The sequence below is a fragment of the Rhizobium tibeticum genome (genome assembly GCF_900110205.1).
GTDB classification, from domain to species: Bacteria; Pseudomonadota; Alphaproteobacteria; order Rhizobiales; family Rhizobiaceae; genus Rhizobium; species Rhizobium tibeticum.
The window spans coordinates 1-52991 of sequence record NZ_FOCV01000038.1 but is presented as its reverse complement, the minus strand read 5'-3'; the positions used below and the strand labels follow the sequence as shown (position 1 = coordinate 52991).

49 protein-coding genes, 1 tRNA gene and 1 pseudogene are annotated in these 52991 nt (G+C 61.1%); 22 read left to right on the top strand and 29 right to left on the bottom strand.

Translation table 11 applies throughout. From position 1 onward, the window contains the following. Nucleotides 1–650: 650 nt before the first annotated feature. Complete coding sequence (locus tag BSG20_RS28915) at nucleotides 651–2591, top strand: M23 family metallopeptidase (protein WP_072380912.1); 1941 nt, start codon at nucleotides 651–653, stop codon at nucleotides 2589–2591. Between the two features lie 55 nt (nucleotides 2592–2646). On the opposite strand, the gene clpB is transcribed toward BSG20_RS28915, so the two are convergent. From clpB to BSG20_RS28885, 6 genes are all read right to left on the bottom strand, one after another. After that, nucleotides 2647–5250: an ATP-dependent chaperone ClpB gene (gene clpB, locus BSG20_RS28910; RefSeq protein WP_072380910.1), complete on the bottom strand. Its 2604-nt coding sequence runs from the start codon at nucleotides 5248–5250 to the stop codon at nucleotides 2647–2649. A gap of 320 nt (nucleotides 5251–5570) precedes the next feature. Continuing rightward, a complete protein-coding gene (locus BSG20_RS28905; RefSeq protein WP_072380908.1) occupies nucleotides 5571–6356 on the bottom strand; it encodes a DUF4167 domain-containing protein in 786 nt (261 codons plus the stop codon). Nucleotides 6357–6722: 366 nt separating this feature from the next. Beyond that, on the bottom strand, nucleotides 6723–7604 hold the full coding sequence (gene prmC, locus BSG20_RS28900; RefSeq protein WP_072380906.1) for a peptide chain release factor N(5)-glutamine methyltransferase: 882 nt from the start codon (nucleotides 7602–7604) through the stop codon (nucleotides 6723–6725). Beyond that, nucleotides 7601–8680 carry a peptide chain release factor 1 gene (gene prfA / locus BSG20_RS28895; protein ID WP_072380904.1) on the bottom strand — a complete coding sequence of 360 codons (1080 nt, stop codon included), beginning with the start codon at nucleotides 8678–8680 and terminating at the stop codon, nucleotides 7601–7603. The genes prmC and prfA overlap by 4 nt, the downstream gene beginning before the upstream one ends. Before the next feature lie 28 nt (nucleotides 8681–8708). Beyond that, a complete protein-coding gene (gene ptsP / locus BSG20_RS28890; protein ID WP_093041548.1) occupies nucleotides 8709–10976 on the bottom strand; it encodes a phosphoenolpyruvate--protein phosphotransferase in 2268 nt (755 codons plus the stop codon). Nucleotides 10977–11066: 90 nt separating this feature from the next. Further along, entirely contained in the window at nucleotides 11067–12341 is a 1275-nt protein-coding gene (locus BSG20_RS28885; protein ID WP_072380900.1) for an aspartate kinase, read from the bottom strand. A gap of 444 nt (nucleotides 12342–12785) precedes the next feature. Between BSG20_RS28885 and BSG20_RS28880 the strand changes: the two genes are divergently transcribed. Next, entirely contained in the window at nucleotides 12786–13889 is a 1104-nt protein-coding gene (locus BSG20_RS28880; RefSeq protein ID WP_072380899.1) for an NADH:flavin oxidoreductase/NADH oxidase, read from the top strand. 213 nt (nucleotides 13890–14102) lie between these two features. After that, entirely contained in the window at nucleotides 14103–16310 is a 2208-nt protein-coding gene (locus BSG20_RS28875) for a CHASE2 domain-containing protein (RefSeq protein WP_072380898.1), read from the top strand. On the opposite strand, the gene BSG20_RS28870 is transcribed toward BSG20_RS28875, so the two are convergent. Then, nucleotides 16307–17293 carry a FecR family protein gene (locus BSG20_RS28870; RefSeq protein WP_072380897.1) on the bottom strand — a complete coding sequence of 329 codons (987 nt, stop codon included), beginning with the start codon at nucleotides 17291–17293 and terminating at the stop codon, nucleotides 16307–16309. The genes BSG20_RS28875 and BSG20_RS28870 overlap by 4 nt on opposite strands. A gap of 190 nt (nucleotides 17294–17483) precedes the next feature. On the opposite strand from BSG20_RS28870, the gene ubiG reads away from it, so the two are divergent. Beyond that, nucleotides 17484–18230: a bifunctional 2-polyprenyl-6-hydroxyphenol methylase/3-demethylubiquinol 3-O-methyltransferase UbiG gene (gene ubiG / locus BSG20_RS28865; protein ID WP_072380896.1), complete on the top strand. Its 747-nt coding sequence runs from the start codon at nucleotides 17484–17486 to the stop codon at nucleotides 18228–18230. Between the two features lie 16 nt (nucleotides 18231–18246). On the opposite strand, the gene BSG20_RS28860 is transcribed toward ubiG, so the two are convergent. The 6 genes from BSG20_RS28860 to BSG20_RS28835 all read right to left on the bottom strand — a co-directional run bounded on the left by BSG20_RS28860 (nucleotide 18247) and on the right by BSG20_RS28835 (nucleotide 22184). Further along, a complete protein-coding gene (locus BSG20_RS28860) occupies nucleotides 18247–19125 on the bottom strand; it encodes an SDR family NAD(P)-dependent oxidoreductase (RefSeq protein ID WP_072380895.1) in 879 nt (292 codons plus the stop codon). Continuing rightward, nucleotides 19122–19907, bottom strand: a complete 786-nt coding sequence (locus tag BSG20_RS28855) for a hypothetical protein (RefSeq protein WP_072380922.1) — start codon at nucleotides 19905–19907, stop codon at nucleotides 19122–19124. The genes BSG20_RS28860 and BSG20_RS28855 overlap by 4 nt, the downstream gene beginning before the upstream one ends. Before the next feature lie 10 nt (nucleotides 19908–19917). Beyond that, nucleotides 19918–20505, bottom strand: coding sequence for a protein-S-isoprenylcysteine O-methyltransferase (locus tag BSG20_RS28850; RefSeq protein WP_072380894.1), 588 nt, complete (start codon nucleotides 20503–20505; stop codon nucleotides 19918–19920). 65 nt (nucleotides 20506–20570) lie between these two features. Next, on the bottom strand, nucleotides 20571–21149 hold the full coding sequence (locus BSG20_RS28845; RefSeq protein WP_072380892.1) for a hypothetical protein: 579 nt from the start codon (nucleotides 21147–21149) through the stop codon (nucleotides 20571–20573). A 152-nt stretch (nucleotides 21150–21301) separates the two neighbouring features. Beyond that, the gene (locus tag BSG20_RS37835) at nucleotides 21302–21433 is read right to left on the bottom strand and encodes an ABC transporter (RefSeq protein WP_072380920.1); all 132 of its coding nucleotides are present in this window, start codon (nucleotides 21431–21433) and stop codon (nucleotides 21302–21304) included. Between the two features lie 169 nt (nucleotides 21434–21602). Then, nucleotides 21603–22184: a L,D-transpeptidase gene (locus tag BSG20_RS28835; RefSeq protein ID WP_072380890.1), complete on the bottom strand. Its 582-nt coding sequence runs from the start codon at nucleotides 22182–22184 to the stop codon at nucleotides 21603–21605. Between the two features lie 344 nt (nucleotides 22185–22528). On the opposite strand from BSG20_RS28835, the gene BSG20_RS28830 reads away from it, so the two are divergent. Continuing rightward, nucleotides 22529–23284 carry an SDR family NAD(P)-dependent oxidoreductase gene (locus BSG20_RS28830; RefSeq protein ID WP_072380888.1) on the top strand — a complete coding sequence of 252 codons (756 nt, stop codon included), beginning with the start codon at nucleotides 22529–22531 and terminating at the stop codon, nucleotides 23282–23284. Nucleotide 23285: 1 nt separating this feature from the next. On the opposite strand, the gene BSG20_RS28825 is transcribed toward BSG20_RS28830, so the two are convergent. From BSG20_RS28825 to BSG20_RS37830, 4 genes and pseudogenes are all read right to left on the bottom strand, one after another. Next, the gene (locus tag BSG20_RS28825; RefSeq protein WP_072380887.1) at nucleotides 23286–23714 is read right to left on the bottom strand and encodes a DUF1178 family protein; all 429 of its coding nucleotides are present in this window, start codon (nucleotides 23712–23714) and stop codon (nucleotides 23286–23288) included. Next, entirely contained in the window at nucleotides 23711–24568 is an 858-nt protein-coding gene (locus BSG20_RS28820; protein ID WP_072380885.1) for a carbon-nitrogen hydrolase family protein, read from the bottom strand. The genes BSG20_RS28825 and BSG20_RS28820 overlap by 4 nt, the downstream gene beginning before the upstream one ends. Nucleotides 24569–24577: 9 nt before the next feature. Then, on the bottom strand, nucleotides 24578–24835 hold the full coding sequence (grxC, locus tag BSG20_RS28815) for a glutaredoxin 3 (protein WP_072380883.1): 258 nt from the start codon (nucleotides 24833–24835) through the stop codon (nucleotides 24578–24580). 33 nt (nucleotides 24836–24868) lie between these two features. Next, a pseudogene (locus BSG20_RS37830) lies at nucleotides 24869–25076 on the bottom strand (ComF family protein); the annotation flags it as partial. Nucleotides 25077–25212: 136 nt separating this feature from the next. On the opposite strand from BSG20_RS37830, the gene BSG20_RS28805 reads away from it, so the two are divergent. Continuing rightward, nucleotides 25213–26097: a methyltransferase domain-containing protein gene (locus tag BSG20_RS28805; protein ID WP_072380918.1), complete on the top strand. Its 885-nt coding sequence runs from the start codon at nucleotides 25213–25215 to the stop codon at nucleotides 26095–26097. Between the two features lie 13 nt (nucleotides 26098–26110). Here BSG20_RS28805 and BSG20_RS28800 read toward each other — a convergent pair whose 3' ends face one another. The 6 genes from BSG20_RS28800 to BSG20_RS28775 all read right to left on the bottom strand — a co-directional run bounded on the left by BSG20_RS28800 (nucleotide 26111) and on the right by BSG20_RS28775 (nucleotide 30234). Beyond that, on the bottom strand, nucleotides 26111–26281 hold the full coding sequence (locus BSG20_RS28800) for a Flp family type IVb pilin (protein ID WP_072380881.1): 171 nt from the start codon (nucleotides 26279–26281) through the stop codon (nucleotides 26111–26113). A 64-nt stretch (nucleotides 26282–26345) separates the two neighbouring features. Next, nucleotides 26346–26663: a hypothetical protein gene (locus BSG20_RS28795; RefSeq protein ID WP_072380879.1), complete on the bottom strand. Its 318-nt coding sequence runs from the start codon at nucleotides 26661–26663 to the stop codon at nucleotides 26346–26348. A 123-nt stretch (nucleotides 26664–26786) separates the two neighbouring features. Then, nucleotides 26787–27200 (bottom strand): 8-oxo-dGTP diphosphatase MutT, encoded by a 414-nt coding sequence (gene mutT / locus BSG20_RS28790; protein WP_072380877.1) that lies wholly within the window; start codon nucleotides 27198–27200, stop codon nucleotides 26787–26789. Beyond that, on the bottom strand, nucleotides 27197–28018 hold the full coding sequence (locus BSG20_RS28785) for a GNAT family N-acetyltransferase (RefSeq protein ID WP_072380876.1): 822 nt from the start codon (nucleotides 28016–28018) through the stop codon (nucleotides 27197–27199). Before BSG20_RS28785 ends, mutT begins: the two co-directional genes overlap by 4 nt. Beyond that, on the bottom strand, nucleotides 27987–29228 hold the full coding sequence (argJ, locus tag BSG20_RS28780; RefSeq protein WP_072380874.1) for a bifunctional glutamate N-acetyltransferase/amino-acid acetyltransferase ArgJ: 1242 nt from the start codon (nucleotides 29226–29228) through the stop codon (nucleotides 27987–27989). Before argJ ends, BSG20_RS28785 begins: the two co-directional genes overlap by 32 nt. Before the next feature lie 118 nt (nucleotides 29229–29346). Next, a complete protein-coding gene (locus BSG20_RS28775) occupies nucleotides 29347–30234 on the bottom strand; it encodes a peptidylprolyl isomerase (protein WP_072380872.1) in 888 nt (295 codons plus the stop codon). Nucleotides 30235–30481: 247 nt separating this feature from the next. On the opposite strand from BSG20_RS28775, the gene secA reads away from it, so the two are divergent. From secA to BSG20_RS28760, 3 genes are all read left to right on the top strand, one after another. Beyond that, nucleotides 30482–33196 carry a preprotein translocase subunit SecA gene (secA, locus tag BSG20_RS28770; protein WP_072380870.1) on the top strand — a complete coding sequence of 905 codons (2715 nt, stop codon included), beginning with the start codon at nucleotides 30482–30484 and terminating at the stop codon, nucleotides 33194–33196. A 160-nt stretch (nucleotides 33197–33356) separates the two neighbouring features. Continuing rightward, nucleotides 33357–34772 carry a lipopolysaccharide biosynthesis protein gene (locus BSG20_RS28765; protein ID WP_072380869.1) on the top strand — a complete coding sequence of 472 codons (1416 nt, stop codon included), beginning with the start codon at nucleotides 33357–33359 and terminating at the stop codon, nucleotides 34770–34772. Between the two features lies 1 nt (nucleotide 34773). Continuing rightward, a complete protein-coding gene (locus BSG20_RS28760; RefSeq protein WP_072380868.1) occupies nucleotides 34774–36063 on the top strand; it encodes a GNAT family N-acetyltransferase in 1290 nt (429 codons plus the stop codon). 15 nt (nucleotides 36064–36078) lie between these two features. On the opposite strand, the gene BSG20_RS28755 is transcribed toward BSG20_RS28760, so the two are convergent. Then, nucleotides 36079–37707 (bottom strand): AMP-binding protein, encoded by a 1629-nt coding sequence (locus BSG20_RS28755; RefSeq protein WP_072380867.1) that lies wholly within the window; start codon nucleotides 37705–37707, stop codon nucleotides 36079–36081. Nucleotides 37708–37891: 184 nt separating this feature from the next. Here BSG20_RS28755 and BSG20_RS28750 point away from each other — a divergent pair, with 184 nt between their 5' ends. Beyond that, nucleotides 37892–38872: an aldo/keto reductase gene (locus BSG20_RS28750; RefSeq protein WP_072380865.1), complete on the top strand. Its 981-nt coding sequence runs from the start codon at nucleotides 37892–37894 to the stop codon at nucleotides 38870–38872. A gap of 71 nt (nucleotides 38873–38943) precedes the next feature. Next, nucleotides 38944–39738 carry a class I SAM-dependent methyltransferase gene (locus BSG20_RS28745; RefSeq protein WP_072380916.1) on the top strand — a complete coding sequence of 265 codons (795 nt, stop codon included), beginning with the start codon at nucleotides 38944–38946 and terminating at the stop codon, nucleotides 39736–39738. Here BSG20_RS28745 and BSG20_RS28740 read toward each other — a convergent pair. Then, nucleotides 39735–40319, bottom strand: coding sequence for a TetR/AcrR family transcriptional regulator (locus BSG20_RS28740; RefSeq protein WP_072380863.1), 585 nt, complete (start codon nucleotides 40317–40319; stop codon nucleotides 39735–39737). The two genes, BSG20_RS28745 and BSG20_RS28740, sit on opposite strands and share 4 nt — an antisense overlap. 122 nt (nucleotides 40320–40441) lie before the next feature. Between BSG20_RS28740 and BSG20_RS28735 the strand changes: the two genes are divergently transcribed. Continuing rightward, a complete protein-coding gene (locus BSG20_RS28735) occupies nucleotides 40442–41740 on the top strand; it encodes an MFS transporter (protein ID WP_072380861.1) in 1299 nt (432 codons plus the stop codon). Nucleotides 41741–41860: 120 nt separating this feature from the next. Then, nucleotides 41861–41945 (top strand) — tRNA-Leu (locus tag BSG20_RS28730). Between the two features lie 67 nt (nucleotides 41946–42012). Here the strand turns inward: BSG20_RS28730 and BSG20_RS28725 are convergent. Further along, entirely contained in the window at nucleotides 42013–43143 is a 1131-nt protein-coding gene (locus tag BSG20_RS28725) for a glycosyltransferase family 39 protein (RefSeq protein WP_083540018.1), read from the bottom strand. Nucleotides 43144–43421: 278 nt separating this feature from the next. Here BSG20_RS28725 and BSG20_RS28720 point away from each other — a divergent pair, with 278 nt between their 5' ends. The 3 genes from BSG20_RS28720 (at nucleotide 43422) to BSG20_RS28710 (ending at nucleotide 46425) form a co-directional block, all read left to right on the top strand. After that, on the top strand, nucleotides 43422–45170 hold the full coding sequence (locus BSG20_RS28720) for a cation:proton antiporter domain-containing protein (RefSeq protein ID WP_072380859.1): 1749 nt from the start codon (nucleotides 43422–43424) through the stop codon (nucleotides 45168–45170). A gap of 123 nt (nucleotides 45171–45293) precedes the next feature. Further along, entirely contained in the window at nucleotides 45294–45890 is a 597-nt protein-coding gene (locus BSG20_RS28715) for a YqaA family protein (protein ID WP_072380857.1), read from the top strand. A 22-nt stretch (nucleotides 45891–45912) separates the two neighbouring features. Next, nucleotides 45913–46425, top strand: a complete 513-nt coding sequence (locus BSG20_RS28710) for a disulfide bond formation protein B (RefSeq protein WP_072380855.1) — start codon at nucleotides 45913–45915, stop codon at nucleotides 46423–46425. 21 nt (nucleotides 46426–46446) lie between these two features. On the opposite strand, the gene BSG20_RS28705 is transcribed toward BSG20_RS28710, so the two are convergent. Then, nucleotides 46447–47004, bottom strand: coding sequence for an HNH endonuclease (locus BSG20_RS28705; RefSeq protein WP_024317008.1), 558 nt, complete (start codon nucleotides 47002–47004; stop codon nucleotides 46447–46449). 111 nt (nucleotides 47005–47115) lie between these two features. After that, nucleotides 47116–47802 (bottom strand): DNA-3-methyladenine glycosylase family protein, encoded by a 687-nt coding sequence (locus tag BSG20_RS28700; protein WP_072380853.1) that lies wholly within the window; start codon nucleotides 47800–47802, stop codon nucleotides 47116–47118. Between BSG20_RS28700 and gluQRS the strand changes: the two genes are divergently transcribed. Further along, nucleotides 47801–48682, top strand: coding sequence for a tRNA glutamyl-Q(34) synthetase GluQRS (gluQRS, locus tag BSG20_RS28695; RefSeq protein ID WP_072380851.1), 882 nt, complete (start codon nucleotides 47801–47803; stop codon nucleotides 48680–48682). The genes BSG20_RS28700 and gluQRS overlap by 2 nt on opposite strands. Here the strand turns inward: gluQRS and BSG20_RS28690 are convergent. Further along, nucleotides 48647–49561 (bottom strand): YihY/virulence factor BrkB family protein, encoded by a 915-nt coding sequence (locus BSG20_RS28690; RefSeq protein WP_072380850.1) that lies wholly within the window; start codon nucleotides 49559–49561, stop codon nucleotides 48647–48649. The genes gluQRS and BSG20_RS28690 overlap by 36 nt on opposite strands. Nucleotides 49562–49639: 78 nt before the next feature. Between BSG20_RS28690 and BSG20_RS28685 the strand changes: the two genes are divergently transcribed. The 5 genes from BSG20_RS28685 to BSG20_RS28665 all read left to right on the top strand — a co-directional run. Then, on the top strand, nucleotides 49640–50473 hold the full coding sequence (locus BSG20_RS28685) for an SDR family oxidoreductase (RefSeq protein ID WP_072380848.1): 834 nt from the start codon (nucleotides 49640–49642) through the stop codon (nucleotides 50471–50473). 20 nt (nucleotides 50474–50493) lie between these two features. After that, nucleotides 50494–50697 carry a twin transmembrane helix small protein gene (locus tag BSG20_RS28680; protein ID WP_007790735.1) on the top strand — a complete coding sequence of 68 codons (204 nt, stop codon included), beginning with the start codon at nucleotides 50494–50496 and terminating at the stop codon, nucleotides 50695–50697. A 24-nt stretch (nucleotides 50698–50721) separates the two neighbouring features. Continuing rightward, entirely contained in the window at nucleotides 50722–51300 is a 579-nt protein-coding gene (locus BSG20_RS28675; RefSeq protein ID WP_072380846.1) for a cob(I)yrinic acid a,c-diamide adenosyltransferase, read from the top strand. Nucleotides 51301–51341: 41 nt separating this feature from the next. Next, on the top strand, nucleotides 51342–52130 hold the full coding sequence (locus BSG20_RS28670; RefSeq protein WP_072380844.1) for a rhomboid family intramembrane serine protease: 789 nt from the start codon (nucleotides 51342–51344) through the stop codon (nucleotides 52128–52130). A gap of 171 nt (nucleotides 52131–52301) precedes the next feature. Next, nucleotides 52302–52991 (top strand): electron transfer flavoprotein subunit beta/FixA family protein (locus BSG20_RS28665; protein WP_093041542.1); only part of this gene is annotated, 690 nt, incomplete at its 3' end.

Genomic DNA, 52991 nt, shown 5'->3' with positions numbered 1-52991 from the left:
GAGAACTTCACACCTGTTTTCTAAACACAAAAGCCTAAACCTTCGCGTCAAAAACCAGTGTAACTTCTCTTGATAAACGTGACCGCCAAAGTCTCTTTCTAAGAACCGAAATTCCTTCCGATCCTCGCAAGCTCCGCCGCCCACGTTTCTCTTTCTTCTCATCTTCAATTGTCAAATAACAGACCAGAAACCCCGGTCAAAATTCCTCGCCCCTAAACCATCCGGCCCAGGAAACAATCAGCGTCGCAGCCAATCTCAAGAAACTCAGAAGCGAAGGACATCGTCGCCAGCAGCGCCGCCGCCCTCGTTCAGTGAGTGGGCTTATAGATCCTACCCCGTTTTGAAGTCAACACTGGTTTTCAAAAAAAACGAGATTTCTTGCATCGCATTGAATTCTAAAAGGGATTTCCAGAAACCCTCCTTTCTGCCCTCCGGTTGCGCTGGTAGCCGGGTCATTTCTAGAGAAATAGCGCCTCAAAACGCGATGACGAGGTCTTTCGCCCTTACATCTTCACAATCAGATGGTCTCAAGGGTGAATGATTTGGGTCGCACATGCGGCCCATTTGACTTCCATTGTCAAACTATGCACTTTTCGGCGCCAGCCAGAGCCACCCGAAAAGCCTACCGAAAGGACGCGGATCCACCTGCCATGATGACGGAGAAGATGATGATCCGCTCGTTCGGCAACGAGCCGCCGCTTCTCGCCGATGGCAGACGAGCGCCCGACCGCCGCGAGGTTTCATTGCGCTGGCTTTCGGGTACGTTCCTCACCGGCATTACCTCAAGCGTGCTGATGGGGGTGGCGCTCTTTGCCGCGCTCGACGGTCGCCAGCAACTGGCGATCCCCGCCGAGGCCTACGCCAATATCAATGCCGAGGCGCATTCCGATACCGATGTGACGCGTGGCAGCCGCCTGATTGCGCCTGCGATTGCCGCCAAGCCGTCCGACCGCAAGATCATGGAGGTCTCGACCGTCGTCCACGAGGGCGACAAGGAAGTCGTCCGCCGCCAGCCCTTCGCGCGCGTAAAGATGACGCTGGCTGCCAACCACGTGGCGACCGAAGACTATCCGAGCTTCAATCCGCTGACGATCTTCTCGGCAGACGAACCCGACGCACAGCCGACCGTTCGCACTGGCCAGATCTACGGTTCGGACGTGGAGTCTGAGGTCAGTCTGAAAACGGTGGCCTACCCCGCGGCAAAGTCCGATCTTGAGGTCGCACCCGGTATGACCCTCGACGAGATCGAGGAGAACGTGCGCTCCAACGGCTCAGTCCTCACCGACGGCGCGGCCCAGGTCGCAGCACTCTACTACGTGGACCCGCGCCGCTTCTCCAACGATGACAACGACGTTGACCTGACGGCCGGCCTGACGGCCCGTGTCCTCGAGCAGAACATGACGGTCTCCGCACCGGAATCGATCACCCCGCAGACGGAAGAGTTTGCCGACGACATCATCCCGGTGCGTCAGGGCACGTCGATCATCAAGGCGATGACCGACTCGGGCTATCCGGAGCCGCAGGCCAAGGGCCTGTCTGCCTATCTGTCGCCTATGATCGGATCGGACGACCTCTCAAAGGGCGATGTGCTGCGGATCGGCATCCTGCAAAGAGGTGAACAAGCCAAGATCATCCGCGCCAGCGTCTATCGCGGCACCCGCCACCTTATCACCGTGGCGCTCGACGACCACGACCGGTTCGTCGCCGGACGCGAGCCGCCGCCGATCGACGCGGTCACGACCGCCTTCGACGACAACTCAACATCGGTCCCGTCCAACCAGAACCTGCCACGTGTCTATGACGGCATCTACCGTGCTGCGCTCTCTTACGGCATGACCAAGGATATGACCGCGCTCGTCATCAAGCTGCTGGCAAGCAGCGTCGACTTCCAGGCGGAACTGCGCCCGACCGATACTCTGGAGGCTTTCTTTTCCGTCGCCGACTCAAGCGGACAGGCAACGGCCGATTCCGAGCTTCTCTATGTGAACGCGCGCTTCGGCGACACGCAGACACGGTTCTACCGCTTCCAGGATCCGGAAGACGGTTCGATCGACTACTTCGATCAGGACGGTAAGAGCATTCGGCAATTCCTGCTGCGCAATCCCGTTCCGAACGGCATCTTCAAGTCAGGCTTCGGTATGCGCCGGCACCCGATCCTGGGCTTTGCCCGCATGCATACGGGCGTCGACTGGGCGGCTCCACGCGGCACGGCGATCATCGCGGTCGGCAACGGCACTGTCGAGAAAGCCGGCTGGGATTCCGGCGGCTACGGCAACCAGACCATCGTCCGCCATGCCAATGGCTACGAATCCTCCTACAATCACCAGAGCGCCATCGCCAAGGGTATCGTTCCTGGCGCCAAGGTGCGCCAGGGCCAGGTGATCGGCTGGGTCGGCACGACGGGCGAATCCACCGGCCCGCATCTGCACTACGAGATGATCGTCAACGGCACCAAGGTCGATCCACTCCGAGTGCGCTTGCCAGGCGGCAAGTCGTTGAAGGGCGGGGCGCTGGCAAAGTTCGAGGACGAGCGGCAGCGCATCGATGCCCTCCTCGGCAACCAGCCGCCACCGCAGGTCGCGAGCAAATAGCATCCGACAAAAATGGCGGCCGAGGCCGCCATTTCTTTCTGACGATCGAACCACTTTAAGCTGCTTCGTCGACCGCGGTATTCCGCGTGCGGAACAACAGCCGGTCAGTACCGCTGGTGATCTTCACCGTCGATCCGTCCGGCACCTGGCCGGAGAGGATCTGTTCGGCCAGCGGATCCTGCACATACCTCTGGATCACGCGCTTCAGCGGCCGCGCACCGTAGACCGGATCATAGCCCCTGTTGGCGAGCCAATTCCGGGCATCGTCGTCTAGCTCAAGCGTGATCTTGCGCTCGGCAAGCAACGCCACCAGACGCTTCAACTGGATATCGACGATCGCCCCCATTTCCTCGCGCTTCAGGCGATGGAATAGAATGATCTCATCGATACGGTTCAGGAACTCCGGCCGGAAGTGACCGCGCACGACCTCCATCACCTGCTCGCGAACCGCCTCGCTGTCGTCCCCTTCCTTGAGCTGGGTCAGGTACTCGGCGCCGAGGTTCGACGTCATGATGATCATCGTGTTGCGGAAGTCGACCGTCCGGCCCTGGCCATCCGTCAGGCGGCCATCGTCGAGAACCTGCAGCAGGATGTTGAAGACATCAGGGTGCGCCTTCTCGATCTCGTCGAACAGAACGACCTGGTACGGCCGGCGGCGCACCGCCTCTGTCAGCGCACCACCTTCGTCATAGCCGACATAGCCGGGAGGGGCACCGATCAGCCGGGCCACGGAGTGCTTCTCCATGTACTCAGACATGTCCATGCGCACCATTGCCGTCTCGTCGTCGAAGAGGAAGCGGGCAAGCGCCTTGGTGAGCTCCGTCTTGCCGACACCGGTCGGGCCGAGGAAGATGAACGAGCCGATCGGCCGGCTCGGATCCTGCAGGCCGGCACGCGCACGGCGGACGGCGCGCGACACGGCCTGAACCGCATCACCCTGGCCGATCACCGATTTCGCCAGCTCGTCTTCCATCCGAAGCAGCTTGTCGCGTTCGCCTTCCAGCATCTTGTCGACCGGAATGCCGGTCCAGCGAGAGACGACATGCGCGATGTTGTCGGGAGTAACGACCTCCTGCACCATGGCGCTGCGATCGCTATCCTGCTGTTCGGCCTCCGTCAGCTTCTTTTCGAGTTCCGGAATGACGCCGTAGGTCAGCTCGCCGGCGCGCTGGAATTCGCCCTTGCGCTGCGCGATTGCGAGTTCGTTGCGTGCTTCGTCCAACTGCTTCTTTAGGTCCGCGGCAAGGCCAAGCTTCTGCTTTTCCGCCTGCCAGCGGGCCGTCAGGGCATCGGCCTCTTCCTCGAGACCCGTCAGCTCGGTTTCGAGCCGCACCAGTCGGTCGGCGGATGCCGTGTCGGTTTCCTTTTTCAGCGCCTCGCGCTCGATCTTCAGCTGCATGATGCGGCGATCGAGTTCGTCCAGCTCCTCGGGCTTAGAATCCACCTGCATGCGCAGCCGCGCAGCGGCTTCGTCCATCAGGTCGATCGCCTTGTCGGGCAGGAATCGGTCTGTAATGTAGCGGTTGGAAAGCGTCGCCGCCGCAACCAGGGCCGAATCCGAGATACGGACCTTGTGATGCTGCTCGTATTTTTCCTTGAGGCCACGCAGGATCGAGATCGTGTCCTCGACCGTCGGCTCCTCGACCATGACGGGCTGGAAGCGGCGGGCAAGGGCCGGATCCTTTTCGACATGCTTGCGGTACTCGTCGAGCGTCGTCGCGCCGACGCAGTGAAGCTCACCGCGCGCAAGCGCGGGCTTCAGGAGGTTGGAGGCGTCCATCGCCCCATCCGCCTTGCCGGCGCCCACCAGCGTGTGCATTTCATCGATGAACAGGATGATCTCGCCGGTCTCGGCCTGCACCTCGTTGAGCACCGCCTTCAGCCGTTCTTCGAACTCGCCGCGATATTTCGCACCGGCGATCAGGGCGCCCATGTCGAGCGCCATCAGCTTCTTGTCCTTGAGCGATTCCGGCACGTCGCCGTTGACGATGCGCAGCGCCAGGCCTTCGACGATGGCGGTCTTGCCGACGCCCGGCTCGCCGATCAGCACCGGGTTATTCTTGGTGCGGCGCGACAGGACCTGGATCGTGCGGCGGATTTCGTCGTCGCGGCCAATGACCGGATCGAGCTTGCCTTCGCGGGCTTCGCTGGTCAGATCGCGGGCGTACTTCTTCAGCGAGTCGAAGCCTTGTTCGGCATTCGAGCTGTCGGCCGTGCGGCCCTTGCGGATGTCGTTGATGACCTGATTGAGCGCAAGCGCGGTCACCCCGGCATTCTTCAGCGTCGTGGACGTCGAAGCCGAAGACTCGATCGCCAACGCCTGCAGCAGCCGCTCGACGGTGACGAAGCTGTCGCCAGCCTTCTTGGCTGCCTCTTCGGCGGTCGAAAGAACCTTGGCAAGCGGCTGAGCAAGATAGATCTGCCCGTTGCCCCCTGATACTTTCGGCAACTTGGCAAGCGCGGCATCGTTGGCAAGACGTGCAGCCTTGGCGTCGCCGCCGGCGCGTTCGATCAGCGAAGCGGCCATGCCCTGGTCGTCGTCGAGCAGCACCTTCAGAACGTGTTCGGGCGTGAACTGCTGGTGACCCTGCGCGAGCGCATAAGTCTGGGCGGACTGAATGAAACCGCGCACCCGCTCGGAGTATTTTTCAATATTCATACTATACCTCCATGAATCGCCCTGCCCTCACGAGGCACAGGCCGATGACTGAGATTGAGCTCCCTCAATGGCAAGCTCATTGTCCGCCGCGGTTTGGGATTTGCGGCTGAACTTGGGCTGGATATGGTGGACAATTTCAAAAGTTTAAAGGGCAATCGGGCGAAAAAGACGCCGGTCCTGCGCGGGGAGACCCGCCGAGAAAGACGTCAGGCAGAAACAGAAAAGGCCGCTCCGAAGAGCGACCTTTTTATCCGTCAGCTCGGATCACTGAACGATCCGGCTATTCCGAAGCCGATCCGGCTATTCCGAAGCCGATCCGGCTATTCCGAAGCGGCATCCGCCAGAACAGGGGCGTCGCCCGAATCTGCGCCTTCGCCCTCGGCCGGAGCCTCGCCTTCCGTAGCGCGGCGCGGACGCCGTGGACGGCTACCGGCAGTGCGGCGACGCGGCTGCCGCTCGCGCGGCTGGCCTGCGGCGCTTTCCTCGTCCATCGAAACCTCTACCGGGATACCTTCGATCTCAGGCTGCGGACCGCTGCCGTCGATGGCTTCGGGCTGCGGCGCTGCCGATGCAGCTGCAGCCGGCTGCTGTTCCTGACGCCGCGGCTGGCGGGGCTGGTCTTCGTTGCGGCGCGAGTGCTCGTCGTTTCGGCGCTGCGGCTGCTCCTCCGAGCGGCGCTGCTGATGCTCATACTGCTGGCGCGGCGGCTGGACGATGACGACATCGTCGTTGTCCCCGCCTTCGATGTCGTCGCCCTCGCGCTCGGCGCCTTCACTGAACTCGTTGCGGTCGTCACGCTGGAAGCGCTCTTGCATCTGCGCCTGTGCGGCGGCAATGATGCGGTTGTAGTGTTCGGCGTGCTGCAGATAGTTTTCGGCGATGACACGGTCGCCGGAGCTCTGTGCGTCGCGACCGAGCTGCGCATACTTTTCAGCGATATGCTGCGCGGTACCACGGATCTTAACGTCGGGGCCGGAGCTGTCGTAGGTGCGCGTCAGCGGATTGCCGCCTTTGCGGTTGAAGTTGTTGTTGTTTCCCCCACCGCCGCCGCCGCCGTTGTTATTGCCACGCCCGCGACCGCGCTTGTTCTGCTGTCCTGGCCTCATAGATCGTTCACCTGAATTCATTGTTTGTTGTGGTTTGTTTTGTGGTTTGTTGTGGAGTGGTGGCACCAACCGCCGTGGCCGGTTCACCGGCTCAGGGCCTTCGTGCCGCAAGCATAATGCGCCTTCGCGCCAACCTGCCGCTTGTTCTCAAGTCAGTTTGACTGATTCACGCATTGGGTCGTGTTCAACCTTTGAAACTCTCGTTTAAAAGAGCCGACCCCCGAGGCCGAGCTAGTATCGAACGACTCACCGTTCTGTCCTATCTCTCCAACGCGTGGGGTCAACCTATATTGCTTCCCGTGGAAATCCAAGCCTTTTCTTCGCAATGACACCAATGTCCTGTTTAGTGCTTTACGTTGCCGCGCATCACTTGAGCGCGAACACAAGCGCCCGGTCATTCTGGCCGTAATCTTTCACGGATTCCAGAAGCTTGAAGCCCTCAGCCTCGAAAACGTCTGTCACGTCGTTTCGCTGATCGTAGCCGATCTCAAGTCCCACAACGCCGTCGGGCTGTATGAACCTAGCCGCATCTTTGGCGATGGTTCTGTAGGCGTCAAGCCCATCCGCGCCGCCATCCAGTGCGGCAGGTGGATCAAATTTCGTCACTTCGGGAGCGAGAGTGTGAACGATCTTAGATGCGATATAGGGCGGATTTGAGACAATCGCGTGAAACGCGCCGTGGATGTTTTCAAACCAACTGGACTGAATGGTTTCGAAGCGATCCCGCAATCCGTTTCTTTCCGCGTTTGATTGTGCCGTCCTCAACGCATCGGCTGATATGTCACTGCCGACGCCTGACGCTTCCGGACATTCGCTCAACAGCGCAAGGCATATCGCCCCAGTTCCGGTTCCTAGGTCCAGGATATGGATACGGCCCTCGGTATTTGCAAGATCGCGCAGATAAGGAAGCATCGTGTCGACGAGAATTTCGGTGTCAGGCCTGGGCTCGAGGGTTTCGGCAGACAATGATAGTGGTAGGCCGTAGAACTCGCGTTCGCCAAGAATGCGGTGAACCGGCTCATGCGCCAGCCGACGCTCGATTGCTTGCTCGATGCTTGCCACCTGCTCCGTGCCGACGGTTTCGGGGCCCCGCGTGACGGTAGCAGTCGTCGAAAGACCAAGTAGCCCTGCGACCAGCACGCGGGCATCCGCGGCAGCGCTCTCTATGCCGGCTTCGGTGAACCGACGGCGGGCCTCGGCCAGCATTTGGGAAACCGTAGGCCCGGCCTGTTTCCCGCTCTTGCTCATTGCTGCTCGCCGAGTTGCGCCAGCTGGCTCGCCTGATAATCGGCCATCAGCGCGTCTACCACTTCGTCGATCTCGCCGACCATCATCCGATCGAGCTTATAGAGCGTCAGGTTGATGCGGTGGTCGGTCACGCGCCCCTGTGGGAAGTTGTAGGTGCGAATGCGTTCGGAACGGTCGCCGGAGCCGACCTGGCTCTTGCGGTCGGCGGAGCGCTCGCTGTCGGCGCGTTGTCGCTCGGCGTCATAGAGCCGCGAGCGCAGAACCTGCATCGCCTTGGCGCGGTTCTGGTGCTGCGACTTCTCGGAACTGGTAACGACGATACCGGTCGGCAGGTGCGTGATGCGCACGGCGGAGTCGGTGGTATTGACGTGCTGGCCGCCGGCGCCGGATGAGCGCATCGTATCGATGCGGATGTCTTCCGGCCGGACCTCGATGTCGATGTCTTCCGCCTCCGGCAAGACCGCGACCGTCGCGGCCGAGGTGTGGATACGCCCGCCCGCTTCCGTTTCCGGAACGCGCTGGACGCGGTGGACGCCGGATTCGAATTTCAGCTTGGCGAACACTCCCTTGCCGGTAATCGTCGCGATGATCTCCTTGAAGCCGCCCGCTTCGCCTTCACTCGACGACAGCACTTCCACCTTCCAGCCGTGGGCGGCGGCATAGCGCTCATACATCCGGAACAGGTCGCCGGCAAAGAGTGCAGCTTCCGAGCCACCGGTGCCGGCACGGATTTCCAAAATGGCGCTCTTCTCGTCGGCTGCGTCCTTAGGCAACAACAGGATCTGGATTTCCTGCTCCAGCGCCTCCAGCTGCTCCTTTACCTCAGGCAGTTCCAGCTCGGCCAGATCACGCATTTCGCGGTCCACCGACTTGTCGTTCAGCAAGGTTTCGAGGTCTGCAAGCTCGGCAATCGCCTTCTCGTAGGCGCGGATCTTCGTGACGACGGGCTGCAGCTCGGAATATTCGGAGGCAAGCTTGACATAGACATCGGCCGCCGGGCCGGCCGACATGCGCGCTTCGATCTCACCAAAACGGCGTTCCAGCTCGCGCATCTTTTCAACGGGAAGCTTCGCCACCCTTCACTCCGATTCTGCTTGTCTTGAACTAAAGAGGAATATTGTGAGCATCGGCGAAGTGGGCAAGCACGTCGCGCATTGAAGTCGGCGACTTGGTATCGTCAAGCGCCTCATTCATCACCTTTGCCAGCGCCTCGGCATCAAGGCCGAGCAACATCGCCTTGACCGGACCGATCGACGCCGGCGACATCGATACCGAACGGAAGCCGATGCCGAGCAGCGCCATCGCGGAGATCGGCTTGCCGGCAAGCTCGCCGCATAGCGTCACCGGCGTGTTGTTGCGTTCGCCCGCCCGCACGATGTCGCGCAGGATCCTGAGGAAGGGCTTGCCAAGCGGATCGAAGCGGTCGGAAACTCGCGCATTGCCGCGATCGACCGCCATCGAAAACTGGAAGAGGTCGTTTGACCCGACCGAGACGAAATCGACGGCCGACATCAGCTCGTCGAGCTGCCAGAGTAGGGCCGGCACTTCCAGCATCGCGCCGAACTGCAGCTTGCGTGGCAGACCGTGGCCGAAGCGGGACAGGTGTTGCACTTCCTTCTGCAGGAGGTCGCGCACCGCGGCGATCTCGGAAACCTCGGTCACCATCGGCACCATCAGCTTCAGCTCCATGCCCGCCGCCGCCTTCAGCATGGCACGCAACTGCGTGCGCAACAGACCCGGACGATCGAGCGACAGGCGGATCGCCCGCCAGCCTAGAGCCGGATTTTCTTCCTCATGGCCGCGGAAATAGGGAACGACCTTGTCGCCGCCGATATCAAGCGTGCGGAAGGTCACGACCCGCCCGGCCGCCTGTTTCAGGACGTTGCGATAGAACAGTTCCTGCTCTTCCGCCTTTGGCATGGTGGAGGCGATCATGAATTGCAGCTCGGTGCGGAACAGGCCGATGCCTTCGGCGCCCGAGTCCGAAAGCTGCGGCAAATCGACCAGCAGCCCGGCATTCATCATCAATGACACGCGCTGCCCATCCTTGGTGCGCGGCTCGACGGAGCGCAGCGCCCGGAACTGCTCCTGCCGGCGGGCGCGGAACCGTACCTTTTCCTCGTAGGAACGCTGATGCTCAGGCATGGGGCGAAGATGCACATGCCCGCCATCGCCATCGATGATCACGGCATCACCGTTTTCGGCAAGCGCCACCACGCCCGCGGCCTGGCCGATCACGGGAATGCCCATGGCACGCGCGACGATCACCACATGGCTCGTCACCGCACCTTCTTCCAGCACGAGGCCGCGCACATTGGCACGCGGATACTCGAGCAATTCGGCCGCCCCCATCGCACGCGCCAAGATGATGGCGTCGCTCGGGAAGCCATCCCCCGCCGTGCGGCCGGTATAGCCGGTCAACTGCCGCAACAGCCGGTTCGCCAGATCTTCGAAATCGTGCATCCGCTCCCGCAGATAGGGATCGGTCATGCGAATCATGCGCGCCTTGGTGTCGCTTTGCACCTTCTCTACCGCGGCTTCCGCCGTCAGCCCGTTACGGATCGCTTCCTCAAGCTTGCGCACCCAGCCCTGGTCATGGGCGAACATGCGGTAGGTTTCCAAAACCTCGCGGTGCTCGCCCTCCATCGAAACGTCGCGCTGCGACAGAAGGTCGTCAATCGAGATGCGGAGCGACCCGAGCGCCTCGCTGAGACGACGGATTTCCTTCTCGGAATCCTCGTTCAGCAGGTTTGTGACGACGATACGCGGCTCGTGCAGCACGACGTAACCCAAGCCGATACCTTCGTTATAGGTGTCGCCGTCGATGGTCACCGAACGCGTCAGGTCGAGCTCGAGGCCAGGCTTGGTGATCTTCTTGAGCTCGCCGGTAGCAATCATCTCGGCGAGCACCATCGCGGTCGTCTCGAGCGCTTCGAGCTCTTCTTCGCGATAGGTGCGGCTTGCCTTGTTCTGCACGACCAAAACGCCGAGCGAACGGCCGGTGCGCAGGATCGGCACGCCGAGGAAGGAATGATAGATCTCTTCGCCGGTTTCCGGCAGGTAGCGGAAGGCCGGATGCGATTGCGCGTCGGAGAGATTGAGCGGCTGCGCCGATGCGGCGATCGTGCCGACCAGACCCTGCCCCATCTTGAGCTGGGAGAGGTGGACCGCTTCCTTGTTCAGACCTTCGGTTGCATAGAGCTCGAGGACGCCGTCGGCACGCAACACGTAGACGGAGCAGACCTCCGCCACCATGTTGCCTGCAATCTGGCGAACGATCCGATCGAGACGTTCCTGCGGCTCCAGCGGCTCCGCCATCAACTCGCGTAGCCGCTTGAGCAGCACGCGCGGACCGCCGGAAAGGTCTCTCATTGCGTCTCAAGCTCCAAAACAAACATCAAAGTCTCACAGCCAACAGCCGCGTGACTTCTCAACTTGAACGCGCGGCAAGCCTGTTCAGAATCAGTTCTTATCCAGACCGTAGCAGGAATGCAAAGTCCTGACAGCGAGTTCCGCATACGGACCGTCGATCAGGATCGAAATTTTGATCTCCGATGTCGTGATCGCCTTGATATTGATGCCCTTGTCGGCCAGCGCCTTGAACGCGGTGGCGGCAACGCCCGCATGGCTGCGCATACCGATGCCGATAACGGACACTTTCACCAGACCCGATTCGTTCTGAACGACATCGTAGCCGATCTTTTCCTTGTTCTCGCCGAGAACCTTGATTGCCTTGTCGACGTCGCCGGAAGGAACCGTGAAGGTCATGTCGGTCTTCGAGCCATCTTCGGAGATGTTCTGGACGATCATGTCGACGTTGATGTGGCTTTCGGCCAGTGGCCCGAAGATCGCCGCCGAAACGCCCGGCCGGTCGGCAAGACGGCGAAGCGAGATCTGAGCCTCATCCTTGGCATAGGCGATGCCGGTGACTACTTCCTGTTCCACGATTTCATCCTCGTCACAAATCAGCGTTCCGGGCGGATTCAAGAAATCACCCATGCCCGGAGCATCGGGATCTTCGAAAGAGGAGCGCACGAAGGTACGGACCTTGTGCACCATAGCGAGTTCGACAGAGCGAACCTGCAGGACCTTGGCGCCGAGCGAGGCCATTTCGAGCATTTCCTCGAAGGCGATCTTCTTCAGGCGGCGCGCCTGCGGCACGATGCGCGGATCGGTCGTGTAGACGCCGTCGACATCGGTGTAGATGTCGCAGCGATCGGCTTTGACCGCAGCGGCGATCGCGACCGCGGACGTATCCGACCCACCGCGGCCGAGCGTCGCGATGCGATTGTCGGGTCCGAGCCCCTGAAAGCCGGAGATGACGGCAACCTGACCTTCGCCCATGCGCTTGATGATGTCGGAGCCATCGATCTCGAGAATGCGGGCGGCGCCATGGGCGTTGTCGGTGCGGATCGGAATCTGCCAGCCCTGCCAGGAGCGGGCGTTGATATCCATCGCCTGCAGAGCGATTGCGAGCAACCCGGATGTCACCTGCTCGCCGGATGCGACGACCGCATCATATTCGCGCGCATCGTAAAACGGCGAATTGGCGCCAACGACCTTCGGCGCGCCCTGCACCCAGCCGACGAGCTCGTTCGTCTTGCCGGACATGGCGGATACGACGACCGCCACTTCATGGCCGGCATCGACTTCACGTTTTACATGGCGGGCAACGTTCTTGATGCGGTCCAGATCAGCGACGGACGTTCCGCCGAATTTCATTACGATGCGTGCCATATGCCTCTACCACGACCTAGCGCCGAGAGAGACCAAAGCCAGACCCGGCATCACGAGCCCTGTATGGAACCGCATGGCTGAAGAGCCAGGAATTGGGAGTTCTGGAACCCTTCTAAAGCCTTGCGCCCCCTAGGGCCCAAGTTGCCGCGTCTCTTAGCGAGTTTGTGGGGGGGTGGCAAGGTGCGCAAAGGAGAATGAGGGCGTGACGGAGCGGAAGGCAGATAGACGTCCTTGAAGTGAATGGGCTCGACGCTAATTGCAGCCCATCGGCCAGGACTCAAGTAAGGGGGAGCCTATGGAGCGATATGGCTTGCACGACATGAACAACACTGACCGCCGACGGTGTTTGGTGCACCTCCGTTCTGGGACCGTTCATGAGCATGTAGGGGCAACAGAAGAAGCCGTTGCCGGCCTGCTGCGTCCGTAATTTAGAGGGGATGAAGTTTGTCGCAGCCCGTTCTGTTCACGCCGTTTCGCGTCCGCAATCTTGAGCTTGCCAATCGGATCGTGATTGCACCGATGTGCCAGTACTCTGCCGAGGATGGTTGCATGACCGATTGGCACATGATCCATCTCGGCCAACTGGCTTTGTCGGGCGCAGCCCTTCTGACCATCGAAGCCACGGCTGTCGTTCCAGAGGGGCGGATCACGTTTGCGGATGCCGGGCTGTACGACGATGCCACCGAAGCGGCAATGGCCCGCACGCTCGAAGCCATCCGCCGCTGGTCCGATATGCCGATTGCCGTGCAGCTTGCGCATGCAGGCCGCAAGGCATCCACGGAGGTTCCGTGGCGCGGCGGCACCCAGTTTCCGCCCGATCACTTGCATGGCTGGCAGACCAAAGCACCCTCCGAGATTGCTTTCAGCTCAAACTATGTGCCGCCAACGGCGCTGGATCAGGAGGGGTTAAGACGCGTGCGGGACGGATTCGCTACCGCTGCGGTTCGCGCTGCGAGGATCGGTATAGATGCCGTTCAACTTCATGGCGCGCACGGCTACCTGCTGCATCAGTTCCTATCGCCGCTTTCCAATCAGCGTTCGGACGAATATGGCGGCTCGCTCGAAAACCGAATGCGGTTTCCACTTGAGGTCTTCGATGCTGTTCGAGCGGCCTTGCCGTCCGACAGAACCGTTACGATGCGGGTCTCTGCAACAGACTGGGTCGAGGGCGGTCTGGACGTCGACCAGGTCATCACCTTTGTCCAGATGCTTGAAGCGAGGGGATGTGACGCAATCCACGTATCGAGCGGCGGGCTGCATCCGGCCCAACAGATCCCGGTCGGCCCCAGCTACCAGGTGCCGCTTGCCCGCGCGATCAAGTCCGCAGTGAACATGCCCGTTGTTGCCGTTGGCCTGATCACGGAGCCGACACAAGCAGAGGCAATTGTCGCTACCGGAGATGCCGACCTGATCGCCATCGCTCGCGCGGCGCTCTACGATCCCCGTTGGCCCTGGCATGCTGCAGCCGCGCTCGGCGGCCAGGTGAAGGCCGCCAGTCAGTATCTCCGCTGCCAGCCGTCGCAGTTCAAATCGCTATTTGTAACCTAACGGCGCGGCGCAGCATTTAGCCACCTGAGCAAGATGCCCCAAAACATTGGGGTTCGGCTCTACGCGGGCGAGCTCCATGCCGGAGCTCCAACGGCCCGAAAGGTGCAGTTGCATCGCGCCACAGAAACAGGCAGCCTAACTGCGTCGAGAAGACGCCGGGCATGATCCACCGACCTGCGTCCATCGCTTCCGACGCAAGGGCTCCGATTGCATATGACGCGTGCGCAGCAAATCGGCGTAATCATTGGCCTCGCTATTGTCGCGGCCTTCACGGTGCTGCGGGCAAGCGATCCGCCGCTCCTGCGGCAGATCCGCGACATCACCTTCGACGAATACCAGCGCATTTCCCCGCGCGTCTTCGAGCCGACGCCGGTCCGCATCATCGACATCGACGAGGCCTCACTCAAGGAATTCGGCCAGTGGCCATGGCCGCGCGACCGGCTCGCGCTTCTCGTACAGCGGCTATCGGATCTGGGAGCAGCAGCGATCGCATTCGATGTGCTGTTTGCCGAACCCGACCGTCTCTCGCCGCGCACCGTCATGCGTGATGTCGCCGGCGTCGACCCGACCTTGCTGAGCCGGTTGCCTGACAATGACGAGCTTTTCGCCGAAGCGATCGCCGGACGACCCGTGGTGCTCGGCTTCGGCCTGACGACCGAAGGCAACTACCGACCACCGGTCAAGGCGGGCTTTGCCTTTACCGGCGAAAGCCCAGTCAACGCCCCTCCCCGCATCGACGCGGCGACACCGGTACGCCCGCAATTGCAGATCAATGCCACAGGTCTCGGCCATATCAGCCTCAATCCCGGCAATCCCTCCGCTGTCGTTCGCAAGGTCCCGCTCTTTCTGACGGATGGCGAGCAGCTCTATCCTAATCTGGCGATCGAGGCTCTGCGCGTTGCCCAAGGTGCTTCAACCTATGTGCTGGCGGCCGCCCCCGAAGCAGCCGACACGCTGACATCGGTCAAGATCGGCGAGTTCGTCGTGCCGGTGACGGCAAGCGGCGAGTTGTGGCTGTATACTAGTCCTGATGTTGCAGAGCGCTATATCTCCGCCGGCAAGATCCTAGCCCCGCAAGGCGTCGATCCGCAGGTCGCTGCTGCCATCGAAGGAAGCATCGTCTTTGTCGGGACATCCTCGGCCGGTCTGCAGGATATTCGGACGACGGCTCTCGGCCAGAACGTCCCTGGCGTTTCCATGCATGCCCAGACCGTCGAACAGATCCTGACCGGTCATTTTCTTTCCCGGCCCGACTGGGCGGATGGAATGGAAATCCTTGCGATTGCCGTGCTGGGCACGATCCTGGTTGTGCTGACCACCTTCGTCAGCCCGGCCGTAGCGCTCGCCTGTGGCCTCTGCATTACGGCACTTGCTCTTGCGGCCTCATGGTTGGCCTTTTCGGCCTGGGGCCTGCTTTTGGACCCGCTGGCACCGATCATTGCCGGCTCGATCATCCATTTCGCCGCCACGTCGTTTCGCATCCTCGTCATCGACCGCGAGCGACGCGAAGTCCGCCGGGCCTTCGGGCAGTATCTTTCACCCTCGCTGCTCTACCGGATCGAGCACACTCGCAATGCGCTGCGCCTCGGGGGCGACGATCGAGAGTTGACGGTGATGTTCGTCGACGTGCGCGGTTTCACCGAACTCAGCGAACGGCTGCAGCCAGCCGAGGTCGTCCGCTTCTTGAACACGCTGCTCGATGCGCTGAGCCGCCACGTGACTGCCAATGAAGGCACGCTCGACAAGTTTATCGGCGACTCGATCATGGCCTTCTGGAACGCCCCGGTGGACGTGATAAATCACCCTGCCAAGGCGACCCGCGCCGCCCTTGCCATGCGTGAGACGCTCGCTTCACTCAACACATCAGATGCCTTCGGCTTTGGTCAGGACTATCAGGTCGGCATCGGCGTCGGCATTCACACAGGCCTTGCTTGTGTCGGCAATATGGGGGCGGAGACGCGCTTCAACTATTCTGCCGTCGGCGATGCCGTCAACGTCGCGGCGCGGATCGAATCCGCCTGTAAGGAGGTTGGCTTCGATATTCTCGTCTCGGAGAGCACGGCCGCCGAACTGCCGCATTTCGCGCTCCTCGACGCCGGCTTGCTCGGACTGAAGGGCAAGAGTAGCAGGGCGCGGCTCTACGCAGTCGTCGGTGGTGAACAGGTTCGCGGCTCGAGCGCCTTTGCCGAAATGCAGCGGATCCACACGGAGCTTGTCGCCGCGCTCCGCACTCATTCGGCCGAAAGCCGCAAGATGCTCAACATCGCCAAGCTCAAGGCTGCGGAACTAACGGCGATCCTGCCCCAATTCTACAGCCGCCTCGGGCGCCGAGCCGATCATTTCCGCGACAATCCCGGCAATGACGATGACGCTATTCGTACCGGTTTGCCGCGCGAAACCAAGCTTCACCTTGAGCCTTAGTTATCGCTCCGGTGACCATGACGTCCGTTGCGATCGCGGTCGTCATCGTCTCCGTCATGCCCGCGGTGATCGCGGTCATGGTGGTCTCGACCATAGTGATCCCAGTCGTGATGGTGATGGTGATGATCAGGCTTGTTCGGTTTATCAGGCTTGTCCGGCGTGTCGGGCTGATCCGGCGTGTCCGGCGCTTGCTGCGGCGCTTGCTGCGGCGCCTGCTGTGGAGCCTGGGGCGCTTGCTGGGGCGTCTGAGGTGCCGGCCGCTCCTGCCGTTGCTGTGGCTGCGGTCGTTCCTGGCGGTCCTGGCGCAGTGATGCCAGCCCGCAACTGGTGCGAATGCCGCCGAGTGCGCCTGAGAGCTGCTGATCCCCGGAAAGGAACGGCAATGCTCGTGGATTGCTCAGTGTCTGCAGCGTACGGCGGTCGACCCGGCTGGGATCGGTCATTCTGCCGCCGCGGGTTGCGATCACGCAGTCGCACTGCTGCCGCAACTGCCTGCAGCCACCAGGCCCGCAGAAGCTCGCCGCACCGTTGAGCAACACGATGGCCGTCGTGCCATTGGAGCCGACGTAGAAATCGAAAGCCGTGCCGCGTACGCCGATTGTCCCGGCCGGGGTTACGATCGAATAGGCCGACGACGCCGAATTGCCACTGATCCACCGGAACGTGCCTTTCGCCGCCTTGATCGAGAGCCGCTTTACGGAAGCGGAATCGTCATAGACGAACTTGTCGATCACAACCGTCGATCCAGCGCCGACAGCAAGCTTCGTTCCGTCTTTGAATATGAACTGTCCGAGACCCGACGATGACGTGCGGATGCGCTCGTCTTTGTGGACGGGCGATCGCACCACCAGCGGGCCGGTCCGACCGGACACCTCCGTTCGGATCAATGTCGCTTGTCCGACCGGCTCGGCAGACAAGGCCAGCATCGGACTAAACAAAGCAAAGATGACGCCTGCAGCGACGGCACCACAGAAGCGAGACATGATCGACCCTCAACAAACCGTCAGTATATTAGCATATTGTTAACTTTAGCGTCTCCTCATCTTCTTGATGTAGGCAGGACCACTTTTCACTTCGTCTGGGAGTTGCTTGCGACGTCACGTCCGCGGTCAGCTCTTGACTTCCTCACAGCTTCGTCCGACTTCACTCAGAACGGATGCGAGGAACGGAAATATGAGCGAAGCGGCAAAAAGCACGATCGACCAGCAAGAGGTGGACCGCTTCTCGGCGATGGCGGCGGAATGGTGGAACCCCACCGGCAAGTTCAAACCGCTGCACAAATTCAATCCCGTGCGGCTCGCCTATATCCGCGACAAAGCAGCCGAAAACTTCGGCCTGGACGTGCGCAGCGCAAGGCCGCTGGAAGGTCTTCGCGTGCTTGATATCGGCTGTGGCGGCGGTCTGCTCTCGGAGCCGGTTGCACGCATGGGTGCCAGTGTCGTTGGTGCGGATCCATCGGAGAAGAATATCGGAATCGCCTCGACACACGCGAAAGCCTCCGGCGTTCCCGTCGATTACCGTGCGATGACGGCCGAGCAGCTCGCCGAGGCCGGCGAGAGCTTCGACATCGTTCTAAACATGGAGGTCGTCGAGCACGTCGCCGACGTCGATTTTTTCCTGGGCACCTGCGCCAGGATGGTGCGGCCTGGCGGGTTGATGTTCGTCGCAACGATCAACCGGACCATGAAAGCCGCCGCACTCGCCATCTTTGCCGCGGAGAATATCCTGCGGTGGCTGCCGCGCGGCACTCATCAGTATGAGAAGCTCGTTCGCCCCGAAGAGATCGAAAAGCCCGTTACGGAAAACGGCCTCTCGATTGTCGATCGCACAGGCGTGTTCTTCAATCCGCTGTCAAACCAGTGGAATCTGTCGAAGGACATGGACGTGAACTACATGATGCTGGCGAAACGCACTGGCTAATCGCATTCGCGGGGGTTCAGGCGACCCCTCGACGCGTCTGCCGCGAGCCGCAGCACTCCTTGAAAGGCTTGCCCGAGCCGCAAGGACACAGGTCGCGACTGCGCCGTTGCAAGCGACCGATCAAAGGCACCTTCACCGCCGATGGCAGCGCCGATGCCACGAAGGCCACCAGCTTCGCCGAAAAGCCCGGCACGACCAGGCGGCGGCCGGATTTGAATCCGCGCCAGGAACGCTCCGCCACATAGTCCGAGCTGAGCTTTGGCAGGATCTTGAACAGTGCAGCCCGGCCAGCACCTGACCGCTCGAGGAATTCTGTCGACACCGGCCCGGGCGCGACGCAGGTAACCGTCACGCCGGTAGATCTGACTTCCTGATGAAGGGCCTCCGAAAAGGAGCGGACGAACGCCTTGCTGGCATAGTACAGCGCCATGTTCGGACCGGGCGTGAAACCGGCAATGGAGCCGAGATTGAGAACGCCGCCCCGTCCGCGTGCCACCATTCCCGGTAGGAAATGCAACGTCATATCCGTCAGGGCGCGGATGTTGAGGTCGACCATGCCGAGCTGGTCGGCGATCGGAAGCGTTGTCGCCGGACCGCGCAAACCATAGCCGGCGCTGTTGACCAGAACGTCGCAGGCCAAGCCGTTGGCCGTAAGGAAGTCCTGCAGTCGCGTCGAGGCGTCGCTTGCAAGAAGGTCGAGCGACAGGGTGAATGCTTGGCCACCGGCCGTTTTCACATCGTTTGCAGCAGCAGCCAATCCGTCCAATGATCGCGCAACGAGGACGACGGTCGCACCTTCTCGGGCGGCCACCTTGGCAATTGCCCGGCCAATGCCGCGCGACGCCCCGACCACGACGACCGCGGGGCGCCATGTTTCACGCTGTTCGTCGGTCATGACGCCGTCCCCGACACCGCCTCGCCCGGGATCGCATCACTTGACGCCATGCCTCGGACTTCATCGGCGATCGCCCCGTTCAGGATGCTCTCGAAGCGAACCAGGGCGCGGGCGACATTGGCGCCATCCATCACCCGATGGTCATAGTGGATGCGGACGGTGACAGTTCCGTCTTCGGAAATCGAGCCATAATTGAAAATCGTGGTCAGCGGCGTCAGCGGGTTCAACGATTCTGCCCCCAGGCCCGAATACACCGACAGCTGGAATGTGCCGAAGCGCCGCCCGCGCTGCCGTCCGAGGTTCAGCCCGAGCCACATCAGGAGCCAGCGGACCGGACCGGGCGCGCGCGCAAACTTCAGTGCCCTGCGGAACTGCTTGATCTCGTGAATCGGCTTTGATCTGGCTGCAAGAAACAATTCCTCGATCTCGGCAATCGGCCGATGCTCCGGATCCTTGATCGTGCTCAACAGGACGATCCGCTCGCCCTCATGCTCGCGCTCATGGGCAACGGAGGCGATACTGACCGGATACTCGTAGAGCTGCGGCCGGGGTAATTTGACATAGGCGCGCCGCAGTTCCGGCACGTCCTGGCTGAGGAGCGCATAACCCTTCAGGAACAACACGGTCCAGGACGTCTTGCTCTCTTGCGCCATCCTCGCTTGTTGCAGCGGCGCAAGATTCATCTGCCGCTGCACCGTGACGCGCGGCACGCCGATCGAGAACCTCATGAGGTCTCCGACAAGACGTCGTGATGGCGAAAGCTTGATGGCGCGTCCCCGCATCATGCGTCCTCTAGTAGATGTAGGGGATAATTCGCTTCGTCCGGTCCATGTAGGCGCGATACTCAGAGCCGAAAATCTCCAGCATCATGCGCTCCTCCTTGTCCACCCGCAAAAAGAAGAGAATTGCGAAGCCGATGACGCCAGCCAGCCCCACCACCCAGTTTGCCAGCAGAAACGCCTGGCCGAGTGCCATGAGCAGAAAGGACGTATACATGGGGTGGCGGACGAGTGCGTAGGGGCCGTGGGAAATCAGCTCGTGCTTCTCGCGAATCTGCAGGGTGATCGACCAGTTGCGGCCGAGCGCCTTGTGCGTCCTGCGGAAGACCCACATGGCGGCGCAAAACAACATTGCGCCGAGGATCACCGCCCACGAATGCGCCGTATAGTCGGCAGCCTCCGGCATCCCCGTCGCGACATAGAAGCCGGGAACAAAGGCAAGTCCCAGGAGCGCGACGGAAAGACCTGCCGCTTCTACACCCGAGCGACGGTCGCTGACCACCCTTGTTCGCCTCGCGCGACGTTCCGAAGGATAGCGAATTGCGTACCAGGCAATGATGCCAAGCACCCACACAATTTTACCAATGAGAGCAACGCTCAATTCAGATCACCGGAGCCCTTCGTCGATCATGCAGAAGCGATGGACCCAACGGGCTCGCTCCGCACTCACGTATTCATCTCTCGAAGCTTTGTAATGAACTCTTGCGGCCGAAGCCAGATGCTGGGCGTCTTGTATCCCATGGAACGTGCGATCTCGCCGACGAAATTGTTGCAATTGTCGACCGTGGCCTGCCACAACTTCGATTTTGCCTGTAGCTGGCGAATGAAGGCGACAGTTTTATTGTATTCGGCCTGGGTGAGCAGGATGCGCCAGCTTGCCGAACGATAGGCTTCCTCGAGGTCTCCGTCTGTCGCCCCGGTTGACGCAGGAACGGGAATGAAGTGCCCGAGAACGTAGGGCGCGGCGTCAGGAGAAGCCGGCGCAAGCCCGGCGACCTGCGGATTGATCATCCCGCCGGCATTGTTCAGGCGCCCGAAAACCGCATAGGTATGGCCATAGGTCAGCGCATAGCGTGAACGGAATTCGATGAAATATTGGCCTTCGCGCTGGGAGGCTTTACTGACTTGTGCGCCCTGGGCGTCCGAGATGAACCTCGGTTGCGGTGGCTTGTCGTCCGATTGGCAGGAAGTGAGCGCGAGAGCAAAGAAAACGAGAAGGGATAGATGGCCTTTTGCAAGCGTCATAACTACGCGTCATCTCCGAGATCGAATGAGCACAGACACTCACGCAAAGATGCCAGCCTAGAGTTGCGCATCTGCGCGTAGGCCGCCTGGCTCCGACAACGATTTGGGGGAGGGGCCACACAAGTCCCTCCCCCTTACTCAAAGGTCAGATGTTACTTGGTGATTGGGGCGGCCTCTGCTATTGGCGGCGGGGCTTTGCCCTTGCCCTTACCGACTGATCCGCAAGCGCTAAGGCTCGAAACGGAAAACAACGCAACAAGGCACATGATTAGGATTCTGCTCATCAAGTAGTCCTCTCCGTTAGCATGGAATAGGTTATCGAAGGCAACGATTCTACTAATAGCGGTAAAATAGCCACAAGCCAAGTGCAGAAAGGGCACAGTGCGCCGCCGCGTCACGCAAGCGCCGCGCAATGCTAACAGACCGTGGCAATATCGATACAAAATGTAAGTATCATATGACCAAAACGCTGGTCCCCACGGGGGCGCGGCCATAGAGATGAATGATGTCTTCATTGGTCATGCGGATGCAACCATTCGACACAGCCTGTCCGATCAGCCACGGTTCGTTTGTTCCATGGATACGGAAATAGGTATCTTGCCCGCCTCGGTAGAGATAAAGCGCCGCCGCACCGAGAGGATTGTTTTCGCCTCCGGGAACACCGCCCGCGTACTGCGCCAGACGCGGCTTGCGCTCGATCATGCTCGCTGTTGGCGTCCACGACGGCCACTCGGCTTTCCGGCCAATAACGGCGCCTCCCTTCAGCGTGAGTCCTTCCTCGCCGACAGCAACACCATAGCGTGTCGCCTGGCCCTCACCCTCGATGAAATAGAGATAGCGCTCGTAAGTGTTGACGACGAGGCTGCCCGGCGGCTCGCTGCCTGAGTATGCAACCTCCCGCCGCCGGTAGCGGGAACTGACACGCGTCGAAGAAAAAGGATTCCCTATCGGCCAACTCGCTGTGGTGCATCCAGAAGCCATCAAAGCGACACAGCCCAAGACAAGGCCACGGCGCGTAATATGGTCGTTATCCATTGGTACCTGCTAAGAATTGCTGAGCCCTATTTCCTTCCTTTAGCATTCCGTTGTTTTCAGGCCAAGCCTCAACTCCGCAGAGAATCCAAAGCCTCCACAAACATCATATGCGGGGCGTCGATCGGCAGGCCGACCCGTCCTTTCCTTACAGAAACCATCCTATCGTTGTATAAGTCCTTCATAACGGCATCGCTTTGGAAAGCGCCTCTTGCGGGAACAAGCGCCGCAAAGCTAGGTTGGAGCGGTTTTGCGCGCTGGCGCCAGCGCGCATCTGAATTTCGAGGAGGCTGCAGCTGCTCAGGTTTGCAGTTGTCTTGTCGCAGGGGGAGCGATAGCAGGAAACGATGAATCTTGGTTTCGAAGGAAAAGTAGCGATTGTCACCGGCGCCGGTTCCGGCATCGGCGCGGCCATCTCCCGCCGATTGGCTGAGGAGGGTGCGCAGGTTGTCGTCGCAGATATCAATGCCGACGCAGCCGAGCGGGTTGCCGATGAAATTCGCGCGCAGGGAGGCCTATCGCGCCATTTTGCCGTCGACGTTACCGATGCGGCAGCGGTGGAGAAGCTGATTGGAACGGTCGTTGAGACGTGCGGTGGTCTGCATCTCGCCGTCAACAATGCCGGCGTCGACGGCGTGCGCAAGGCAACCGGGGACTACCCGCTCGACAACTGGCACAAGCTTTTGGACGTCAACCTCAATAGCGTTTTCTACTGCATGAAATACGAGATCGGGGCGATGCTGGCTGGCGGCGGCGGTGCGATCGTCAACATGTCCTCCGTTCTCGGCGTCGTCGCCTTGCCGATTGCATGCGCCTATACGGCGGCCAAGCACGGCGTCGTGGGACTGACAAAAGCGGCCGCAATCGAATATGCGCGCTTCGGCATCCGCATCAATGCGGTTGGGCCTGGCTGGATCGAAACGCCGCTTTCGTCAGAGCATCGCGATATTGCAAGCAGCCGACGCATGGAGGCGCTGCAGCCGATGGGTAGACGCGGCACGCCGGAGGAAGTGGCAGCACTCGCCTGCTTCCTATTGTCCGAGCAGGCGAGCTTCATCACCGGCAGCTACCATCTCGTGGATGGAGCCTACAGCGCGCATTAGCTTAATTCACATCGTCGGGCAGAACAGGTAGGGCGGCAATCTCGATGCCTTCGTCCAGAAGCGCCTGTGCCTCATCCGCCGTGGTCTGCCCGATGATCCCGCGGGCGTCGCTCTCGCCGTAGTGGATCTTGCGCGCTTCCTCGGGAAACCGCGTTCCGACATCCTCGGAATTCGCCTTGATCGCCGCGACGGCCCCTTTCAGCTTCTGGAACGCCTCCCGACGCATCGTATCCATCGCGAGCGTCTGCATCTCATCCTTCCTGCGCGCGGTTGAAACGGAAGGCGCCATCAGGAGCTTGGAGACGGACGCGGAATTGCAGACGGGACAAACGAGAAAGCCGGATGCGACCTGGCGATCGAAGTCGGCACTTTCAGAAAACCAGCCTTCGAATTCGTGGGCATTTTCACAACGCAGCGAATAACGGATCAAGCGGCCACGCCTCCTGCGACTGCCCCTGCAACCCTCTCGATTGAGAAATCCCGACCGTTTTTCAGGTTCGGAATCTTGTCATGGGCGGCCTTGACGGCGGCGCGATCAATCTCGGCGAGGATGATGGCCTCGTCAGTCGGGCCGGCCGAAGCCAGCACACGGCCCCACGGATCGATGATCATCGAATGGCCGAACGTCTCACGCCCATCCTCGTGACGGCCGGCCTGGGCAGCGGCGATCACAAAAACGCCGTTCTCGATTGCGCGCGCCCGCAGCAGGATTTCCCAATGTGCTTCGCCGGTCTGCTTCGTGAAGGCAGCCGGCACTGTCAACACTTCGGCCCCGGCCACAGCCTGGGCGCGGAAAAGTGCAGGGAAGCGAACATCATAGCAGATGGCAAAGCCCATTTCAGCAAAGGGAAGCGACAATACGCGCGCCTCTGATCCTGGACGGTAAGCGGCGCTTTCACGCCAGCTCTCGCCATTGTCGAGATCGACATCGAACATGTGGATCTTGTCGTAGCGATTGAGGACCTTGCCGTCGGGAGCGAAGAGATAGCCACGATTGGCGAGCTTGCCGTCATCCAGCGCGATTGCGGTCGACCCCACGTGCATGAAGATGCCCAGCTCCCGCGCCAGCTCCGAACCAGTACGAACGATGACATCGTTGGTCTCATCGCGCAGCAGCGCCTTGGCGGCCGCCCGATCGCGCTGCAGCATGCCGGTCATTTCGGGAGTCTGGACATAGGTCGCGCCCTTTCCCGCAGCCTCGCGAACCAGGCGTGCCATTGCAGCCGCGTTCCTCTCGGGATCGACGCCGGAACACATCTGGATGGCGGCAGCCCTAAACGTCATCGCTCTTCCTTACACGGCAAGCAGAGGATCGAGCTCGCCGGCCCGATCTAGCGCATAGAGATCATCGCATCCGCCGACATGCTGCTCGCCGATGAAGATCTGGGGGAACGTCGTGCGGCCGTTCGACTTGCCGATCATCTCCTGGCGAAGCTCAGGAACAAAGGTCGCATCGTGCTCGACGAATTCGACGCCCTTTTCGGACAGCAGCGACTTGGCGCGCACGCAATAACCGCAGGCTTGGCGCGTGTAGATGGTGACGGGTGCCATGAGAACTCCAGACAAATTCAAGTTATCTTTTCGTCATATAGTTTCTGAAAGAGCCCTTGCAAAGGTCAAAACCGTGATGTCCGCCGCCCCGCTTTGCGAAGCACCCTGGCTGCCGCAGCAACCGTGGCACCGGTTGTGTAGAGGACAAGCCGCTTGCCAAGACGTCGTTATCCCGCTCCTTGCCGGTGGCGAAAACACCGCGAATATTCTCCTCGCGCGCCTTTGCGCCGAACTCCACCTGTGGGGGGCGCGCTTGAGCAGGCGGAGCGCCTTTCCGGATTGCTGCGCCCCCTCGGCCTCGTCCGGAAAGAGAGCGCGTTTCGCCTCTGAGGAAAATCGCCTTGCGGCACCGCTCCGGCGGGACTATGCAACGCACCATGGATATCATCTTCGACCAGGCTCGGATCGCGACAAGCAGACATCGCGCGCTTCTCAACTACGACCCGAAGGCGACCTTCCTCCTCGATATAGCCGCAGAAGAACTCGGCGAGCGCCTCGCCGTGGTCGAACGGACCTTCGAGCACGCAGTCGAACTGCACGGTGCCACGGGCGCGGCGGCCCACGCTGCGATCACGACCGGCAAGATCGGACGACTGACGCGGGTCGAGAGCGAACGAGCTTATGCGAAGGCGGAAGAGGCCTTTATCGAGGCCGCGCTGGAAGAGGTTCCCCTGGAGCCGCAGTCCGCCAACCTCGTGTTGGCGCCGCTCAGCCTCCACCTGACCAACGATACGCCCGGCGTTTTCATCCAGATCCGCCGCGCCCTCAAGCCGGATGGGCTCTTTCTTGCCGCGATTCCTGGGGCAGGCACGTTGCAGGAGTTGCGGGAAGTGCTGCTGGCGACAGAAATCGAGATGACCGGGGGCGCGAGTCCACGAGTCATCCCTTTCGCCGACGTGCGCGATGTCGGTGGCCTGATGCAGCGCGCTGGCTTCGCCCTGCCCGTAATCGACGCCGAAACCTACACGGTACGCTACGACTCCATCTTTCCGCTCATGAAGGACTTGCGGGCAATGGGCATGACCAACCCGCTCGTCGCGCGCAGCCGCAAGCCTCTGACACGCGCCTTCTTCCTCCGGGCGGCTGAAATCTACGCCGAACGCTATGCCGATCCGGACGGCCGGATCAGAGCAACCTTCTCGATCATCTATGCCTCGGGATGGGCACCGCACGAAAGCCAGCAGAAACCTCTTCGCCCGGGATCGGCGAAGGTCAGGCTCGCGGATGCGCTGAAGGTCGAGGAACACAAGCTGAAGCAGTAGGTGTCCGCTTCTTTTAGTTCGGTACGGTCATATTGTTGCTGATGGCGAGAAGCACGTTGGCGAGGTTGCCACTCAGCGCTCCGAATCCAGCGATCATACCGACCGCGACCAGTGCCGCAATCAGGCCGTATTCAATTGCGGTTGCGCCACGGCCGTCTGCCAGAAATGCCCTTACTACTCGCATGCCCACCTCGGCGCTAGAGCGGCAGTCGTAAAGCGTTGCGGCTGCCGCTGCAGCAACGCCAGTGTCAGCAGCCGACCCCGCTTCCGTAGCCCTGAACCACGCAAACGGAACCTGGCGTCTCCTGAAGGACGCTCCGGCGGATCGTATAGCGCTTGCCGCTCTCGGTCTTCGGAATCGAGCCCGTCGTAATAGTATCGAATTCGGACGGTGCGCTCGCGAAGACGCTCGACTTGGACTTGTCGGCAAGCATCGGCGTCAAGATCAAAGTCAAGGCAACAACAGCCGTGCCAAACAGCAGCGCGATGTTTAGCACTCCCGTTCTGCTCGAGGCAGTCGAGGCCTGTTCTTTCTCTCTCACAGCTTTCCAGAAATCGTCGTCCATGCGTCAAGCCTTCCACACACACGCCAGTTGCTTGATTGAGGCCGATATTTGGCAGAAGGTGTTAAACGATCGATTAATATCCACACCCAAATTGGACGCTTGCCGGATAATAATCAGACGTTTCTAAAGTAGATCCTGCAATATCGGAATGAGCGGCTCGTCGGCAGGCGGCATGGGGTAGTGACGCAGAGCCTGCGGCTTCACCCATTTCAACGCCTGCCCTTCTTTCCCGTGCGCAATTCCTTCATAGCGCCGGCAGATGTAGAGCGGCATCAGAAGATGGAACTTCTCGTAGGTGTGGCTCGCGAAGCTCAGCGGCGCCAGACAGGCGACCTTCGTCGTGATCCCGAGCTCCTCGTGAAGCTCTCGCACGAGCGATTCCTCCGGTGTCTCGCCCGGCTCAACCTTACCGCCGGGAAACTCCCAAAGTCCGGCAAGCGACTTTCCCTCGGGACGCTGCGCCAGCAGAATGCGCCCGTCGGAATCGATCAGGGCGCAAGCGGCAACAAGCAGAATGCTTCGGGCTGCCTTGCTCATCGCGACGGCTCCTGTCGCCAATAGGAATAGCGGTAGGCCTCATGGAAGCCGAACCGTTCGTAGAGCGCCAAAGCCGGAGCATTCGTCGCCTTCACCTGCAACCAGGCGGAACGGGCGCTGCGCATCCTGGCCCAGCGCAGGGCGGAGGTCAGGATTTCGATGCCAAGTCCTTCGCGACGACGTTCCTTGGCGACAGAAAGCGACATGATGCCGGCGAGGTCATTGTCCTGAACGCAAAGGACGGTCGCCAGCGGCCCCGTCTGCGCGTCCTCAATCATGAAGAGACCCGATGGCGGCTTGATCGCATTGATGATCTCGGCGAGTGCCGGCTTCAGCTTGGACGACACCCCGTCGGTTGCCAGGTTGGCATCCACGAAGCGGCCGATATCGTGCGTCGGCAGATGGTCAAGTGTATCCGGCAGCTCCGCATGGGCAAGATCGCAGGTCATGACGATCGTCTCGTCGAATGATGCCCACTGCTGCTTCCGGATGAGATCGATCAACACCGGCGAGGCGAGCGGCGTCTGACGCAGGACCGCCGGGCGGCCATAGGCTTCGAACTTGCGGCTTGCCTTGGCAAGGCGAATCTCGACATCGCGGTGATCCGAGGGATCGAGCGGCACGATCGAGTTCAGCCGGTTGGACGGGTGACCCGCGGTCAGCCGTACCTGCCAACTGCCGTCATACTGCACGGACGAAGCCGGCCAGGCCCGGAAGCCGACGGCCTCCAGCCTGCGCACGAGCGGCAGATTCGCATTCTTGGGTAATGTTTCAGTCAATGAAAGATCAGCTCCGGTAGTCACCGTTGATGGCGACATACTCCTTTGTAAGGTCGCACGTCCAGACCGTAGCGGTGCCGTTTCCGAGACCAATGTCCACCTTCACAGGAATATCCTGCCTTCTCATTACGTTGGTCGCAGCTTCCTCGGAATAGCCGGCGTCGCGCTCGCCGTTGACGGCAACACGCACATCGCCGAACCAGATCGCCAGCCGGTCGCGATCGGCCATTTCACCCGATTTTCCGACGGCCATGACGATGCGGCCCCAGTTGGCATCCTCGCCGGCGGCGGCAGTCTTGACGAGCGGCGAATTGGCGATCGAGAGCGCGATCTTCTTGGCCGCGGCGTCGCTTTCGGCACCTGTCACGGTGATCTCGAGCATCTTGGTTGCGCCTTCGCCGTCGCGCACGACCTGCAGCGCAAGATCCCTGAGAAGATCGTTAAGGGCAGCACGGAAGGAGGCAAGGCGCGCGTCGTCGGCGCTCTCAATACGGGTCTGGCCGTCTTCGGCTGCCGCGCCCGTAGCAAACAGCATCAGCGTGTCGGAAGTCGAGGTGTCGCTGTCGACCGTCATCGAATTGAAGGTCGGATCGACGCCCGCCGACAGGAGCGACTGCAGCGCGGCCGGAGCGATATCCGCGTCGGTGACGACGAACGAGAGCATGGTCGCCATATCAGGCGCAATCATGCCGGCGCCCTTGGCGATGCCGTTGATCGCCACCTTCACGCCGCCGATCTCCGCGCTGCGGGTCGCAACCTTCGGATAAGTGTCGGTAGTCATGATCGCCTTGGCTGCCTCGAACCAGAAGTCGCCGGTCGCATCCTTGTGCATCTGGTCAAGAACGCCAGAGAATTTCGTCGCGTCCAGCGGTTCGCCGATGACGCCGGTGGAAGCGAGGTAGACTTCGTTCTCGCCGCAGCCCACAGCGGTAGCAGCGGACTTTGCCGTCAGGGTCGTCGCCTCGCGGCCCTTCAGGCCGGTGAATGCATTTGCATTGCCGGAATTGACGACAACGGCGCGTGCCGCGCCATGCGGCAGGTTTGCGCGGCAGAAGTCGACGGCTGCCGACGGGCACTTCGAGCGGGTAAAGACGCCGGCGACTGCGGCCGGCTTGTCGAACACCATCATCAGCACGTCGGTGCGGTTCTTGTACTTGATGCCCGCCGAAGCGGTGGCCATGCGCAGACCGCGCAGCGCCGGCATGGAGGCATAGGATTTCGGAGCGAGCGGAGAGATGGAACCGGACATGGCGATCGACCTGGTGGCTGGGAGGATTTCCGGGGCGAAGTATAAGCCGGCTCGCCCTGCGGAAATACGACAACGATTATAGTGAAGGGCCCGGAAGAACCGGGCCCTGCATTCTAGATTACTGCTGCGGCTGCGCGGGGGGCTCATCGCCCGGCTGCGGCTGCTTGTTGGCATCCTCGTAGCCCTTGCGCAGCGCCTCGTCGGTGATCTCGACCTTGGACTTTTCCTTGGCGCCAGCAAGAAGCGCGAGATACTTGTCACGCATGACGAGCTGGCGAACCTGGTCCTTGACCTGATCGAAGGCCGGCGGAGGAGCGTCGCGCTTATCCTCGACCAGGATCACGTGGTAACCGAAATCCGTCTTTATAGGGGTCTTGGTGTAGGTGCCCGTCTCAAGTGCGAAGGCAGCCTCTTCGAATTCCTTGACCATGCGGCCTTTGGTGAAATAGCCGAGATCGCCGCCATCGGCCTTGTTCGGATCGGTGGACTTTTCCTTCGCCAAGTCCGCGAAGTTCTTGCCGGCGTCGAGCTGCTTGATGACGTCCTTGGCCTCGTCCTCGGTCTTCACGAGGATATGGCGGGCGTGCACCTCTTGCTGCTTCGGCAGGGCAGCGACTTCCTTGTCGTAGCGCGCCTTGACTTCCTCATCGGTGACCGTATCGACGACATGCTTCTTGAAATAAGCATTGTGCAGTTCGCGATCAGCGAGATACTGCATGCGCTTCTTGAATTCGGCGGTCTGGTCGAGCTTTTCGGCAATCGCGTCCTGCGCCAGCAGCTTGACGTCAATGGCGGCGGACAGGGCGGCGACCTTCTTCTGCTCCTCCGGCAGCTGCGCGAGCTGCGGGTCGAGATTGGCGACGGCAAGATCGAGATCAGACTGATGAATCTCGACATCGCCGACCTTGGCAACGACGGCATCCGGCTTGTCTTCCGCATAGACCGGCGCCTGAAACGCAACGAAGGTTGCGAACGCCATCACAGCGATTTTGTTGTAGTTCAACATCAAATAACCCTTCACAGTTAAACCCACCGGCTTCAACGTCGTGAATCCAGCCTGAAACAGCCATCAACACCGGAATGTGGCCTTTCTATATCAGCCAAATCCGTTGACATCATTCGACCCCCCTCTTATCTGTCACGCAACCTCGCGTCCAGAAAAGTTTCCTGGCGTTTCGAGACGTGTGCCTGAAATTCGGCCGGGCCACGGATAAGAAAAGCCGGGGAAGAAATATTGAGAAAGGACCAGTCATATGGTCAGCTTTGGCGGTATAGCCCGCAAAATATTTGGCTCTGCCAATGATCGCCGCGTGCGGTCCTTCCAGCCGAACGTCGCCGCCATCAACGCCATCGAAGAAAAGACGAAGGCCTTGAGCGACGAGCAGCTGGCTGCGCAGACGGTCGAGTTCCGCAAGATGCTTGCAGACGGCAAGACGCTGGACGACATCCTCGTTCCGGCCTTTGCGGTCGTGCGCGAGGCTTCGCGCCGCGTTCTCGGCATGCGACCTTTTGACGTACAGCTGATCGGCGGCATGATCCTCAATGACGGCGCCATCGCCGAGATGAAGACCGGTGAAGGTAAGACGCTCGTCGCCACGTTGCCTGTCTATCTCAACGCACTCGCTGGCAAAGGCGTGCATGTCGTCACCGTGAACGACTACCTCGCCCGCCGCGACGCGGCGACGATGGGCAAGATCTATGGCTTCCTCGGCCTGACAACGGGCGTCATCGTCCACGGGCTCTCGGACGAAGAGCGCGCGGCCGCCTATAATTGCGACATCACCTATGCGACCAACAACGAGCTCGGCTTCGATTATCTGCGCGATAACATGAAGTACGAGAAGAACCAGATGGTACAGCGCGGCCACAATTTCGCGATCGTCGACGAAGTGGACTCGATCCTCGTCGACGAAGCGCGCACGCCGCTGATCATCTCGGGGCCACTCGACGACCGCTCCGATCTCTACAACACGATCGACGCCTATATTCCGCTTCTGTCGGAAGGCGACTACGAGATCGACGAGAAGCAGCGCTCGGCCAACTTCTCCGAGGAAGGCACGGAAAAGCTGGAGAACCTGCTGCGTCAGGCCGGCCTGTTGAAGGGCCAGTCGCTCTACGATATCGAAAACGTTGCGATCGTCCATCACGTCAACAACGCGCTCAAGGCCCACAAGCTGTTCCAGCGCGACAAGGACTACATCGTCCGCAACGACGAGATCGTCATCATCGACGAATTTACCGGTCGCATGATGCCGGGCCGCCGTTATTCGGAAGGCCAGCACCAGGCGCTGGAAGCCAAGGAAAAGGTGCAGATCCAGCCGGAAAACCAGACGTTGGCGCAGATCACCTTCCAGAACTATTTCCGCATGTACGCAAAGCTCGCCGGCATGACCGGCACGGCGCAGACGGAAGCTGAAGAATTCGGCAACATCTACGGCCTCGACGTCATCGAGGTGCCGACCAACCTTCCGATCCAGCGTGCCGACGAGGACGACGAGGTCTACCGGACGTTCGAGGAGAAGTACAAGGCGATCATCGCCGAGATCGCAGACGCGCAGAAGCGCGGCCAGCCCGTTCTCGTCGGTACCACCTCGATCGAAAAGTCCGAACTTCTCGCCGACATGATGCGCAAGCAGGGCTTCAAGGACTTCCAGGTCCTGAACGCCCGCTACCACGAGCAGGAAGCCTATATCGTCGCCCAGGCCGGTGTGCCGGGCGCCGTGACGATCGCCACCAACATGGCAGGCCGCGGTACCGACATCCAGCTCGGCGGCAACCTCGACATGCGTGTCGAGCGTGAACTGGCAGAGGTCGAGCCTGGTCCTGATCGCGACGCGAAGACCGAGGCAATCCGCGAAGAGATCAAGCAGCTCAAGGACAAGGCGCTCGCTGCCGGCGGTCTCTACGTCATCGCCACTGAACGCCACGAAAGCCGCCGCATCGACAACCAGCTGCGCGGCCGTTCCGGCCGTCAGGGCGACCCCGGCCGCTCGAAGTTCTACCTGTCGCTTCAGGATGACCTGATGCGCATCTTCGGCTCCGACCGCATGGACGGCATGCTGCAGAAGCTCGGTCTCAAGGAAGGCGAAGCCATCGTCCATCCCTGGATCAACAAGGCTCTGGAGCGCGCGCAGAAGAAGGTCGAAGCCCGCAACTTCGACATCCGCAAAAACCTGCTCAAGTACGACGACGTCCTGAACGACCAGCGCAAGGTGATCTTCGAACAGCGCCTCGAGCTGATGGAATCGCCCAATATCTCCGAGACGGTCTCCGACATGCGCCGCGAGGTGATCGAGGACTTGGTCGAGAAGCATATCCCCGAGCGCGCCTATGCTGAACAGTGGGATGCCGCTGGCCTGAAGGAACGGACGGCTGCTCTGCTCAATCTCGACCTGCCGGTCGAGGACTGGGTGAAGGAAGAAGGCATTGGCGAGGACAACATTCGCGAGCGCCTGACGGAGGCTTCAAATGCGGCCTTCACCGAGAAGGCGGAGCGCTTCGGTGCCGATATCATGAACTACGTCGAGCGCTCGATCGTGATGCAGACGCTCGACCACCTGTGGCGCGAGCATATCGTCAACCTCGACCACCTGCGCTCCGTTATTGGTTTCCGTGGCTACGCGCAGCGCGATCCGCTGCAGGAATACAAGTCGGAAGCATTCGAGCTCTTCACCTCGCTGCTTAACAACCTGCGCGAGGCCGTGACCGCACAGATGATGCGCGTCGAGCTCGTGCAGCAGGCGCCGGCCGAGCCGGAGCCGCCGTTCATGCAGGCGCATCATCTCGATCCGGATACCGGCGAAGACGATTTCGCGCCCGCCTACTTGGCCTCGGAAGTGGTTGTCGCCCCGGAAAACCGCAACCCGGCCGATCCGTCGACTTGGGGCCATGTCGGCCGCAATGAGGCTTGCCCCTGTGGCTCCGGCAAGAAGTTCAAACACTGCCACGGTGCCTTCGCACAGGCTTGAGCTCGCAGTCAATGTATTGAAAATGCCGCCTTTGGGCGGCATTTTCTTTTGTGGATGCCGCACGCCGCATTAGTTCCCAGCCGCTTGCTACAACCGTTTCTTAACGCTGTTCTGGCAAGACTTCCGCTACGATTTGCCTGAAGAGTTTTGCGTGTTTGTGATGGCGGTCATTGAGACGGCGGAAAAGATGCTGCCTGCGGGTCTGCGCCCGGCGGGGGTTCGTATGCTGCGCACGCTGGCTGCCTGCCTGACCGCGCGCGGCGAGAAGGCAGCCGCCCAGCGCATGGCGCTGACCGCCTTCTCTATCCGCATTGTCAGCGCCGCCCTCGCCCTTCTGTCGCAGATTGTACTGGCGCGCCTGATGGGCGAATACGAGTACGGGATCTTCGTATTCGTCTGGGTGCTGATCGTCCTCTTCGGCGATCTTTCCTGCCTCGGCTTCCACACCGCCATCGTCCGCTTCCTGCCGCAATACAGGGCAGCAGGCGCTCTTGAGAAGATCCGCGGGCTGACGGGCACCGCCCGCATCTTTGGATTGCTCTCCGGCACTGCCGCTCTCGCCATCGGCATGATCGCCCTGCATGTTTTCAGCGACAGGATCGAGAACTATTACGTCATTCCGATCTTCCTCGGTCTTATTGCAATGCCGATGATCGCCCTCGGCGATATTCTGGAAGGCACGTCGCGTGCCAACCACTGGCCGGTCATGGCACTGAGCCCCGCCTATATCGTCCGGCCGGTTCTCATCATCCTCTTCATGCTGACGGCGATCGGCCTCGGCGCGCCGCAGACGGCGGTGACCGCCATGCAGGCCGCGCTTGCCGCCACCTATGTCACCGCCGTCGGGCAGTATGTCGCAACGCTCCTGCGTTTGCGCCGCCATTACCAGGAAGGTCCGCGCGAGGTCGATTTTCTCGGTTGGCTCGGTGTTGCCTTCCCGATCTTCCTCATCGAGGGCGTCAGCTTCCTCCTGACCAATTCCGACGTCGTCGTGGTCGGCATCTTCCTCGAACCGCACGACGTCGCCATCTACTTTGCCGCCGCCAAGACGATGGCGCTCGTCCACTTCATCAATTTCTCGGTGAAAGCGGCATCCGGTCCGCGCTTCTCAAGTCTCATCGCCGAGGGGACACGCCAGCAGCTCGCTGCTGCTGCGATCGACGCCGCCAGGTGGACCTTCTGGCCGGCGCTCGCGATCGGGCTTGCCGTTCTCGCCGCCGGTCACGTGCTGCTTTCCCTGTTTGGCGGCGCTTTCACGGCCGGCTATCTCGTCATGGTGATCCTGCTGGCGGGCATTCTCGCCAAGGCGCTGGTCGGACCGGCTGAAACGCTGCTGATGATGGCCGGCAAGCAGAACATCTGCGTTCTGCTCTATGCCGGAGCGCTGACCGCGAATATCAGCCTCAACGTGCTCCTCATTCCCGGACTCGGCATTAAGGGCGCCGCCATCGCCACCGCCTCGGCCATGGGCGTTGAAGCCATCCTCCTGCATGTTGCCGTCCGACGCGCACTTGGCATCGCGCTCTTCGCATTTGCCACGCCTCCCGCGGCCAAGACAGATATGGAAGTCCGATAGAATGGTGCGCAATCCAACAGCTACCGAAACGACCGATCTCACGACGAACCGCATGGTTCACGAACTTGCCGCTCTCGATTTCGAGACGCCGCAGGCAGAGGCGCGCGTCGCGGTTGGCCGTCCCGGGCGCGAGCTCTGCGTCTATTCCGGGAAGCTTGGCTACGAGCTGCAGGAAGAGCTCGACTTCCTGTCCAATCGCGCCATGGAGCCCAATGTCTTCTTCACGGGACGATTCCTGGCGCCCGCCATGCCCCGGCTGGACGACAGGCAAGTCAACTTTGTGCTGTTGCGAGACCAGAGCGAAACCCACAGCCGGATGCGCTTCCTGTTGCCGTTTTCCGTGGAAAAGCCGGGCTTTGCGGTCGGCCCCTCGATCGTGCGTGTCTGGTCGAACAGCTTCGCACCACTTGGCACCCCACTGATCGATGCCGAGGATGCAGGCGAGACGCTGGACAATCTCTTTGACGGCCTGACCCATCGCGATCTGCGCTTGCCACCGATCCTCGTGCTGCCGGACGTCAGGCTGAACGGCATCTTTGCGCGCATGGCAAGGGCAGTTGCCATCAGCCGCAACCTGCCGATCACCACAACGAATCCCTATCAGCGTGCCATGCTGCAGAGCGACGAGGACGCTGCCACGTATCTGCGCAAAGCGATTTCTTCGTCGCATATGCGCGAGATGCGCAGGCAATGGCGTCTGCTCGAGGAGCAGGGCACATTGGTCTACAGCGTCGCCCGCCAGCCCCGTGACATCCACATGCGCTTCGAGGAATTCCTCGCGCTTGAAGCAGGCGGCTGGAAGGGCAGGAAGCGCAGCGCCCTGGTGACCGACCGCTACCACACCGCCTTTGCCCGCGAGGCCGTTTCCAATCTCGCCGCAGTCGATGCCGTACGTATCCACACGATCGATCTCAACGGCAAGGCGATCGCGTCGATGGTGGTCTTGATGATGGGCAGCGAGGCCTATACTTGGAAGACGGCCTACGACGAAGCCTATGCGCGCTATTCGCCAGGCAAGCTGCTGATGGGCGAGTTAACGGAATGGCACCTTGACGACGCCAACATCGTGCGCTCCGACTCCTGCGCTATTCCGGATCACCCGATGATCAACCGCTTCTGGCAGGAACGGGAAGATATGGGTACCATGGTGATCGGGCTTCACCAGAACGGCGACCGCGACGTTCGCCAGGTGGCCGCCCAGCTTCACATGTACAGCAGCACCCGCAACGTTGCGAAGATGTTGCGGCAGAAGATCATGTCGCTTGCCCGGCGCGGCAAGTCCCCTCAGTAGTCACGCCAAACGGTCTCAGCCGGCGCTGGCGCGCTCGCGAAGTATGCGGCGGATCACCTTGCCTGTCGTCGTCAGCGGCAGTTCCGAGACGAATTCCACCTCGCGCGGATATTCGTGCATGGAGAGCCGCATCTTTACCCATTCGCTGATATCGGAGGCCAATCGATCGCTTGGCTCGTACCCCGGCGCCAGCACGACATAGGCCTTGACGATCTCCGTGCGCACAGGATCGAGCTTGCCGACGGCGGCGGCAAGCTGCACGGCGGGATGGCCGATCAGACAATCCTCGATTTCCGCCGGCCCGATGCGATAGCCTGAGGAGGTGATGACGTCGTCATCCCGCCCGAAGAAGGTGACGTAGCCCTCCCTATCCTGGCGCCCGATATCACCCGTCAGCAGCCAGTCGCCGGCAAACTTCCGCTCTGTCGCCGCAGCGTCGTTCCAATAGCCGAGAAACATCACCGGATCCGGCCGTCGGATGGCGATCTGCCCGGTTTCGCCAACCGGCAACTCTTCACCCGTTTCGCTGACAATCGCGACGCGATGTCCGGGTACCGGCCGACCGATTGCGCCGGGACGGCTGACACCGATTGCGGCATTCGACGAGAGCACGAAATTGCACTCCGTCTGGCCATAGAACTCGTTGACGGTAATCCCGAGCGTCCGCTTGACCCATTCTTGTGTTTCCGCCCCGAGCGACTCGCCGGCCGAGCCTATCGTGCGCAGCACGAGGTCGTACTTCGAGCGTGGATCAGGCACCGACTTCAGGAGTCGCAATGCCGTCGGCGGGATGAAGCCGTTGCGCACCCTCATCTCGGCCATGATGCGATAGGCCGTGTCGGCATCGAACTTCTGCGCCGGCGACGAAACGACGGGGACGCCGAGCAGCAGGCTGGGCAGGAGCGCATTCAGCAAGCCGCCGGCCCACGCCCAGTCGGATGGCGTCCAGACCTTGTCTCCCGGCTGCGGGAAGCTCTCATGGGCAAATTGCATCCCCGGAATGTGCCCGGCCAGCACCTGGTGGCCGTGCAGGGCTCCCTTCGGCGGACCTGTCGTTCCCGACGTGAAGATCATCAGTGCCGGATCACGTGGCGCGGTCTTCGCGACCTCGAAGATTGGCGGATGGGCGCCCACCAGCGCCGCGAAGGATCGTGCGCCGGGCCCATCGCCGTCAACGCTGATGACCTCTGCCAAATCAGGCAGCCGTTCCCGGATCTGGCTGATGCGCTCGAGGCCGAATGCATTGGTGATAACGGTGGAAGCACCCGCCGTGCGCAGCCGGTACTCCAAGGCTTCGACGCCGAAGAGCAACGCCAGCGGCAGCGCGATCGCGCCCATCTTGTAGATCGCCACATGCGCGACGACCGTCTCGAAGGACTGCGGCAGGAGCAGCGCGACGCGATCGCCCTTCTTCAACCCCAGCAACACCAGCGCATTGGCCAGCGATGACGATCGATCCGCCAGCTCCCGGTAGGTCATGGAAAGGTGATTGCCATCAGGGCTGAAATGCTCGAGGCAGACACGCTCCGGCGCCCGCTCGGCCCAGTCGTCGCTGACCGCGCGGCCGATATTGAATTCCTGCGGTTCGTCCCACGCAAAATCGCGGTAAAGGTCTTCGTAGCGATCGCGCTGCGGCAGTCTCATCGGCGGAAATCCAGTCAAATGCTGCAGCAGCTAACACCCGGAAGCCGGCCTGCGCAAGCGCAAGACCTGCCGGACGCATTTGGATCGGTCACAAAAACTTTTGTGTGAGTGGCCGACACTTTCGCGCTTGCCGCGCTAGATCAAAGGACGCGCTGGGTAACGGTTCGATGTTTGGAGCAATTTCATGGACTACGTCAAATTTGGCGGTACCGGGCTTGAAGTGTCGAAAATCTGCCTGGGCTGCATGACCTTCGGTGAGCCTGGCCGCGGCAACCACAGCTGGACGCTCGGCGTGGAAGACAGCCGCGCGCTGATCAGGCAGGCGCTCGACCTCGGCATCAACTTTCTCGACACCGCCAACACCTACTCCGATGGTTCCTCGGAGGAGATTGTCGGGCGGGCGATAAGGGACTTTTCCAAGCGGGACGACATCGTGCTCGCGACCAAAGTCTTCAACCGCATGCGTCCCGGTCCGAACGGTGCCGGCCTCTCGCGCAAGGCGATCTTCGACGAGATCGACCACAGCTTGCGTCGCCTCGGCACCGACTATGTTGACCTCTATCAGATCCACCGTTTCGACCATGCGACGCCGATCGAGGAAACGCTGGAAGCGCTGCATGACGTCGTGAAGGCAGGCAAGGCGCGCTATATCGGCGCGTCCTCCATGTATGTCTGGCAGTTCGCCAAGATGCTCTACACCTCGCGCGCCAATGGCTGGACGCCCTTCGTCAGCATGCAGGATCATCTGAACCTGCTCTATCGCGAAGAGGAGCGCGAAATGCTGCCCTTCTGCCAGGATCAGAAGATCGCGGTGATCCCCTGGAGCCCGCTTGCCCGCGGCCGGCTGACGCGCGCCTGGGATGAGAAGACCGTGCGCAGCGAAACGGATGAATTCGGCAAGACGCTCTACAAGCAGGCGCAAGACGCCGACCGCGCCATCATCGGCATTGTGGGCAAGCTGGCTGAGAAGCATGGCGTCTCCCGCGCCCAGATCGCCACGGCCTGGATCCTGCAGAAAGGCCCGGTGACGGCGCCGATCATCGGCGCGTCGAAGGCCAATCAGCTGGCAGACGCGGTTGCCGCCTTGTCTGTCAAGCTGACGCCGGAGGATGTTGTGGCCCTGGAGGAACCCTACGTTCCCCACCGGGTCGAAGGTTTCAAATAACGAGGTCATTTTTGAGCATACCGGTCGCCGGCGTCGAGACGGCGGCCGGCATTCCGTTCAAGGATATCGCCATGACGACCATTCCATTCGAGGCGCGTCGCTTTCAATCCACGGCCGCCTACTACACACGCTATCGCGTTCCCTATCCCGATCGGCTCATCGAGCGGATCGCGGAACAGGCGGGCCTTTCTGTCGGCGAGCGCGTGCTCGACCTCGGTTGCGGTCCGGGCCAGCTCGCCATTGCCTTTGCCCGACTGACCAAGGCCGCGGTGATCGGCCTCGATCCCGAGCCGGAAATGCTGGAGGCCGCTGCGGCCGATGCCGCCGCTGCCGGTGTCGACATCGCCTTCGTCAGAGGCTCGTCCTACGATCTTAATTCGCGCTTCTCGCCGCTCAAGATGACGGTGATGGGGCGTTCGTTTCACTGGATGGACCGCTCGGCGACGCTGAAGGCCCTCGACGAGATCACCGTCGCCGACGGCTGCGTCGTGTTGTTCGGCGATCGCCATATCTCCTCGACACCGGACTGGCGGCAGGCGGTCAACACGCTGGCCGAAACCTTTGCGCCGGAGCGCAATGCCGATCGCGAACGGCGGAAGCGGCCGGACTGGATAGAGCACGAAAGCATCCTGCTTCGCTCCCCCTTCAACGATCTGGAACGAACCTCCGTTGTCAGGGAACGCAGGCTCGGCCTCGACGATATCGTCGGCCGGGCCTTCTCGACCTCGGTGACATCGCCACAGGCGCTCGGCGAAAGGGCTTCGGCCTTTGAGGCCGAACTTCGCGGCACCCTCCTCAAGCTTTCGCCTGAGGGTGTGTTCTCGGAGGTGGTGGAGATCGGCGGCCTGATGGCTCGTCGCAGCTAACCGCTAGCCCTTTTCGCGGAAGAAAGCGCATCGCGCGTCGTATAGAGGAAGTTGTCGGAGAGTTCGCGGCTTTCGACGGCGCGCGCCAGGACGACGGCGCCCATCATCGCCGAAAGTGTCGCAAAACCCCGCACGCGCCGCTCCTGCGAAGTCTCGCCGGGAACGATCTCGGACAGAATGCCGACGAGCATTGAAAGCCCATCGTTGAAGGCTTCGCGCACTGGCCCGCGGCTTCGGCTGACTTCCTGGGCAAGCGAAGCAAAGACGCAACTGCCGCCCGGATCATCGACGCTACAACGCGACAAATAGTGATTGAGCAGCGCATCAAGCGGCCGCTCCGGCGCTGAGGCGATGATCTCATTCCAGCGGATTTTCACCTTCTCGATCAAGGCGCGGCTCACTTCCAGCGCCAGCTCTTCCTTGGACTCGAAATGACCGTAGAATCCGCCATGCGTCATCCCGGCCGCCTTCATGATTTCGGCAACGCCGATGCCGTCGAAACCTTTTTCGCGAAACAGCACGCCCGCAACCGTCAGGATCTTCTCGCGGTTCTCGGCAAATTTCTCTCGGCTGACCCGCATTCGGTTCTCCGCAATTAGCAGCTTGACAATTTATATGACGTCCATCATCAATACGCAACAATTATGATGAGCATCATCTAAAGCTTCCGATAGTCTCCGACAACTCAAGACGGAACGGCCCCATGGTATCGACTGCACTTGCCTCATCGCTGGCGCGACGCAACATCCACTATGGATGGGTGGTCGTCGCAGCAACCTTCCTCACCATGCTGGTGACCGCCGGCGCGATGGGCGCCCCCGGCGTCCTCATCAAGCCGCTTCAGGACGAGTTCGGCTGGGAGACCTCGCAGATATCCTCTGCACTCGCCGTCCGACTCATTCTGTTCGGCCTGATGGGACCGTTCTCCGCCGCCTTCATGAACTATTTCGGCGTCCGCAAGGTCATCGTCTTCGCCATGGCCCTGATCGGCAGCGGCTTCGTCGGCTCGCTCTTCATGAACCAGCTCTGGCAGCTGCTTCTGCTCTGGGGCGTCGTCGTCGGCTTCGGCACTGGGCTGACCGCAATGGTGCTCGCCGCGACCGTATCCGCCCGCTGGTTCACCAAGCATCGCGGCCTCGTGGTCGGCATGCTGTCGGCGAGCTCGGCGACCGGGCAGTTGGTCTTCTTGCCGCTGATGGCCGAATTGACGGAACGCTACGGCTGGCGCGCCACGGTCTTTCTGGTCTGCGGCATGATCATGTTGGCCGCCCTCATCGTGCTGGCTTTCATGCGCGACCGCCCTTCCGACCTCGACCTGCCGGCATTCGGCGAAGAACACATTACCCCGCCGCCGCCGGCGCAGTCCGGCCTGCTGGCGATGCTCGCGGCCCCGATCACGGTTCTCAAGGAAATTTCCCGCACTTCGACCTTCTGGATCCTGTTCGCCACCTTCTTCATCTGCGGCCTCAGCACCAACGGTCTGATCCAGACGCATTTCGTCACGCTTTGCGGTGACTTCGGCATCATGCCGGTGGCTGCCGCTAGCGTGCTTGCCGTGATGGGCATCTTCGATTTCTTCGGCACGATCGGCTCCGGCTGGCTTTCGGACCGCTTCGACAATCGCTGGCTGCTCTTCTGGTACTATGGTCTGCGTGGCCTCTCGCTGCTGTTCCTGCCCTTCAGCGACTTCAGCTTCTACGGCCTGTCGATCTTCGCCGTATTCTATGGCCTCGACTGGATCGCCACCGTGCCGCCAACCGTCAAGATTGCCGCCGACCGCTTCGGACGCGAAAAAGCCGGCATCGTCTTCGGCTGGGTCTTCGCCGGCCATCAGCTGGGAGCGGCAACCGCCGCCTATGGCGCCGGCTGGTCGCGCACGGAACTGCAGAGCTATCTGCCCGCCTTCTTCATCGCCGGCGCCTTCTGCCTGCTCGCCTCGATCCTCGCGATCACGCTGAAGAAGTCGGGCCTCCATCAGCCCGCCGCCGCCGGCGCGCATTGATGCCGTTTCCGGCCGCAGCCGGCAGGCCGGAAACTCCAATAAATCAAGCCGAGAACTTCGCCCGCCGTCTTGCGCGCGCGGGCGAACGCATGCTAGACAGCCGCCTCGTCGGTATCCGTTGCCCCATTGGCGGAATTGGTAGACGCGCTCGACTCAAAATCGAGTTTCGAAAGAAGTGCTGGTTCGACCCCGGCATGGGGCACCACCGACAACAAACCCTGATCTGATCGCGTTTCACTCCATCGGCCGGAGCACCGCGTCACATGGCGCCCTCAGTGGAAACTCGCAGCGAAAACGACGCCCAGGAAAACGAAGATCAGCGCCCCGACGAGCATGGTAAGCTTCCCGATTGCGCCGGGGACGTGAACACCTGCCGCATCGACCTTGAACGCCAGATAGAGCGGGAAAGCCACGAAGAAGATCGAGATCCACTTCGGACGCATCAACGTCGCATCGACGGCGAGCATGATCACGAAGACCAGAATCATGCTGATGACAAGCATTCGGCCGATCACGCGTGTCCATTGGCTGGTCGCGGCGAAGATCGTGCGGATATGACCCCGATAGACGACGGCAAAGACAGCGAGCGTTAATGCGGAGCATTTGACAATCGATGCCAGCAACTGCCAGGCAGCCCTCAGTTGGCTGGGAGCCTCGTTGCTCGTTGCAGCCCGCATCTTCGTCAGCGTGTCGCCAGTTGCCGTATCGAGATGGGTAACGACCCAATAGACATGCGGACCAGCAACGACGAGACCAACTGCGATGGTCACCGCCAGCCGCCAGGTGAGCACCAATCGCCGCAGTCCAGGTTCGAGCAGGAGTGCAATAACCGTCGCGACGGGAATGATCGCAAAATTGTACTTTGCGAGGAATCCCATGCCGGCAGCCGCACCGAGAAGCGCATAGTTGCCGACCGATGGCCGTTCCGCCATCCGTGCCAGCACGTACAGGAAGAATGCAACGACGGCGAAGGCGCCAACGCTATGAGTCAAATCCCGCTGGGAGAGCAGAAAGATCGCGGGCAGGCTGAGCAGGCCGAGGACGGAGATCCAAGCAGTGTCGCGCCCCCCCGCCACTTTGCGCGCCGCCAAGCCGAGAAAGATGCAGCTCACCAGCAGCGTGGCATTTTTCAGGAAGGCGAGTGTGTCGACCGACACGCCGAAGATCTTGCCAAAACAGTAGAACAGCCAGTTGTAGAGCGGCGGCTGATCGCCGTATCCCAGCTGCAACGCATGCGAGAACGCAACTTGTTGTGCCTCGTCGGACGCCAGATCACCACCACGCAAGAGCCTAAGAATGAAGCTGGCGGTGAAGTATGTTGCCACCAGAAGGATCGGCAGGAGTGTGCTTAGCCGCGTGGCAGGCCGGGCAGAAACATATGAACCATCAGCAGTATCAGTCAATTCGGCCCCATATGCATTCGGCTTGGACGGATATTCAGTGACGGAAATATGCAATTCCTCTGATGGACTGTATAGCGGTTCACCTGCAATTTCGGGGACTTACCAGCGCTGTTCCGAAGAGGAGCGTTGCTCCAACGCAACGCTTGTGCGTCCAATCCCTCGCAGCATTGCCGCCGCAATCTCGCCCGACCCATCAATTGGCCGGGCGTTGCAAATCAACTGTTTAATTTCTCGGGCGTTTCGGCCAAACTGCGCCCGCCAAGAGGGAAAGTGCACGCGTGCATCAGGAAGTATCGCTTATTGCCACAGTTGCCGTGAGTTTCGTCTGCGCGGCGATACTCGGCTATATCGCCGATCGAGTGCGTCTGCCGCCGCTTGTCGGATACTTGTTGGCCGGTATCGCCATGGGGCCGATGACGCCCGGCTTCGTCGCCGACGCCGGGCTTGCCAGTCAATTGGCAGAGATGGGCGTCATCCTGCTGATGTTCGGCGTTGGCTTGCATTTTTCCACCGCCGATCTGCTCGCGGTGCGCGGGATCGCCGTGCCGGGCGCGATCGCGCGGATCGTTGTCGTCACGCTGCTCGGTGTCGGGCTCGTCAGATGGTGGGGCTGGGGCCTGGGTGCGGGGATCGTCTTCGGCCTCAGCCTGTCGGTAGCAAGCACGGTTGTGCTGTTGAAAGCCTTGGAGGAGCGGAACCTGCTCAACTCGGCCAGCGGCCGCGTGGCCGTTGGCTGGCTGATCGTCGAAGACCTTGCCACGGTTCTAGCATTGGTGCTTCTGCCCGCCGTTGCCGAATTGCTCGGCGGCCATGCCGCCAGCGGTATTGCACAAGGCGCCGGGCTGCCGCTTCCCGTGACGATAGCGTTGACACTTCTGAAAGTCGGCGCTTTTGCGGTCATGGCGATCTTTCTCGGACCAAAGATCGTCCCTTGGCTCCTGACGCTGGTCGCTAGAACCGGTTCACGCGAACTCTTCACGTTGACGGTCCTCGCCATAGCGCTTGGCATCGCATTCGGCTCCGCGCAAATCTTCGGCGTCTCGTTCGCACTCGGCGCTTTTTTCGCCGGCGTGGTAATGAGCGAATCCAACCTCAGCCATCGGGCCGCTGCCGATTCGCTGCCGCTTCAAAATGCCTTTTCAGTGCTATTCTTCGTCTCTGTCGGCATGCTGTTTGATCCTTCTATTCTGGTGCGCCAGCCGATGGCTGTGATCAGCGCACTGGCGTTGATTATCGTCGGCAAGACCATCATCTCCTTCCTCATCGTGGTGATGCTTCGCTATCCGATCGGAATGGCGCTGACCGTATCAGGCGGACTGGCGCAGATCGGCGAATTCTCGTTCATTCTTGCCAGTCTCGGCGTTTCCCTCGGATTGCTGCCGAATGACGGGCAGGATATCATCCTCGCGTCCGCGATCATTTCGATCACGCTCAATCCGCTCGTCTGCATGGGCGCCGAAGCGCTACACACCCAGGTGCACACCAGATGGCCGGCCCTCAGCAATCATTTCGGCCGCCGCCGGCATGAGGCACTCGGCCGCGAACTTGAAAAGATCCGGGCGATCAACGAAGCCCGCGAGCGCAAGCATCAGCTCGAGATACAAGAGCTTATCGAAACCTTTCCACTGTTTGCCAACGTGGACGAGGATTCGCAGGAGGAATTGCTGCTCCTCTTCCAGCCGAAATCTGCCTTGCCCGGCGAGCGCGTGATGCGCAAGGGCGACCGAGGCGATGGCATGTACTTCCTGTCGTCAGGGGCGGTGGAGGTGCAGCTGGCGGGTGAGCCGATCCGACTGGACCCTGGCGCTTTCTTCGGCGAGATGGCGCTGCTCAGTGGCGGACGCCGCACAGCAGACGTCGTCGCCGTGGATTTCTGCCAGTTCTTTGTGCTGGAAAGGCGCGATTTCAACATGTTCACGGCAAAGCATCCGGTTTTGCGTCAGGCCGTCAGCGAAATGGCACGCGAACGAACAGAAATGAACGTCATGCGGCAGAAGCGCGATCAGCCCTCCAGCGTCGACTCCTGAGCTCAGCGCCTCAGTTTGATCACGGAGATTTTTTTGGCACGTCACCCTACGAAGGACACAGCAGGCATTTACAGCCGCACCGACGCCCCATAAAGCTCATGCGCTTGACGCGAAAGGATTGGAATGCTCCGCAGACTCTACGACTGGACCATGTCTCTCGCAGCCCGGAAATCGGCCGAAGTCTGGCTCGCCGTTATCGCCTTCGTCGAAAGCTCTGTCTTTCTGGTTCCTGCCGACGTTCTCTATCTGCCGATGGCGCTCGCAAAACCGGAACGCGCCTATCGCTACGCGCTGGTCGCGACCGTCGCCTCCGTCCTTGGGGGCATCGCCGGTTGGGCGCTCGGCTACTATGCCTATGACGCGATCGCCCGTCCGGTTCTGGACTTCTACGGAAAGCTCGATGCCTTCGAGCAGCTCCGGATTTATATCCACGACGAGTGGGAAATCCTGCTGTTGCTGCTGGTGACCTCGGGCTTGGCGCATCTGCCGCCGATCAAGGTCGTGACGATCCTCGCCGGCGTCATTCACATGAATCTCGGCTTCTTCGTCATTTCGGCGATCGTGGCACGGGGCGCACGCTTCTTCTTCCTCGCGTGGCTGCTGCGCCGTTACGGCGAGCCGATCCGCCACTTCATCGAAAAGCGTCTTGGGCAGGTTGCGGGTGTTATTGCCGCCGTCGCCATCGCTCTCGGGATTGCTTATAAACTACTTGCCCACTGAGCCATTTGCGCGGAGTCCTCTCATGCCTGTCTCGTTGTCCCTTGTTCGCCCAGTCGTCGGCTACTCGATGGTGCTCGCGCTTGGCATGGCGGTGGTGGTTGGCACCGCGCTCGGCTTTCAATATCTTGGTGGGTACATCCCCTGTGCGCTCTGCCTGCTGCAGCGCCAGCCCTACTACTACGGGATTCCGATCGCGATCCTTGGCGCGATCGCTTCGGCAGTCGGTCTTCCCAGCTGGATCGGTCGCGCATTCTTGCTCGCCGCCGGCATCCTGATGATCGTCGGGGCTGGTATGGGTGTCTACCACGCCGGTGTCGAGTGGCAGTTCTGGCAAGGGCCGGCAACCTGCTCCACGACGGCAGGCAGCATGACGCAGAACGCCGGCGACCTATTGGGCGAGCTGAATAGCATCAAGGGTCCGTCCTGCACCGACGCCGCGCTGCGCATCCTCGGCCTGTCCTTCGCGGGCTGGAACGTCATCGCAAGCCTCATCCTAGCGGCCTTCGCCTTCTTCGGCGTCCGCAAAACGGCCTGAGGCCGACGGATGGGAGACTGATCAGGGCTGCAGTTCGCTATCCCAGTAAAGATAGTCGAGCCAGCTGTCGTGCAGATAGTTCGGCGGGAAAAGCCGGCCGTTATTGTGCAGGTCCTGCACCGTGGGCTGGTACGGCTTCTGATGCGGGAACATGCCAGCCTGTTTCGGCAGCTTGCTGCCTTTTCTCAGATTGCAGGGTGAGCAGGCCGCAACGACGTTTTGCCATGTCGTCTCGCCGCCATGAGCGCGCGGAATGACATGGTCGAAGGTCAGGTCGTCGTGCTCGCCGCAATACTGGCATTCGAACTTGTCGCGCAGAAATACGTTGAAGCGGGTAAAGGCCGGATTGCGGGAAGGTTGAACATAGGTCTTGAGGCAGACGACGCTCGGAAGCCGCATCGAAAAGCTCGGCGAAGACACCGAATGTTCGTATTCTGCAATGATATTCACACGGTCGAGAAACACCGCCTTGATCGCGTCCTGCCAGGACCAAAGCGACAAGGGGTAATAACTCAGGGGCCTGTAGTCAGCGTTCAGGACGAGCGCCGGCAGGGCCTGTGGGGAAACTGCAATCGTCAAGGGACTCTCCTGATCGATTCGGCATCTGCCCTCTTATATTAGGCCGGTTGTGACGGCATTGTGAAGTCTAATAAATTCAGACATCAATGCCGCGATGCAAAGCGCCATCGCTCAGTCGATCGGCAACATGCCGCGACCGAGCTTGATGGCATAATAGGCCCAGAAAAGCCTTGCCGCGACCGACCGCCATGGCGACCACGCACGGGCCAACGACGCAAGCTCGCGGGCAGGCGGACGGGCATCGAGACCGAATGCCGCAGCCACCGCGTTCTGCAGGGCGACGTCGCCGGAAGGAAAGACGTCCGCGTGGCCGCCGCAGAACATCAAGTAGACCTCGGCGGTCCAGGGACCTATTCCCTTGAGGGCCGTAAGCTCAGCCAGCGCTTCGTTGGGCGGTAACGCAGAGAGCGCAAGGAGATCGAGGCGCCCAGAAGCAACCGCGTCGGCAATGCGCGACAGCGTTTGCGCCTTGGCGCGCGAGAGCCCGAACTCCCGCCACGCGTCGGGATGGAGAAGCACGTAGTTGTCAGCCGTTAGCACGCCTTCGACCGGTCGCATCCGTCTCCAGATCGCTTCGGCACTGGCTCGCGACACCATTTGCGAGACGATGACGTGTGCGAGACCCTCGAAACCCGGTTCGCGCAACCGCAAAGGGAGGGGGCCGGCCTCGGCCGCAATGGGTGCAAGCCGCGGATCGAGGCGAAGCAGGTTCCCCAGCCCCTCCTTCACATCATCATCGCTGCGAATGATCAACACGCTTCCTCGCGATCCTATCGAATCCGTGGCAGAAGAAAGCATGACTGCGAATCCTCGTCAAAAGCCTGTCTTTCGTTTTGCGCCGAGCCCCAATGGCCCGCTTCATCTTGGCCACGCATTGTCGGCCCTTCTGAACCGAGACATGGCGATATCGGCGGAAGGACGCTTCCTGCTGCGTATAGAAGACATCGACCTGACACGCTGTACACCCGAATTCGAGGCAGGGATTTATGCCGACCTCGAATGGCTCGCCATCGACTGGGAACGACCGGTGCGGCGACAATCGGAGCATTTCGAGGAATACCAGGCGGCACTTGACAGCTTGATTGCCGAAGGGCTCGCCTACCCGTCGTTCATGACCCGGGGCGAGATCAAGACGCGGGTCGGCGCCGCCGAAGCAGATGGCGGGCCTTGGCCGAGGGACCCTGACGGCTCGCCGCTCTATCCACCGGATGATCGCAAGCGCTCCGATTTCGACCGGCAGCAACTGCTCGCATCAGGCCTGAAACACGCCTGGCGGCTCGACATGACGAAGGCCTTGCAGGTCGTGGGCGAGCACCTTTCCTGGGAGGAAACGGGAGATGGCAACCGCGGCCGGATAGCTACCGATCCTGGCGCCTGGGGAGACGTCGTTCTGTCGCGATCGGACGCGCCGTCGAGCTACCATCTCTCGGTCGTCCTGGACGATGCTCTGCAAGGCGTCACCCACGTGGTTCGCGGGCTCGATCTCTTTCCTTCGACCTCAGTGCATCGATTGCTGCAGACACTGCTTGGCCTGCCCGCGCCGGTCTATCACCACCATCGTCTGATCACTGATGAAGACGGACGCAAGCTTTCGAAAAGCCGAAGCGACACCGGGCTTGCCGAGCTTCGCGAACGCGGCCTGTCACCGGCGGAGATCCGCCACCTTGTCGGGCTTTGACGTCTTGTCCTGACCGCCGCCCAGGAAGTTGTTCTTGAAGATCGCGCGCACGCGAAACTTCAGGAGGGCAGCATTGAGCTCCGCGCCAATGATGAAGATCACGCTGACCATATAGAGAAAGATCAGAACGATCATCACCGACGCCAGACCCGCATAAGTCGCAGTGTAATTGGCGAAGGTCGCGAGGTAGTAGGCGAAGATCAAGGCGCCCGCCAACCAGAGCAGCAGCGTCACCAGCACCCCCGGCACGACGTCGAACACGCGGCGTCGCCCCGCCGGCAGCCATAGATGCACGACGAAGAGGCCGACGGTCAGCATGAACAGCGTGCCATAGACGCGCCAGCTGAAGACGACCTCAAGGGTATCGGCAAAGAGCGGAAACCACTGGCGCGCATAATCGAGGGCAAGCGGCACGGCCACAAGCAGGATGCTGACAGCCGCAAAGATAATCACGGCGATCAGGACATAGCCAAGGCTTGCAAGGCGGGTGAGATACCACGGCCGTGTTTCCTGGACACGGTAGGCACGGTTGAGCGAAATTCGCAGTGCCTCGACCCCGTTCGAGGCGAAGTAGGCCGCCGCCAGCACGGACACGGTCAGCAGGCCGCCACGCGGCACCGTCAGAACTTGGATGACCTGATCCACGAGCGGCTTGGCGATTGCCTCCGGCCAGGTATCGAAGATCAGGTGGATCGCCCTGTCCGAGAACTGGTCGGCGCCCAGGAAGGTCGCGAGCGTCGTCCCGAAGATGAGAAATGGAAAGACTGCGAGAAGGGTGGACAATGCGACATGGCTCGCCATCGCGAAGCCGTCGTCTTCAATAAGGTGGCAGATAGCGTCGTAGACCACATCATAGAAGATGCGCATTATCTTCGGCATTCCGTCTCCCGGGCTTTCGTCGTTGTGTCGCCCGTTCGAATATGGGAAACCACTCCCATTTTGTACAGGAATCATTCCATGTCGGATCAGCGCACCATCATCGTGACCGGATGCTCTTCCGGGATCGGCGCATACTGCGCCCGCGCGCTGAAGGCCGACGGCTGGCGGGTCTTTGCCACAGTGCGGAAATTCGGTGATCTGGCACCGCTGGAAGCCGACGGCATCGAGGCCTTCCGCATGGACTACACGCGCGGCGACACGATTTCGGATCTCGTGCGCGACGTGACGGCGCTGACCGGCGGGCGTATCGACGCGTTGTTCAACAACGGCGCCTACGGGCAGCCCGGCGCCGTCGAGGACCTTCCGACCGACGCCCTGCGCGCCCAGTTCGAAACGAATGTCTTCGGCTGGCACGAATTGACGCGCCAGGTCGTGCCAGCGATGCGCAAGCGTGGCCAGGGCCGGATCGTCCAGTGCTCATCGATCCTCGGCGTCGTGCCGTACCGGTTCCGCGGCGCCTATACCGCTTCCAAATTCGCTCTCGAGGGCCTCAGCATCAGCCTTCGCATGGAGCTGCAGGGCAGCGGAATTCATGTGAGCTTGATCGAACCCGGGCCGATTGCCTCCCGCTTCACGGCAAATGCGCTCGCGAAAATCAACGAACATATCGACGTGAAGAACTCGGTGCATGCGGCAGATTACCGCCGTCAGCTTGCACGCCTTGACGGCTCGGGCCGTCCCAATCGACATAAGCTCGGTCCGGATGCCGTCTATGCCGTGTTGAAGCACGCATTGAACTCGAACAATCCGAAACCACATTACCCCGTAACCACGCCGGCAAAGCAGGGTATGGTGCTGAAAAGGCTGCTGCCCGCCGACCTTTTCTACCGCCTGATGCGCTTGGTGGACTAATCAAGAAAGCCAGAGCCAGCATGTCCACGGTCACCTACATCCTCGCGATCATCGTCATGGGCATCGTCGCCCTGGTGCTGATTCGTGGCCTCTTCAACATGATGAAGGGCGGCAATCCGAACCTTTCCAACAAGCTGATGCAGCTGCGCGTACTGCTGCAGGCGATCGCCGTGCTCCTGATCATGCTGACGCTCTGGCTAACCGGTGGCGGCCGCCCTAGCTAAGCGGAAGGAGAGAGGGGGATAGACATGGTAAGGCTCAACAAAATCTACACGAAGACAGGTGACGACGGCACGACCGCGCTTGTTTCAGGGCCGCGTCGACTGAAATACGATCTGCGCGTCGAGGCCTACGGCACCATCGACGAGGCCAACTCCGCCATCGGCGTCGCGCGGCTGCATATGCAGGGCATGCCCGTCTTGGAGAGAATGCTGACGTCGATCCAGAATGACCTCTTCGACCTTGGTGCGGACCTTGCAACGCCGGATTATGGCAAGCCACCGGCACATGAACCGCTGCGCATAGTCGACAGCCAAGTCGCCCGCATCGAGAGCGACATCGACGAGTTGAACACGGACCTGCAGCCTTTGAAGTCCTTTGTGCTGCCGGGCGGGCATTCGGCTGCTGCTCATCTTCATCTCGCCCGCACGATCGCACGCCGTGCGGAGCGGCTGATGGTCGAGCTTGCCCGGACAGATGGCGAGGTCGTCAGCGACGCCGCATTGAAATACGTCAACCGCGTTTCGGACTTCCTTTTCGTCGCCGCCCGCCACGCCAATGACCGTGGCCACGCGGATGTGCTTTGGGTTCCAGGAAAAAACAGGTAGGCTGCCCCGACTATGTGACGCGAACGCCGGGGGCAGGCTTCATGTTCATACCGCTGCACGACGCCAATACGCTGAAGCATATCAAGGTCCAGTGGGTGACGATGGCGCTGATCGCGCTGAATGTCGCGGTTTGGCTGTTCACTGGTGTCGTCGCCAGCCCGTCTGCGTCGCAGGCGACGATCGTTGGCTTGGGCTATATTCCGGCGGTCGCCTTTCACTATGCGACGCTGGAGCCGGCGCTGGCCTTCACGCCGGAACCGCTGACCTACATCACCTATTCGTTCGTGCATTCCGGCTTCTGGCACCTCGCGTCGAACATGCTCTTCCTTTGGGTGTTCGGCGACAATGTCGAGGACGCGATGGGGCATCTTCGCTTCCTTGCCTTCTATCTGCTCTGCGCAACCGCCGGTGCGCTCTTCCACGGCCTGGTGGGGACGACATCGGAAGCGCCGCTTGTGGGCGCCTCCGGCGCGATTTCAGGCGTGGTCACGGCTTACGTCGTGCTGCATCCGCGTGTGAAGGTCTGGGTCCTGGTGCTGATGCGCGTGCCCCTGCCACTGCCGGCCTTCGTTCCGCTCCTTCTTTGGATCGGCCAACAATTCGTGATGCTGCTAATCGAACCCGATGGCAGTATTTCCTGGGGAGCGCATGTTGGCGGCATCGTCGCCGGCGGCCTGCTGGTCCTCGTGATGCGCCGCCGCGGCGTCCCACTCTTTGATCGAGAAGTCGTCACGCCGAAGGCCGTCAGGGACCGGCCCATCCCCAACCCGACCATGGTCGTGGCGCCCGGCCAGCAGTTGCGCCCGCGCCTTCCCTGGGGCAAGCCATAACTCCAATATTGACGTGAACGTAAACGTAATATATTCACGGGATCAATTTGCCTGTCTGCGTCATGGAAGCGTTGTGTTTGGAGGAAAAACGCGTATCCATGTCGCCATTCGACAATCGGAGCAGCGCCGAAACGCGCATTTTCTTGGCGAAAGAGTTGAAGGAAGGACCCCATGAAAATTCTCGTCCCCGTGAAGCGGGTGGTTGACTACAACGTGAAGATCCGCGTGAAGCCGGATGGCACAGGCGTCGAGCTCGCGAATGTGAAGATGTCGATGAACCCGTTCGACGAGATCTCGGTCGAGGAGGCGCTGCGGCTGAAGGAAGCCGGCAAGGCCGACGAAGTAATCGTCGTGTCGATCGGTCCTGCCAAGGCCGAGGAAACGCTGCGCACCGCGCTTGCCATGGGTGCCGACCGCGCCATCCTGGTGGAGACCGACGATCAGGTCGAGCCGCTTGCGGTTGCCAAGATCCTCAAGGGCGTCGTCGAGGCCGAACAGCCGGGTCTCATCATCACAGGCAAGCAGGCGATCGATGACGACTCGAACCAGACCGGCCAGATGCTCGCAGCGCTGCTCGGTTCGGCGCAGGCGACGTTTGCCTCGAAGATCGAGATCGGTGATGGCAAGGCTCAGGTGACGCGCGAAGTCGATGGCGGCCTGCAGACGATCGAGATCAAGCTGCCGGCCGTCGTCACGACGGATCTGCGTCTGAACGAACCGCGCTATGCCTCGCTGCCGAACATCATGAAGGCGAAGAAGAAGCCGCTCGACAAGAAGAGCCCGGCCGATTTCGGTGTCTCCACCGCACCGCGCCTCAAGGTGCTGAAGACCGAGGAGCCGTCCGGCCGCAAGGCCGGCGTC

Excerpts from the sequence above, each read along its gene's own strand:
- BSG20_RS28915 (WP_072380912.1), top strand. The coding sequence starts at position 651 with ATGATGACGGAGAAGATGATGATCCGCTCGTTCGGCAACGAGCCGCCG.
- clpB (WP_072380910.1), bottom strand. The coding sequence starts at position 5,250 with ATGAATATTGAAAAATACTCCGAGCGGGTGCGCGGTTTCATTCAGTCC.
- BSG20_RS28905 (WP_072380908.1), bottom strand. The coding sequence starts at position 6,356 with ATGAGGCCAGGACAGCAGAACAAGCGCGGTCGCGGGCGTGGCAATAAC.
- prmC (WP_072380906.1), bottom strand. The coding sequence starts at position 7,604 with ATGAGCAAGAGCGGGAAACAGGCCGGGCCTACGGTTTCCCAAATGCTG.
- ptsP (WP_093041548.1), bottom strand. The coding sequence starts at position 10,976 with ATGAGAGACCTTTCCGGCGGTCCGCGCGTGCTGCTCAAGCGGCTACGC.
- BSG20_RS28885 (WP_072380900.1), bottom strand. The coding sequence starts at position 12,341 with ATGGCACGCATCGTAATGAAATTCGGCGGAACGTCCGTCGCTGATCTG.
- BSG20_RS28875 (WP_072380898.1), top strand. The coding sequence starts at position 14,103 with ATGACGCGTGCGCAGCAAATCGGCGTAATCATTGGCCTCGCTATTGTC.
- BSG20_RS28870 (WP_072380897.1), bottom strand. The coding sequence starts at position 17,293 with ATGTCTCGCTTCTGTGGTGCCGTCGCTGCAGGCGTCATCTTTGCTTTG.
- ubiG (WP_072380896.1), top strand. The coding sequence starts at position 17,484 with ATGAGCGAAGCGGCAAAAAGCACGATCGACCAGCAAGAGGTGGACCGC.
- BSG20_RS28860 (WP_072380895.1), bottom strand. The coding sequence starts at position 19,125 with ATGACCGACGAACAGCGTGAAACATGGCGCCCCGCGGTCGTCGTGGTC.
- BSG20_RS28855 (WP_072380922.1), bottom strand. The coding sequence starts at position 19,907 with ATGCGGGGACGCGCCATCAAGCTTTCGCCATCACGACGTCTTGTCGGA.
- BSG20_RS28845 (WP_072380892.1), bottom strand. The coding sequence starts at position 21,149 with ATGACGCTTGCAAAAGGCCATCTATCCCTTCTCGTTTTCTTTGCTCTC.
- BSG20_RS37835 (WP_072380920.1), bottom strand. The coding sequence starts at position 21,433 with ATGAGCAGAATCCTAATCATGTGCCTTGTTGCGTTGTTTTCCGTTTCG.
- BSG20_RS28835 (WP_072380890.1), bottom strand. The coding sequence starts at position 22,184 with ATGGATAACGACCATATTACGCGCCGTGGCCTTGTCTTGGGCTGTGTC.
- BSG20_RS28830 (WP_072380888.1), top strand. The coding sequence starts at position 22,529 with ATGAATCTTGGTTTCGAAGGAAAAGTAGCGATTGTCACCGGCGCCGGT.
- BSG20_RS28820 (WP_072380885.1), bottom strand. The coding sequence starts at position 24,568 with ATGACGTTTAGGGCTGCCGCCATCCAGATGTGTTCCGGCGTCGATCCC.
- grxC (WP_072380883.1), bottom strand. The coding sequence starts at position 24,835 with ATGGCACCCGTCACCATCTACACGCGCCAAGCCTGCGGTTATTGCGTG.
- BSG20_RS28805 (WP_072380918.1), top strand. The coding sequence starts at position 25,213 with ATGGATATCATCTTCGACCAGGCTCGGATCGCGACAAGCAGACATCGC.
- BSG20_RS28800 (WP_072380881.1), bottom strand. The coding sequence starts at position 26,281 with ATGCGAGTAGTAAGGGCATTTCTGGCAGACGGCCGTGGCGCAACCGCA.
- BSG20_RS28795 (WP_072380879.1), bottom strand. The coding sequence starts at position 26,663 with ATGGACGACGATTTCTGGAAAGCTGTGAGAGAGAAAGAACAGGCCTCG.
- mutT (WP_072380877.1), bottom strand. The coding sequence starts at position 27,200 with ATGAGCAAGGCAGCCCGAAGCATTCTGCTTGTTGCCGCTTGCGCCCTG.
- BSG20_RS28785 (WP_072380876.1), bottom strand. The coding sequence starts at position 28,018 with ATGTCGCCATCAACGGTGACTACCGGAGCTGATCTTTCATTGACTGAA.
- argJ (WP_072380874.1), bottom strand. The coding sequence starts at position 29,228 with ATGTCCGGTTCCATCTCTCCGCTCGCTCCGAAATCCTATGCCTCCATG.
- BSG20_RS28775 (WP_072380872.1), bottom strand. The coding sequence starts at position 30,234 with ATGTTGAACTACAACAAAATCGCTGTGATGGCGTTCGCAACCTTCGTT.
- secA (WP_072380870.1), top strand. The coding sequence starts at position 30,482 with ATGGTCAGCTTTGGCGGTATAGCCCGCAAAATATTTGGCTCTGCCAAT.
- BSG20_RS28765 (WP_072380869.1), top strand. The coding sequence starts at position 33,357 with ATGGCGGTCATTGAGACGGCGGAAAAGATGCTGCCTGCGGGTCTGCGC.
- BSG20_RS28760 (WP_072380868.1), top strand. The coding sequence starts at position 34,774 with ATGGTGCGCAATCCAACAGCTACCGAAACGACCGATCTCACGACGAAC.
- BSG20_RS28755 (WP_072380867.1), bottom strand. The coding sequence starts at position 37,707 with ATGAGACTGCCGCAGCGCGATCGCTACGAAGACCTTTACCGCGATTTT.
- BSG20_RS28750 (WP_072380865.1), top strand. The coding sequence starts at position 37,892 with ATGGACTACGTCAAATTTGGCGGTACCGGGCTTGAAGTGTCGAAAATC.
- BSG20_RS28745 (WP_072380916.1), top strand. The coding sequence starts at position 38,944 with ATGACGACCATTCCATTCGAGGCGCGTCGCTTTCAATCCACGGCCGCC.
- BSG20_RS28740 (WP_072380863.1), bottom strand. The coding sequence starts at position 40,319 with ATGCGGGTCAGCCGAGAGAAATTTGCCGAGAACCGCGAGAAGATCCTG.
- BSG20_RS28735 (WP_072380861.1), top strand. The coding sequence starts at position 40,442 with ATGGTATCGACTGCACTTGCCTCATCGCTGGCGCGACGCAACATCCAC.
- BSG20_RS28715 (WP_072380857.1), top strand. The coding sequence starts at position 45,294 with ATGCTCCGCAGACTCTACGACTGGACCATGTCTCTCGCAGCCCGGAAA.
- BSG20_RS28710 (WP_072380855.1), top strand. The coding sequence starts at position 45,913 with ATGCCTGTCTCGTTGTCCCTTGTTCGCCCAGTCGTCGGCTACTCGATG.
- gluQRS (WP_072380851.1), top strand. The coding sequence starts at position 47,801 with ATGACTGCGAATCCTCGTCAAAAGCCTGTCTTTCGTTTTGCGCCGAGC.
- BSG20_RS28700 (WP_072380853.1), bottom strand. The coding sequence starts at position 47,802 with ATGCTTTCTTCTGCCACGGATTCGATAGGATCGCGAGGAAGCGTGTTG.
- BSG20_RS28690 (WP_072380850.1), bottom strand. The coding sequence starts at position 49,561 with ATGCCGAAGATAATGCGCATCTTCTATGATGTGGTCTACGACGCTATC.
- BSG20_RS28685 (WP_072380848.1), top strand. The coding sequence starts at position 49,640 with ATGTCGGATCAGCGCACCATCATCGTGACCGGATGCTCTTCCGGGATC.
- BSG20_RS28680 (WP_007790735.1), top strand. The coding sequence starts at position 50,494 with ATGTCCACGGTCACCTACATCCTCGCGATCATCGTCATGGGCATCGTC.
- BSG20_RS28675 (WP_072380846.1), top strand. The coding sequence starts at position 50,722 with ATGGTAAGGCTCAACAAAATCTACACGAAGACAGGTGACGACGGCACG.
- BSG20_RS28670 (WP_072380844.1), top strand. The coding sequence starts at position 51,342 with ATGTTCATACCGCTGCACGACGCCAATACGCTGAAGCATATCAAGGTC.